Below are 57671 nucleotides of genomic sequence, written 5' to 3'. Positions count from 1 at the left end.
CTCCGGGCAGCACCCTCTGAGATCACTGTTGTGTAGGTGCCAACCGGCTGCCCGCAAGCGCTCGCCAGCCGCCTTGACCATTCCTTGGCGAGGCTGATCGTCCGAATACGTGAACTGGAAAAAGACCTTCCCGGACCGATATTCGTCTGTCCCTCCGATCAGGTAGAACCAGCGCGGATCGAGGTACTCCGGATTCTGATCAAAGGTGAAGTCCCATCGTTGCGGCTGCGCCAGCGCCCCAGGCGGCAGCGCAGGGCCGGCCAACTGGAGCACTTCAGCATCTCGGGGCAGAGGCGCCGCGCTCCGCCAACCTAGGAAGTTGCCGCAAGCTCCCAGCACCACCGCTACGGTCAGCGCTGCCCCCACGGCCACAGTGACTCCGACCCCTCCCCGGACACGGAAGCGGTATCGAATCCCTCCGAGAAGCAGGCTCAGCACCCGATAGCGGCGGGCAAGCCTGTCCCGAATCACTGCCTGCAGCATCGGTTCTCCTCGCCGTGTATTGGCACGCTCGTTGAGCTTAGAAAGAAGCGAATTCGAGTCGGGGCGACCAGTGGGCGAGTCGGCCGATCACGTTACGCGCGTTTATGGAGGAGCAGAAGGGACAGGGCCCCGGCAAAGTCGTGGCGGTGTCTGACTTGAGTGGACTGGAGTAGAAGCGCCGTTGTTGTTGGCAGCAAGACGGGAATGACTGGTTCGGAAGATCATCTAAGTTCCTACGCCGCGTTGATCGCCGAAGTGAGTCATGCCCGCCCTGCCATCATCGCTGATCTCGTCGGTGTCGTGTGCACCGGCTCTGACCGTGTCCGAATCCGCTGGTGGACTGCTCGCTGCGCTGGCTGATCTGCCTGATCCGCGGCCACTGGTCGACCAAAAACAAGATCCACTGGGTGCGGGACGTCACCTACGACGAAGACCGATCCCAAATCCGCGCCGGCACCGGGCCCGAGGCCATGGCTGCCTTATGGAACGCCGCCATCGGCGCCCTCCGCACCGCCGGAGTTACCAACATTGCCGCCGCCAACCGGCATCACGCCCGAGACAGCAGCCGGCCCCTGGCCCTACTCGGCATCACCTGACGACTTTGCTGGGGCCCTGGGTTCCGGGCCCAGCTATGCCAGGTCGGCACGGTCGTGCCCCTACGGCATGCCGGGGGAACCTCGTCGGCATACACGGTACGTATACCGGCACTCCACGGAGCGGATTTGAATGGGTAGGCTCGACGAGGCGCTACGGACGGAGCCACCCGCGAATGGCGAGGTTTCCCGTGACACACGCGAACTGCCCCCGATGTGGCGGCCGGCTGGCCCGCGACAACGACAGTGGACGGTGCACTCCCTGCCAGGCCGCCGAGCGCGACCGGCTGAGCCGGCCACCGGTGGTGCCGGCCAACTTCTGGGAACACCAGCCGGTACGACGAGCGCTGGCCGCGCGGCACCTCGGGCGGGTGATTCGGGCGTTCCGCTGCCACCCCTACCACGGGCGGAACCCGCTGCCGCAGAGCGCGGTCGCCGGCTGGCTGGGAATCACCCAGGCGCAGCTCAGCCGAGTGGAGAACGGCTCACCGATCGTCCACCTGGACCGGCTGACCCACTGGGCACAGGTGCTGCGAATTCCGGCCAAGCACCTGTGGTTCGCCCTACCCGACCAGCCCTGCCGCTTCGGGCCGGACGCAGACGAAGAGCAGCCGGCCCACCAGCCGACCGACCCCCGGGAGACAGCCGGACTGGCAACCCCACCAGTCCCGGCAGATGCCGTCACCACGGCATCGGATGAAGGAGGTGGCACCACGGACCGCCGACAGTTCCACGCCTTGGCCGCCCTCGCGGGCATCGCCGCGACCGGCTCCCTCGACCGGCTCGCCACCCCGGCCGACGCGCCCAGAAGCATCGGCATGGAACAGGTACGCTTCGCCACTTCCCTGGTCGACGAGTTCCGCCGCGCCGACGCCGCCGTCGGAGCCGATCAGCTCCGCGACATCGCCATCAGAGTCCACGCCCACCTGTCGTCCTGGGCCACGAAGGCCACCTACAGCCGGGAGGTCGGCGACGCCCTCCAAACCGCACTGGCCGACGTCGCCATCGAGACCGCCTGGCTCACCATCGACGCCGGGCGACGGTCGGAGTCGAGGCCGTACCTCAACGAGGCGATCACCCGGGCGCGCATCGCCGACGACCCTCGCATGGAAGTTCGCGCCCTTGCCTGCCTCTCCCTGCTGATCCGGGATGATCGCCCCGGCGAATCGCTACAGAGCGCCGATGCCGCCCTCCGGACCTCCGCAGGGTGGGGAACCCCTCGATTGGCGACACTCCTGCACCTACGGGCCGCCCATACCTACGCCACCCTCAAGGACATGAGCAGCTCCAACGGGCGATGGCCAAGGCACACCGCGAGTTCGACCGCGGAACGACTGAAGACGACATGTCGTTCCTGCACTTCGTGACCCCGCAGGAACTCAGGGGCATCGAAGGGCTGTCCTACCTCGCCCTGGCCCGACCCGAACGCGCGGCCCAGGCATTCCGCACGATCACGGAGAACCCTTCCCCCGCGCTCCGGCGCAACCAGATCTACTACACGGTTCAGCTCGCCGATGCGGAATGCCGACAGGGCAACCTCGACGAGGCGGCGCACATTGCCATGAATGTGCTGCCCGCAATCGGCCAGGTAAGTTCCGGACGGGTGAGCCGTCACCTCGCGCAGGTCCGGTCGAGCCTGGGACAGCCGCAACGGTCGACGGCCGTCACCCGCGACTTCATCGACGCCTACGACCAGGCGGTGGGCCGATGATCGAGAACCTGAACCTGCGCCACCACACCGCCGCGCAGGCGGCCGGGCTGGTTGATCAGCTCGTCGGCCTCTACCTGACGGTGTACGCCGACGGCGACGAGTTCCACAGCGAGGACCGCTACCGCCGCCAGCTCGCCGGGCACATGCAGCGACACGGGTGGGACCTGGTCACCGCCACGGTCGACGAAGAGTTGGTCGGCTACATCTACGGCTTCCCGCTGCCCGCTGAGACCGGCTGGTGGACCGGCATGCAGGAACCTGTCCCGGCCGGATTCAGCACCGATGAGGACGGCAGGCGCACCTTCGGCATCAGCGAACTCATGGTGGCATCCGGTTGGCGACGCCGAGGCATCGCCAGGACCCTGCACGACGAGTTGCTCAGCGGCCGGGCCGAGAAACGAGCCACCCTCCTGGCCGACCCGGACAACGCTCCCGCCCAAGCCGCGTACCGCTCCTGGGGCTGGCAGAAGATCTCCAAGCTGCGCCCTAACTGGGAGCACGCACCAACCTTCGACGTCCTCCTGCTCGCGATCGTCGTAGCCGACTGACCATTCCCACCGGGCGACAGGAGGTGCCTCTGCCCGCCTCGGTCCTCGGCCACGCGCCTCGCCAGCCGAGGCAGCACGGGCCCAGGGTCCCCGGGGCGGAGATCAGGCCGCGTCCGCCCGAGGAGCGAACGTGACGTCAAGCCTCATGTTCAATGCCCTGGCCAGCTGGTCGAGCACCGTCAGGGTCGGCGCCGTCCCGCCGGCCTCGAAGCGGGCCACCGCCGATTGAGTCATGCCTGCGACGCGAGCGAGTTGGGCCTGGCTCCAACCGTTGCGTTCACGCAGTTCCCGTACCGTCTGCCCGAGCTCGAAAGCGATCCGCGCCGCTTCGTAGGCGTCGGTGGCCCCCGCCTCCGCCAGGCGTCGCTCACGTAGTTCGTTCCAGTCAGCACGATCACTCATCGCTCCGCCCCCTCGTTCACACTGTGCCGCTCTGTCACGCATCTTTCCAGCGCCCGCGCGCTTGATGCTCAGCTCGCGTGTCGCAGCGCCGAACTCAGCAACGAAAATCCCCGGTCAGACCGTGAACATCGGGTCGGCCAGCCTGGCCAGCAGAAGCTGGTGGGCCTGCCAGCCGTCGGGGAACTTGACCGGGACGTTGAGGTGCACCGGTTCACTCGACGGGTGGGCGTCCAGCAGCTCCGCGATGCCCGCCCGCGCCACCACCACGCACGCGTGCCGGTGCCGGGACGTCAGCACGCACAGCCGCCCCGACTCCAGGTGGAACGCCGTCGCGTCCCGCCGCCCCGACAACGGGTGCAACACGATCGTCACGTCGTACTCGCGGCCCTGAAGCCGGTTGGCGGTATCCACCGTGATGCCCGCCCCGGCCTCGCCGAGGCGCGCGCGGATGGCCGCGACCTGGTCACGGTGCGCGGCCCCGACGGCGATCCGGTCGGCGGTGACCGGCGCGCCGGCCGGCGCGTGCTCGGAGACGGCTACCGCTCCCCGCTGCAACACCCGCAGCGCCAGCGCGGCGCACGCGGCGGTGGCCTCGGAATCGGTACGCAGGGTGTGCCGCTCCGGCAGCTCGTACAGCGCCCACCCCGACGACACCGCCAACTCCACCGCCGCATCGACGGCGTCCCCCGGCCCGGCCTCGGTCAACGCGAGCGCCCGGTCGCCAGAACCCGTGCCCGCGCGGAACCCGGTGAACGGATAGAACGCCGCCGCGATCACCGGCGCCGCCGACGCGGGCAGCCGCCACGACACCGGCAGCCGGTGCACCGGCAACTGCGGGTTGTGCCACAGCAGCACCGCCACCGCGGACTGCATTGGATCCCAGGTCAGGCCCGTCCACCGTGCGGTCTCCACCGTGGAGAACGGATCGAGCTGCCCAGGATCCCCCACGAACAACGCCCGCTCGAACCTGCCAGCCACCCGCAACAAAGCATCAGACCGCATCTGGTACGCCTCATCGACGATCGCCCACGGCCACGAACCCTCGGTGACCATCGCCCACTTGGCCGCCGTACCGATGATCACAGCCGGCCCACCGAGATCGGCGACCTTCGCCGCGACCTTGACCGTGTCGTGGCCCTTCACCCGGTCCGACGGCTTGTACTCCGTGGCGGACAGCCGACCGATCCGCAGCTCCGGGGCCTTACGGGCCAGCCGGTCGATAAGATCGTCGACCTGCTCGTTGGTCTGCGCAATGATGATCAACTGCTCACCTGCGGCGGCCAGCTCGACGGCGGCCCGGACCACAAGGGTCGACTTACCGGCACCGGGCGGCGAGTCGACCACCACGCCCCGGTGGTCACCGGAGCGCAAGTCAGCCAGCACCGCCGTGATGACCCGCTCCGCCTCGATCGCGGGCGGCAACTCCAGCCCGAGCATCGATCTCCCCTCCACCAGGTGCTGGGCACCTTACCCGCAGGCACCGACAGGTCGTGCCGCACGGCTGCGGATAGCGCGCACGCGGCGTCCACAGGGCAGGAGAGCCGGCTCGGTGAAGACGGATCATGCGGTAGGACGATTGCCAAAGGCAATCAATGCCAGTACGAAGAACGTGAATGTCATCCCGGTGGATTTTGACGGCGACCCCGTCAACCGGATTCACATCGCCCAAGGGGGGCCCATGGCACGTAGCCGCATTGCCGGTGCAGCAGCCATCACACTCGTATTGCCACTTATGGGCGTCCTACCCGCGTCGGCGGCGACGGCCGCGCCCGGGCAGGCCGTGGCGAAGCAGGTTCAGCCCAGCGACACCCGGGAGCTCACCCGCAAGGACCTCACGCTGGACGGCCGCAAGGTCGAGACGCCGGCCCGGTACCAGCCGCGCGCGCAGGCGCGTTCGAACGCCACCTCCGCGGGGGCGACGCCGCCGGTCGGCACGGTCCGGCAGTGGCTCGGAATGAACGACTTCGAGGGCCGGATCTACCGCAAGGACTACACGCTTCGCGGCGCGGGCAACAACGTCGAGGTGTGGGTCGCCAACGACATCGCCTTCCCGGCCGGCGACTGCCGAACCCAGATCCCCTCGTCGACGCAGATCACCGACGCGCAGGTGGCGAGCTTCGTCCACGAGTTCGACACCAACATGTACCCGAAGGAGACGGCCGCGTTCAGCACGCCGCCGGACCGGGACGGCACCAACGCCCTGCTCGGACCGGACGCCAACGGCAACGGCGGCGACTACACCGGCGGCGGCAACAAGACGGTCACCCTGATCGACAACGTCCGGGACGACAACTTCTACCAGTTCCCGGCCAGCCCGACCTACATCGCGGGCTTCTTCTCGGCCCAGTTCAACGAGCTGTTCGACCGCAACGTCATGACCATCGACGCGTTCGACTGGGCTCACCGCACCGGGGCGAACCCGCCGAACGAGCCCACCGACGACCTGTGCACGAGCCGCCCGGCCCGCCCCTTCGACTACGAGGGCACCTTCGCCCACGAGTGGCAGCACCTGGCGCACTACTACACCGATCCCTTCGAGGGAAACTGGATCAACGAGGGCCTGGCCGACTTCGCCCAGACGCTGACCGGTTACGTCGACACCACGACGACCGTCTTCGACCGGGGAGCCGACAGCCACCTCTACTGCTACCAGGGCTTCGGCACGGTGCAGACGCCGTACAACGTCAACCCGCGAGACTGCGGCGGCCCGGAGAACTCGCTCACCCTGTGGGGCGAGAGCCCGAACCCGAACGCGGTGCTCGCCGACTACGGCAACGCGTACTCGTTCATGCAGTTCCTGTACGACCGGTACGGCACGGACATCATCTCCCGGCTGCACAAGGACGGTGAACGGCAGGGGCTGGCCAGCCTGGACGCGGCGCTGAAGGCCAAGGGCGTCAGCAAGATGTACCAGGTCATCCACGACTACCAGACGATGACGCTGGTCGACAAAATCGTCGGCGACTCGCGGCGCGGGATCATGCTCGGCGTACCGAAGAGCCGGGTGACCACGCCGAGCCTGCGCTCCACGGTCAACCTGGCCAACCCGGCCGCCAACGCCACCGGCGGGGCGGCGCCTAACGGGGCCGACTTCGTGCCGTTGCAGAAGGCCGACGGGCAGCTCCTGCGCGGCCGTGACCTGCGGTCGCTGTCGTTCGAGGGCACCAAGACGCTGCCGCCGCTGCCGCTGGCGTGGACCGTCGTGTCGAACGACCCGGACCGCTCCGGCAACCCGGTCCTGTGGTCGGGCAACGGCAACAACATCGACTCCGCGGCGGTCACCTCGGTCGCCGTGCCGACCGCCGACCCGACGCTGCGATTCGCCGCCAAGTACGGCGCGGAGTTCGGTTTCGACTACGGCTACGTCACCGTCTCCACCGACGGCGGCGCGTCCTACACCGCCATCCCGGGCGACAAGACGATCGACGGGCCGTTCGGTCCGGCGCTCAACGGGACGACCGACGGGTTCGAGGCGCACTCGTTCGACCTGTCCGCGTACGCCGGCAAGACGATCCTGCTCGGCTTCCGCTACGTCAGCGACGGCGGCGTCAACGAGGGCGGTCTGCTGGTCGACGACATCACCATCGGCGGCACGGCGGTCAGCGACGGCAGCAGCCTCGCCCCGTTCGACTCGCCGACGGAGATCAAGCCGATCACCGTCAACAACTGGAACCTGCGGCTGATCGGCATCGACGAGCAGCACTCGATCGCCGCGCAGTTCGAGTTCGACGGCAAGTCGAGCCTGACGCTGAACCGGGCGAAGCTGGCCCTGCTCAGCCTCTTCCCGAAAGTCGTCGCCGTGGTCGCCTACGACGAGCCGACCGAGCAGGTCAACCAGTACGCGCCGTACACGTTGAAGGTCAACGGAGTGGTCCAGCCGGGCGGCACCGCCTGACCTGACCCGACACGACCCCGGGCACCCGTCGCCGATCAGGTGGCGGGTGCCCGGCCTTGTTTATCGGGTGCCACTTATCGGGCCGTCGTTTCGTGGCGGGGCTTCGGCACCTGGCGGTTGAACTTCGGCCTGAGTGCCAGGACCAGGGCTTCCTTCGTGCTCTCCGGGTTGTCCGTCTCCTGCCAGCGGACCTCGCACTGCCCCAGCCAGCCGGCGATATCGGCCGCCGACGCCGCGTTACCCGGCCGATCGAGGCACTGGCCGACCTGATCGTGCAGCACGGACGAGCCGCGGTTACCGCCCAGGTGCTGCCGAAGGCGTTGCCGCAGGTTCCCGGTGTGGCCAACGTAGACGACCACGCCGTCATCGAGGACCACGTGCACGCCCGGCGAGCCAGGGGCCTCGGCGGCAGCCGCCATCGTGTACGGCTAGGCAGGAGTGAAGTCGGTCAGTAGCTCGTCGAGGGTGGTATCAGGCATGCCCGGGCGTGACGACCCGGCGCGGCGGTTGTTGAACGGGTAGCGGGCTGCCGCGACCACCGATGCTGCCGACGCGACAGCTCCGGCCCGGAGCGCAGCGATTCCGCCTCCCGCCGGTCTACGGGGCATTACGTCTGGTCAGGCCGCGCAAGAAGACCAGCCCTTCCACGGCGAGGTCGTCGGGGCCGGCGGCGAGGGGCCGCCACACGGACATCGGCACGGCCAGGGCCTCGGCGGTGAACGACTCAATGTTCACCTGGCCGGAGTAGCCGATGTCGGTCAGGGCGTCGAACATTCCCGGCCAGTCGAGGTGGTCACCGCCGGGCACCCCGCGGTCATTGCCGCACACCTGCACGTGCACGAGGTGGTCGCCGGCCAGGCGCATGGCGGCCGGGAGGTCACGTTCCTCGATGTTCAGGTGGAAGGTGTCCAGCGCGAGGCCCAGGCCGGGGACGCGGGCCACCACCTCCAGCGCCTGGTCGACGGTGTTGATCAAGCTCGTCTCGAACCGGTTGAGCGGTTCGAGGGCGATCGTCACGCCCTGCCCGGCGGCCTCGTCGGCCAGCGGCCGGAGCCGCTCCACGAGGCGAGCGATGGTAGCCCGCCAGGCGTCCGCGTCGAGCAGCCACCGCCGGCCGGCCGGGGCGTAGAGCGGGCCCGCCACGACGGCGGCCCCCACCTTGCTCGCGGCCCGCACGCAGGACCGCACGAACGCCTCCGTACGCCGCACGACCTGCTCGTCGCCGCCGAGCAGGTCGTGCTCGGGCAGCAGGCCGGCGCAGACGGCGGGGGCCAGCTCCAGTCCGGCGAGCAGGTCGGCGGCCCGTGCGGGATCCCACTCTCCCGGTGCCTGGATGGGCAGCTCGATGGCGTCGAAGCCCCACGCCCGGATCCGTGGGGCCAGCCGGACGAGCGTCTCGTCGGTCAGCGGCGCCGCCCACGCCCACGTGTTGATGCCGATCCGCATCCGTGCCCCCTCGCCGTCGGAGTCGGTGAAACCGTCGACTGTAGAGGGGCACGATCGTGGACGCGGACGCCGGCCCGCCGACCGCGCCGACGGGTGTCAGGCGGCCGCCGGGCCTACGACGATCAGGTGGCGGCGGGTGTCACGCGGCCGTTGGACCTCCGGCGATCGCGTGGCAGCAGAGCAGGCAGTCCGCATCAGGGCAGCGGGTGATGTCCTGCTGGGCGGTGATCGCGGCTGTCGCGACGGCGAGAACCTGGTCAGCCGGGTAGGCGCGCCAACGCGAGGCGCCGACGGCCACGCCCCGGGCGAGCGGGCCGAGGACCGGTTCCAGCCGCGGAAACCCCCCGGAGCAGGAACCCACCTCGACCATGCGTACCGCGCCGTCCTCGTCGCGCGCCCACCTGCGGAACAGGTGGCGGCCCGACCGCTGTTCGGCCAGGTGCAGCGCCGTCATGCGGTCCAGGCCCACGCCGATGAGCAGGATTTCGCCGTCGCGATCGGCCAACTCGCGGATCGGCCCGTACACGTCGTCGGGGCTCTGGGCGTCGATGAGCTCGGCTGCCTGTGGACCGACGGCGGCGAAGGAGTTGAGCGGGTGCCGGCCGCGTACGGCGTCCGCGCGTGCGATGAGCGCGGCGGGGAGCACGCCCAGTCGGGAATTGATCAGCCCGCAGTCGACGCGGTAGGGAAAATTCGCTCGGCAGGTGTCTTCCGTGGGGGAGGCGGTGTAGTCGAGGCCGTTGCGTGCCGGACGCATGTCGGGGGGAGCAGGCAGTCCGAACTGCGGCTCCGTGAACGCGGGGGCCAGCACGGTGCATCCGGACGCGAGCAGCGCGTCGAGCAGGGCGTCGGCACCGCCGTCGATCGCCGTTCCGAAGGAGTGCAGTGATGCGTGCAACATGACGGGGCGGTTCGCGAGACGCAGGTCTTCAATGGCGGTGACGAGATGGCTGTTGAGGATCATGTGGGCTCCACGTGGTCAGACGGAATGAACGGCGTCGACGATCCGGCCCTGCAGGAGTTCGCGCAGCGCCCATCGGGTCGTCTTGGTCTCGGGGTGGTCGTCGCCCAGGCTTCGACTGCGGCGCTCCAGGACACGTCGGTAGAGGGACTCCGCCTCGGTCCAGCGGCCCTGGCGCGCGATCGTCCAGGCGAGTTCGTGCAGGGTGAGCAGCACGTGGGGATGATCGGCATCGAGCACCCGACGCAAGTCGAGGAGATCCCAGTACAGGCCCTCGGCCTCCACCCAGTTGCCTTGCTTGGCGGTGATCCAGGCGATTTCGTGCTGGGTCTGGAGTGTCTGCGGAGCCCTCTCGGAAAGGACCCGCCGTCGATCCCGCAGGACGTCCTCGAAAGCCTGGCGGGCCTCGTCGAGGCGGCCCTGCTGGGCGATAGCATTGGCCAACTCGTGGCGCGTTGTCAGGGTGTCGCGCTCCTCTGACCCCAGGTGGACCAGGCGATCGCGAAGGGTGACCCGATAACGCTGCTCGGCCTCTGCCCACCTGCCCAGGCAACCGGCGATCCACGCGAGCTCGTGGCGGCTGTCGAGGGTGTCGGGGGCGGAATCGCCGAGCACCCGTCGCCGGATGTCGAGAACGTCCCGGAACATGGCCTCTGCCCCGGCCAGGTCCCCCGCGTCGGCGACCGTCCAGGTGAGCTGGTGCCTGAGATCCAGCACCGCGCGATGCTCCTCGCCCAGCGCCGCGCAGCGGGTCAGGACAATCTGGCACAGGGTGCCGGCCGCCCCGCCTGCGCCGCTGTGGATGAAGGCTCTGCTCACCTGGGTTGCGGCTCCCACGAGCAGGGCGAGGTGTTCCCGGTCCACCCGGTCGGCGGCCGTGTCGAGCAGGGCCAGCAGGTGCTGGCCCAGCAGCCGGTACTGCGGCCAGTGTTCCGGCTCGCCGAAGCTGAGCTCCCCCAGCGCGCCGGCCAGGCGCACGATCGCGGAGTGCCAGACCTCCGGTCCTTCCAGCCGGGCACGGCTGGCATCGGTGACCACGGAGTGAAGCCTGATCGACGCAGGGCTCCCCTGGATCAGGCCCACACCTCGCAACCCGTCCAACGCCTCCTGCAAGCCGGTCCTGGGCAGGATGCGGGTCGGGATCGACTCGGGCGCGTAGCAACTGGCCAGCCGCACCAACTCCCGGGCTTGGGGAATGCCGTGACTGGCCAGCCCGTCCAGAGAAAGTTCGGCGGCACGGTCCACCATGGTGCCCTTCATCCTGCCGAGGGACCGGTCGTAGGCGGCGAAGGTGGGCGACGGCGCGACCCCGGAGTGCAGATACCTCCCCGCCAGGTGGAGGGCGAGGGGGAGCCCGCCGAGCGTTTGTGCCAAAGCCCGTGCGTCGGTCTCGTCACCCCCCTCCGGCGCGAGATCGCGAAGCACCTGGACAGCGTCGGCCATACCCAGGTGGCCGACATCGAAGACTCGCGCACCGGTCCACATGCGCCGGTCAGTCTCTCGGCTGGTCACCACGACCAGGCCCTGCCGCGACGCGCGGGCCCAGCCCGCGATGTCCTGCACACCCGCCGGCGAATCTGCCGCGGCGAGCATCCAGGGGTCGTCGGCGTTGTCGATGACGAGCAGCCACCTCCGCGACGAGCTTTCCAGCAGGCGCCAGAGCCGGTCCGCGCCGTCTGCCGCGCCCTTGGCGATCGACTTCACGTCGGTGGGGGATCCGCCGAGGTCCCGCGCCACGTCGGTGAGGCCTGCGGAGAACCCGGCCAGGTCGGCTGCGGAAACGCACCACACCTGCCGATCCCCGCTGCGCAACCGTTCGGCCAGGGCGGCGGCCAGCGCGGATTTCCCGGCACCGCCCGGCCCGACGAGCACGGCAGGACCATCCTCAGGCCGCCCCGCCAATGTCACCAGTTTCTCCAGTAGGTCGTGGCGCCCTCGGAGCTCTGCCTGCGCCCCCGACGCAGCGGCAGAGGCGAAGTCCTGCCCCGCCTCCTCGATGAGGTCGACCTCCCGGTCGATCCACGCCCTCAGGTCGTCCAGGCCGCGCTGAAGATCGAACGGCGGGACCGCCCCGGCTCCGGCGGCACGGCCGCGTCGATAGACCTCGGCGAAGGTGAGCGGAACCCGCTCCTCGTCGTTGTTCATGAAGCAGACCCCTCTTCTTTCTCGTCGTCGATTTCTTCCTCGTCGTCGATGAACGGCACCAGTTCACCGATGCTGGCCCTCAGTTGCTGGCGTGCCTTCCGCAGATGGCCCCGGATCGTGCTCTGTGTCAGCCCGAGGTGCTTGGCGACGCGCTTGGGGTCCCACGACTCCCCCCAGACCAGGTCCGCGACGATCCGCCGTTGCGGTGGCATCTGTTCGATCACTTTCCAGCATTTGGTCAGGATGATCGCAGCGTCCACGCGCTCGCCGATGTCGTCGGTGTCGTCGGATCGAGAGTGCGGAGGGTGGAAATCGGCGGTCAGGTCCACCGGGCTCTGCTTCCGATAGATGTCGACCGCCTTGTTCTTGAGCACCCGGCGCAGCCACTTCCTGCGCTCCACCGGGCCCCAGTGGCCGATCTTGTGCCAGTCACGGATCGCCTCGTGAAACGCGGTCTGCACCAGGTCCCGGCTCTCGGACACCCAACCGAGGAAGCACGCATACCTGTACAGGTTTTCGGCTTCCTGCCGATATAGGTGCTCGATCTCGTCTCGCTGTTCCTTGGAAAGCTTCGGCCGTGGCTCGGAGGACCCCACATCATGCCCCTGGTTGCTGGCCGCGCCGATCCGAGGCGACGCCCCAGGCCAGCCGAACAGTCCGCGTCCCGGGGGCGTCCCAACGGATCATGATCAGCCCTGCGGGAACCGCTCGGGCAAGAGCGGTCAGGGTACGTCGCGCCTGCCACTCGGCGAGCAGGCCCATCGCGGTCCAGCCGGCCAACAGGCTCGCCATCAGCGCGGCCGACTGCCAGGTGAGGATGCCCGGGCTCAGCGCGGCCAGCACCGCCATCGTGTCGTGCTTGGGGGAAGGAATATGCGTCACGCTTAACTAGCGTGCGACCATCCCCCGGCGTTTGGTCGCCGCCGCTGATTTCCCGGCGGGGCCGTCGGCGGGCAGGGGTGGCGGTGGGCCGGCGTCGATGTCGGCGACGAACTGCGCGGCCGCCGCCTGGTCGGTCGGGTCGGCCCTCTCCTGAAGCATCCGGACGGCCCACCCCCGTCCGAATGGTCATTAATCCGCCCTGCTGGGGTATTCCGCAAGCGCTCCTCAGAGGCGAGGATGACCGCCATGGCGGTTTCCACCGCCGCGGCGCTCGCCCGACAGATCAGGACGCCGTGAACAGGTCAACGCGGTCAAGTCGGCGCTGGGCCGCGACAACAAGCCGGGTCAAGGTCCGGTGCCTGGACCGGCCTGCCGCCGCAGGCGGCAATAACCGGCACGGGCAACAGGAGCCCCTACTGCTCGCTAGGGTGCCGACGTGACGGATCTTGAGCGGGGTGTCTACGAGCACCTGATCACCCAGCAGCTCGGCGATCAGCTCGACCACCTCGACCCCACCCTCGTCCAGCACCGCCCCCTCGACCCTGCCGACTCCCACCAGCCCCTGACCCGTCACCTTGCCGTCATCATCAGCCGCGCCCTGCAGGCCGTCCCCGCCGGTGACGACAAGCTGCACCGCCAGGTCGACCTGGCCAACCGCATCGCGCAGGCCATCACCGAACTCGACCCAGATGCCGCCACCCACGGCGACCAGGTCGTCGATGCCAGGAACCTCCTGCACGCCATCGCCGCCCCGCCCACCCCACCCGCGCAGCCCACCTTCCCGCAGCGTCCCACCACCCCGCTCTCCACCGGCGCGCTGCTGGTTAACGGCAGGCACCAGCCCCGGATCGGCCACGAGGTCACCCACGAGATGGCCTCCGCCAACTCCGTCGACCTGCTCTGCGCGTTCATCAAGTGGCATGGCCTGCGCATCGTCGAGCCGGCCATCCGCGAGCTGATCAACCGAGGCGGCCACCTCCGCGTCATCACCACCACATACCTCGGCGCCACCGACCAGCGGGCCCTCGACCGGCTCACCGAGCTGGGCGCCGACGTCAAGGTTTCCTACGAGACCAGGACCACCCGGCTGCACGCCAAGGCGTGGCTGTTCCGCCGGGGCAACGGCACCACCACCGCGTACGTCGGCTCGTCGAACCTGTCGAAGGCCGCGTTGGTCGACGGGGTGGAGTGGAACGTCCGGATCTCGAACATCGAGCAGCCGCACGTCATCGACACGTTCACCGCCACCTTCGAGGACTACTGGAACGACCCCGCCTTCGAGACGTACCAGCCGGGCAGGGACGCCGAGCGACTACGGCAGGCGCTGCGCGGTGAGCGGTCGGACGGCACCGTCGTCGAGATCGCGAACCTGGATGTGCGGCCGTACCCGTACCAGGCGGAGATCCTGGCCGACCTGGACGCCGAGCGGCAGGTGCACGGCCGGCACCGGAACCTGGTAGTGATGGCGACCGGTACTGGCAAGACGGTGGTGGCGGCGCTGGACTATCGCCGGCTGCATCGCAGCAAGACCGTCGACTCGCTGCTCTTCGTCGCCCATCAGGAGCAGATCCTCAAGCAGAGCCTCGCGACGTTCCGCCAGGTGATGGGCGATGGCAGCTTCGGCGAACTGCTCGTCGGCGGCCAGGAGCCGACCGACTGGACGCACGTCTTCGCCTCGATCCAGTCGCTGCACCGACGGGATATCGACCCCGAAAAGTACGACATGGTGATCGTCGACGAGTTCCACCACGCGGAGGCGCCGACGTACGCGCGGCTGCTGGAGCGACTGCGTCCACGCGTACTGCTGGGGCTGACGGCGACCCCGGACCGGGCCGACGGTGGCGACGTGCGGCGGTGGTTCGACGGCCACGCCGCCGTGGAGCTGCACCTGTGGGAGGCCCTGGAACGGCAGTTGCTGGCACCGTTCCAGTACTTCGGGGTGCACGACGACGTGGACCTGTCGCACCTGCAGTGGCGGCGCGGGCAGGGGTACGTCCCGGCGGAGCTGGACGACCTCTACACCGGCAACCACGCGCGGGCCCGGATGGTGCTGAGGGCGGTACGGGACACCGTCGACGTCGACCGGATGCGGGCGCTCGGGTTCTGCGTGAGCATCGGGCACGCGGAGTTCATGGCGGACTGGTTCACCCGGCACGGCGTACCGGCGGCGGCGGTGACCTCGCAGGTGAACAGGCCGGCGCAACACGAGCTGCTGCGGGAGTTCAAGGCCGGGAAGCTGCGCGTGCTCTTCACGGTCGACCTGTTCAACGAGGGTGTTGACCTGCCGATGGTCGACACGATCCTGATGCTACGGCCCACCGAGAGCGCGACGATCTTCCTTCAGCAGCTCGGCCGTGGCCTGCGCCTGGACGACGACAAGCCGTGCCTGACGGTGCTGGACTTCATCGGCGGGCAGCACGCCAACTTCCGCTTCGACCTGCGCTGGCGGGCGCTGACCGGGGTGAGCCGGCGGGCGATCAAGGAGGCGGTCGACCAGAACTTCCCGTCGCTACCCAGTGGGTGCCATGTCCAGCTTGACCGGGTGGCGAAGGACATCGTGCTCGAGAACCTGAGGGCAGCCATGCCGACCTCGAAGAGGGGGCTGATCGCGGAGCTGCGGCAGCTCGGGGACGTCGGCCTGGCGGAGTTCCTGCGGGAGACCGGGCTGGAGATCGAAGACGTGTACCGGTCGCCGTCGCTGGGCGGGTGGACCGGGCTACGGCGGTTCGCCGGCCTTGAGGCGTCGACGCCCGGCTCGGACGATCGCGAGCTGGGCCGGGCCATCGGGCGGATGCTGCACCTCGACGACTTCGACCGGCTGGACCTGCTGTCCCAGGTCGCGGCCGGGGAACGGCCCGCCGCCGGCCGACGATGGGACATGCTGCACTTCGACCTGTGGGGATCGAACGTCTCGCTGTCGTCGCGGGAGGAGCGGTTGGCGCGGCTGTGGGCGGAGCCGACCCGCTGCGCCGAACTGCGCGAAGTCGCCGGAGTGCTGCGGGAGCGGATCCACCGGGTGACAACGCCAGCGGGGGTGTTGCGGGTGCATGCCCGGTACAGCCGCAACGAGGCCTGCGCGGCGTTCGGGATGCCGAACCCGGGTTCGCTGCGGGAGGGCGTCAAGTGGCTTGAGTCCGAACGGGCGGACCTGTTCTTCGTCACGCTGGTCAAGTCGGAGAAGCACTACTCCCCCACCACGATGTACGCCGACCGGGCCATCACGCAGCGGCTGTTCCAGTGGGAGTCGCAGAGCACAACGTCGTCGACGTCGGTGACCGGGCAGCGGTACGTCAACCACGCGAAGCGGGGCTCGACGGTGCACCTGTTCGTGCGGGAGACCCGGGTGCCGGACCGGAACCTCGGCGCGCCGGCCTACCTGTACGCGGGGCCGATGGCGTACCAGGAGCACGCCGGAGACCGGCCGATGCGGATCGTCTGGGAGCTGGCCCATCCGCTGCCCGCCGACATGTACTCCGCCGCCCGAACGATCGCCGCATGACCGACATGCCGCATGAACGCTCGGCACGACGGCGAGCCGGGGCGGCAGGCCACCCCCGACGGTGCAACAATCGCCGGATCGGCGGGACGATCACGCAGAGGGCGGCCTCGTGAGCTTCGACTTCCTCATGACCGATCATCCGGCCTGGCACTCGGACGGTTTCCGTCAGGCCCGCGCCCTCCGGCTCGACGCGGACACGGTATGGCTCGTCGAGGTGCGGGGACGCAAGGCATCGACAGTGCTCGTGCGCGGCGACTCTCCCCTGCCCGCCGTGGACGTCTTCACCCCGCCGGCCGCAGCGCGCCCACAGGCGGCCCCCATCCACGCCCCGCTCGCCATGCTGGGGTCGGTCGGTCGACTCCGTAACCCCAGCCTCTGGGAGGCGCTCGCCACGGCAATCATCCGGCAGGTGATCCGGGCGGGTCAGGCGCGGAAGCTACATCGGGACTTCTGCCGTCGGTTCGGGGATCGGGTCGCACCATCCGATGAGATGGACATTCACACTTTCCCATCTCCAGAACGTGTGTTAACCCTAAGCGATGACGACTTCACCGAGAGTGGCATGGCGTTCAAGCGCAGGCCACTCCGGCACGCCGCCACTGCCTTCCTCGCCCACGACGGATCCTGGTCGGAGCTGTCACCGTCGGTCCTGGTCAAGGAGCTCCAGACGATTCCCGGAATCGGCCCCTGGAGCGCCGGGGCCGCAGTCGCCGACTGGAGCAACGACTGGTCGCTCTACCCGTACGGCGACCTGGCCGTCCGCACCTGGGCGCGGCGCGCGAACCCCGACCATCCCTGGCCGGCCGACGAGCCCTCGTTCGCCCGGACCTGGCGGCGGGTGACCGGTGAACACCTCGGCACGTACACCCTCCTCACCCTCGCCCTCGGCTGCCGACAGGCCGGAGCCGTCTGAGCAGCAACCCATCCTCGGCGTCGAACCGGGCACGCCGCTCGACCTGCTGCTGGTCAACGCGCCGCTGCGCGACTACGCGATCCGCCCCCGGGTCAACGACTTCACGCTGCCGGTGCTCGGCATGGGCTACCTCGCCACCTACGCCACCGCGCAGGGCTTCAGCGTGGGCGTCCTCGACGGAGAGTCCCTCGGCCTCGGCATCGACCAGATCCAGAGCATCGTCAACGAGGCCGCGCCCCGCTGGGTGGGCTTCAACCTGCTGGCGCCGACGTACGAGCTGAGTGCCCGCATCGCCGCCGGTCTCGACCCCGAGATCCAGATCATGGTCGGCGGCCACCAGGCGAAGGCCATGCCGGAGGCGGTGATCGGGGACCCGCGCTTCGCCCGCCTGGAGGCGCTGATCATCGGCGAGGCCGAGACCCGGGTCGCCGAGCTTTTGAACGACCACCACGAGCGGGTGCGGCTTCCGGGCGTGATGTGGCGGGACCCCATCCTGCGTACGCCGGTGGCGGGCGGGATGCCGGGCACGGCCGGGCACCTGGCGCCAGACATCAACGCCCTGCCCTTCGTCGATCGGCGGTTCTTCGCCGCCGACCCGTATCGCCCGGGCGACGGGCCATGGGAAGCGGCGATGGTGGGTGCCCGTGGCTGCCCATACGACTGTTCGTTCTGCGGCGCGGCCGTCAGCGCCAACCCGGACGTCACCATCCGCACCCGGGAGCCGGCCAACATCATCGCGGAGATGGACGAACTCAACATCCAATATGGTGTGCGAGCGTTCCGGTTCGTCGACGACCTCTTCCTCGGCTACGAACGGTTCATCCGGCACTGCATGGCCGCCTTCACCTCAGCCGACATAGGCAGCCGGTACGTCTGGGACGCCACCGGCCGGATCAACATCCTCGCCCGCGCCGACGATGCGCTGCTGGAGACGCTCGCGGCGAACGGCTGCCGGGAGGTCGCCCTCGGCATCGAGTCCGGCAGCGAACGCGTCCTGGGCCACATCGGAAAGCGGATCAGGCCCGAGCTGACCCGGGACGTGGTCCGCCGGCTTACCCGCCGGGGCATCAACGTCAAGGGCTACTTCATCCTCGGCCTGCCCACCGAGACGTACGCCGAGTTGGAGGCGACCGTCCGGCACGTACACGAGCTGTGGGACCTGACCGACAACTCGCCCGGCTCCTTCCGGGCAAGCGTTTTCGAGTTCCGCCCCTACCCGGGCACCCCGGAGTGGCGCCGGCTGCTGGCCACGGGCCGGTACGACCCGGCGGCGTTGCTGGACTACAGCGCCGTGGACCTGACCGACGACGGACTGGACGAGGCGATGCGGACCCGCGACGAGTTCAACTTCTCGGTCAATCTCCAGTTCGGGGAGGTCGATTTGCCCCACGTGCGGCGCAGGCTGGTGGAGCTGGCCCGGGCGCAACACGATCGGCTGGGCGGCCGGTGACCGGCCGCTTCGTCGTCATCGACGGCCCGAGCGGTGTCGGCAAGACAACGGTGACCGCGCTGCTCGCCGACCTCGTCGCGGCCGAGGGCCACCAGGTCCACCGGACCAAGGAGCCGACCCTCACCCGGCTGGGCGAGACGGCTCGGTACGGCACCGACGACTACCACGGTCTGACCCTCGCCTGCCTGGTCACCGCCGACCGCTACCACCACCTGGAGACGGAGGTCCGTCCCGCTCTCGCCGCCGGGAAGGTCGTCCTCTGCGACCGCTACCTGGCGACCTCGCTGGTGCTGCAACGGCTCGACGGCGTGGAAGGCGACTTCGTCTGGGCCCTCAACCGGTACGCGGATCGGCCGGACCTGACCATCATCCTCACCGGCGATCCCACCCGCTCCCGCACCCGGGCCGCCGCACGTGGCATCCACAGCCGCTTCCACCGGGGCGGGCCGGAGGCCGGGCGACGGGAACGCGAGCGGTACGACCAGGTGGCGGTGGAGCTGGCGGAGGCGGGGTTCCCCGTGCACCTGCACGAGGTGGGCGAGCAGAAGCCGGCGGATCTGGCGGCCGAACTGCTGATCCGGGTGCGGCTGCTCCTCGCCACGACCGGCAGCGGTCAGACCCCGACCGACAGGGCCGCGCGGATCAGCGAGTCGTAGGTCTCGGTGCTGCGTTCCAGCGCCACGCCCAGCGACCGGGCGAACCGGTCCAGTTCCTGCTGGACCTGGACCGCCGATCCGTCGCCGCTGGTCATGGCCTCGATCTCGAAGAACGTGCCGAGCCCGTCGACCTCGTCGAGGCAGAGCAGCAGGTGATCGAGCCGCGCCGTACGCCGGGCCTTCACGATCCGCATGGTCGGGTAGAACCCCATGGCGAGAATCGCGTCGTGCATCTCGTCCCGGCCGAGAACCTCGGTCTCGTGCTCCGCGCAGGCCAGCTCGTTGTCGAGCGGCTTCTTGACGCAGAACGTGTGCCGCCCGTTCTCGGTGCGCAGCCGCGCGAACGCCGCCCCCGCTTTGCTCTGCCCGTAGCTCCAGCCGTTGGCCGCGTACGCCTGGTCGTCCTGCCGGACCGGACCGGAGAAGACCGCTCCCCGATCGTGTAGGGCCCGCACCAGCGCCGCCGGGTCGGCGACCCGGTACTTCACCTCGATCTCCCGCACCGCGTCGGTCATCGCATCTCCCGAAAGGCAGGGCGGTCGTGGACCCGGTCACTCAATCACAACCGGGACCGCCCCAACCCGATGACACACCTGCCCCGCCGACGCGAGATGACCCTCCCCGCCCGGTCGGTGGCGGCCGCCGTCGGCGGGAACCTGTCGTAGTCGGTCTCTAGCCTGGCGTCGCCACGACACGAGGGAGACCCACCATGCTCGATCACCTTGGTATCCAGGCCCGGGACGTGCCGGCCAGCGCCGCCTTCTACGACGCCGTCCTCGCCCCGCTGGGCGCCCGCCGCATGATGGGCTTCGGCGACGTGCTCGGCTACGGCAGCGAGCGGCCCGACTTCTGGCTCAGCCCCATGACGTCGTCCGGGGAGAGCCACGAGACGCACATCGCCTTCACCGCCGCCGACCGGGCCGCCGTGCGGGCGTTCCACGACGCAGCGGTCGCCTCCGGCGCGGAGGTGCTGCACGCCCCGCGGGTCTGGCCGGAATACCACCCGACCTACTTCGGCGCGTTCGTCCGGGACCCGGACGGCAACAACGTCGAGGCCGTCTGCCACGCCCCCGAATGACGGCCACGCCCTCACCTGGCCCGGTCACCCCGGATGACGTCCTGTCGGCCGTGGACGCGGCCGTCGCCGCCCTCACCCCGGCCCTCGACACCGACTGGCACGTCCCCGCCGGTGCCCTGACCTGGACCTGTTGGGAGACCGTCGAGCACATCGCCGACGACCTCTTCGCCTACGCGATACAACTCGCCCCGAGGCGGCCACCGCTGGCCACCCACGTGCCGGTCATTTGTGAGCCGCGCCGCGACGGCGGTCCGGCGTCCAGCATTTTCGCCGAGCCGGACGCCGGCCCGGCGGGCCTGCTCCAGGTTCTGGAGGGGTGCGGGGCGCTGCTGGCGGCGATGGTCCGGGCGACCTCGCCGAAGGTCCGGGCGCACCACATCTTCGGCGCGGCGGACCCGGAGGGGTTCGCGGCGATGGGGGTGGTGGAGGTGCTGGCGCACCTGCACGACGTGGCCGCCGGCCTCGGCCTGCCGTGGCAGCCGGACCCGGCGCTCTGCGCCCGGGTGCGGCACCGGCTCTTCCCCGCTGCCCCGGCCGATACCGACCCGTGGGCTGCGCTGCTCTGGGCCACCGGCCGGGGCGAGTTGCCCGGCCGTCCCGTTCTCACCCGCTGGCGTTGGGAGGGCGCGCCCCGATCGGACCAGGCCTGAGTCAGTGGACGGCGGTTACGGTACGGGGATGGAACAGCGGATCAGCCTGGTCACCCTCGGCGTCACCGACCTGCCCCGGGCCCGGGCCTTCTACGAACGGCTCGGCTGGCGCGGTCAGGAGGTCGAGGAGACCGTTTTCTTCCAGGCCGGCGGCCTGGCAGTCGTGCTCTGGGCCCGCGAGAAGTTGGCCGCCGACGCGGGTGTCGCCGACGACGGCGGGGGCGGCTTCGGCGGGCTGGGCCTGGCCCAGAACGTCCGTTCCCGTGCGGAGGTCGACGTCGTGTTGGCCGAGGCGTCGGCGGCGGGCGGGGCCGTCACCCGACCTGCCCGGGAGACGTTCTACGGCGGGTACGCCGGCTGCTTCACCGACCCCGACGGGCACGTCTGGGAGATTGCCTGGAACCCCGGTTTCCCGCTCGCCGCCGACGGCACCATCACGGTCCCCGACTTCGGCGACGTGTGACGGTGTCCCCCGGACCCGCCGATCCGGGGGACGCCGGCGGTCAGCGGACCGGGTCGTGGGTGCCCCGGGGCACGTGCGGCTTGCAGCGGCGCAGCCGCTCGGCGGCCATCCGCCCGCCTACGGCCAGGCCGTGCCGCTCGACGGCGGTCAGCCCGTACGCGCTGCACGTCGGGGTGTAGCGGCACTGACCCGGCCAGCGGTGCGACAGCCACCGCCGATAGCCGAGGATCGCGGCCCGACCGGCCCGGTCGACGACCGGTGCCCGGGTCGCCCCGGCGGTCACCGAGCCGAGGGTGAGCAGGAACGAGAAGAGCCCGAAGTCGCAGCAGTCCGGGCCATCACAGTCGCAGTCGGTGCAGGAGTCAAGGCCGCGCTTCTTCTTCCGGTGACGGTCGTGTTTGGATCTGAACATGTCGCTGATGATGCGACATCCGCGCCACCCCGGAGGGTCAGCTCCACACCGTGCGGCGGAGGCCGTCGTGGGTGGCGCAGACGTCGGAACGGCCGCCGGTGAGGCTGAGCGCCCCGTCGCGGCACTGCACCAGGTACCCCTTCCCGGCCCAGAAGTCCTGCCCGCAGTCGAAGACGTCACAGACCCGCACGTCGGGCCGGCGGATTCGGGAGCCGCCGCAGTAGTCGTACCCGAACGGGTTGGCCGGGGCGCCGCAGAGCCCGTCGCGCTTCGCGGTGGGTGACGCGGTGCGCCGCCGCGCCTCCGGGGTCGCCTTCGGGGTCGCCTTCTGGGTGTCGCGCAGGACGGGGCGGGCCGTCAGGACGGGGGTGGGAGTGGGGGTGGGGGCCACGGTGGCGGCGGACGCGACGTCGGAGCCGGGCCGCACCGGCGGGTCCGACTCGAAGAGCACCGCGGGGACCAGCAGCGCCACGGCGGCGGCCACCGCGACGGTACGCCGGCCGCCCGGCACGGCTGCGGTGATCCGGGCCTGGGCGGGGGTGGCGATGGACGGGCGGAACGGCCGGGTCTGGTCGTGTTCGGCGATCAGCTCGTCGAGTTGGGCGAGCACGGCGCCCCGCTGTTCGATGGCCTCGGCGAAGGCGAGGGTGAGGGTGAACCGGAACTCGGCGGCGGTGTCGGCGGGCAGCAGCAGCCCGGAGGCGCGTCTCCGGTCGAGAACCTGGATCAGCGTCACCGGGGCCGCCGGGTCGTGGGCCAGCCCGGTCATTTTCCCGTACGCCCAGTCGCGCCGGCGGGTCCCGCCGAGCAGGACGAGCCGGCGGTCGGTGACCACGGCGATCCCGGCGTCGGTGACCTTGACCCCGTCGGGGCGCCGGTGGTGCAGCGCCGGCCGGTCCGGGTCGACGTTCAGGTCGGGGGCGGGGAGCACGGTGGTATGCCGCAGTTCGACCAGTTGCACGGCCGGCAGTGCCCAGTGGACCCGCTCGCCGGGGGCGAGTTCGAGGGGCAGGCCGACGCCGGCCGTCGCGGTGCGGCCGAAGTCGGCCGCCGCCGCACGCAGCCGGCGCAGTTCGTCGTCGCGTCGCCGCCATGCCCGCTCCGCCTCGCGGTGCGCCCGCTGACGCCGTTCGTTCTGCCGGTGCGCCCACCGGTACCGCCAGGTGGAACCCGTCGATTCAGTCTTCGCCACGCCGACTCCTTCGCCGCGCGAGCCACCAACCGGGGTGTCACCCGGCTCAACGGTCCCGGCCTGTCGGGCGTACTCGCCGAAGCGCACGATTCACCCGATCGGTGGACATCCGGCGTGGCACAGCCCGCCGCCAACGCCCATCGGGTCACGGTGTGGAGTGGCCGATCTCTGGGTAACGTGAGCCGCAGCCGGGTCGCGACCCCGCGCCGGCCGCTTCGACGCGAAGGGGGACCCGTGCCCGGCCCGGACCAGCACCCGTGCGTCGTGATCGGGGTCGACATCGGCACCACCAGCACCAAGAGCGTGGCGTTCGACAGCGAGGGGCGGCAGCTCGCCAGCCACTCCGTCGGCTACCCACTGGACGAGCCGCACCCCGGCTACGCCGAGCAGGACCCGCTGCTGATCTTCGACGCGGTGGTGGAGACGCTCCGCACGGTGGTGGCGGAGCTGCCCGGCCCGATCGCCGGGGTGTCGTTCAGCACCGCGATGCACAGTCTGATCGGGCTGAGCCCCGACGGTGAGCCGCTGACCGCGTCGGTGACCTGGGCGGACTCGCGTTCCAGTCGGCAGGCCGAGCGGCTGCGCAGCGTCCCGTCGGGGCTGGCGCTGCATCGGCGCACCGGCACCCCGGTGCACCCGATGGCGCCGCTGCCGAAGCTGGTCTGGTTCGCCGAGCAGGAGCCGAAGCTCTTCGAGCGGGTGGCGCACTGGGTCGGCATCAAGGACTACGTGCTGCTGCGGCTGACCGAGGCGCTGGTCACCGACCACTCGGTGGCCTCGGCCAGCGGCCTGATGAACATCCACACCCTGACCTGGGACGCCCAGGCGCTGCGGATCGCCGGGATCACCGAGGAACAGTTGCCCGAGCTCGTCCCCACCACCACCGTGCTGCCCGGCTTCACCGCGTCGGCCGCCGCCGCGACCGGCCTGCCGGCGCAGACCCCGATCGTGGTCGGCGCGGGCGACGGCCCGCTGGCCAACCTGGGTCTCGGCGCGGTACGCCCCGGCGTGGTGGCCTGCTCGATCGGCACCAGTGGGGCGATGCGGGTGATGGTCGAGCGTCCCACCGTCGACCCGTTGGGCGGGGTGTTCTGCTACGCGCTGACCGAGGACCGCTGGGTGGTCGGCGGTGCGATCAACAACGGCGGGGTGGTGTTGCAGTGGGCCGGCGACGCGCTCGCCCCCGAGCTGGGCGAGGAGTCCGAGGAGCAGTTGCTCGACCTGGCCGCCCGCGCGCCGGTGGGCTCGGGTGGGCTGATCATGCTGCCGTACCTGCTCAGCGAGCGCGCCCCGCACTGGAGCGCGCTGCCGCGCGGGGCGTACGTCGGGCTGACCCACGGCCACCGGCGCGAACATCTGGTCCGGGCGGCGCTGGAGGGGGTCTGTCAGCAGCTCGCCCTGGTGCTGTCGTCGGTGCGGGCGGCCGGCAACGAGGTGCGGGAGGTGCGGGCCAGCGGCGGTTTCGCCCGCAGCCCGCTGTGGCGGCAGATCCTCGCCGACGCGCTCGGCATGCCGGTGCGCTTCCCCGCCGGCCACGAGGGGTCCAGCTTCGGCGCGGCGCTGCTGGGGATGCAGGCCCTCGGCCTGATCGCGTCCGTCGACGTCGCCGCCGACCTGGTCAAGATCGACGAGACGGTACGCCCCGACCCGGCCTCCGCCGCCGTCTACGCCGCCCTCCTTCCGCTGCACTCCGAGCTCTACGACGCGCTCGTCCCGACGTTCTCGTCGCTGCGGCGACTGGCCCCGAGCCTCCCGCCGGAGCCACCGCCCACCCCAGCGCCCATGTGATCGCCCGTGCCCGCGCTGGCACGGGCACCGTCCGAAGGTCGTGATGCCGTGATCACCCTGCTCGCCGCACCGGCGGAGCCGCTCACCGACGCCGGTGACGCCCAACTGATCGTCGCGGCCCTGCTGGGCATCGCCGCGGTGGTCGTCCTCATCGCCTGGGCCAAGGTCCACCCGTTTTTGGCGCTGATCCTCGGCGCGGGCGTGCTCGGTGTCGTCGCCGGGGTGGCGCCCGAGGCCATGATCACGTCGTTCACCGGCGGCGTCGGCTCCACCGTCGGCGGGGTCGGCCTGCTGATCGCCCTCGGGGCGATGATCGGCGGGCTGCTCGCCGAGTCCGGTGGCGCGGACGGCATCGTCACCCGGATCGTGGACCGCGTCTCCGGCAAGGCGCTGCCCTGGGCGATGGCCGGGGTGGCCGCGCTGATCGGCCTGCCGCTCTTCTTCGAGGTCGGCGTGGTACTGCTGGTGCCGATCGTGCTGCTGGTCGCCAAGCGCACGGACGTACCGCTGATGAAGCTCGGCATCCCGGCGCTGGCCGGCCTGTCGGTGCTGCACGGCCTGGTCCCGCCGCACCCCGGCCCGCTGGTGGCGATCTCCTCGCTCAACGCGGACCTGGGCCTGACGCTCGGGCTGGGCCTGCTGATCGCCATCCCGACCGTGATCATCGCCGGGCCGGTCTTCGGCAACATCATCTCCCGGTACGTCCCCGCCACCATCCCCGAGTCGCTGCTGCCGACGCGCGCGGCGGCCGCCGGGGCGGGCGGGAGCGGTCGGGGGCCCGCCGGGCGCGGGCAGGACGGCGTGGACGGCGATCTACTCACCGACGACGACCTGCTCAACCCGGGCACCGGCCGCCCCGGGGCCCCGGTCGACGACTCCGGCACCGAGACCGCCCGCCGGGGCCCGAGGTTCTGGCCGGCGGTGATCACCGTGCTGCTGCCGGTGGTGCTGATGCTGCTGCGGGCCGTCGGCGAGCTGGCCCTGACCGAGGGAAGCACCGGCCGCAAGGCCCTGGACATCGTCGGCACCCCGATCGTGGCCCTGCTGGCCGGGGTGATCCTGGCCATGTTCACCCTCGGCTACCAGGCCGGGTTCAGCCGTACCCAGGTCTCGTCGGTGCTCGGCGGGTCGCTGCCGCCGATCGCCGGCATCCTGCTGATCGTCGCGGCGGGCGGCGGGTTCAAGCAGGTGCTGGTCGACGCCGGGGTGGGCAACCTGGTCGCCGACGCCGCGGCGAACGCCAACCTGTCCCCGCTGGTGCTGGGCTGGCTGGTCGCGGTCGGCATCCGGGTGGCCACCGGCTCGGCGACGGTCGCGACGATCACCGCCGCCGGCATCGTCGCCCCGCTCGCGGCGACCCTCGACCGGCCCGGGGTGGCGCTGCTGGCGCTGGCCATCGGCTGCGGATCGCTGTTCTTCTCGCACGTCAACGATGCCGGCTTCTGGCTGGTGAAGGAGTACTTCGGGCTGACCGTCGGGCAGACCATCAAGAGCTGGTCGGTGATGGAGACGATCATCTCGGTGGTCGGCTTCCTCGGCGTGCTGGTGCTCGACCTGCTGTTGTGACGCCCTGACCGGGCGGCCCGCCGGCCCCGCCGGTTTCGCTCACGCGGAGCCGGCGGGGCGGGCCTCGGTCAGGCCCGGGTGATCGCGTTGGCGTGGATCGCCTCGCTGACGTAGGTGGCCATCCCGGGGCCGATGTTCTCGAAGTACGCGATGAACCGCTCGTCGGTCACGTACATGTCGGCCAGCCCGGTGTGGATCTCGTACGTGCAGTCGTAGAACCAGCGGCTGATCAGCTGCCGGTGTTCCTCCGCCAGCGCCATGGCCTCCGGGCTGTCAGCCGGGGACCCGGAGGCCATCAACGCGGCCAGCCGCCGCCCCCACTCCTCGTTCTCGGTCTTGTTGCGCAGCCAGTCGTCCTTCGAGTAGCCCGCGGTGCGCCGGCTCGACTCCCGGTACGCCTCGCCGTCGCCCCACCGCCGCTCTGCCTCCTCGGCGTACGCCTCGGGGTCGGCGTCGCCGAAGACCTCGAACCGCTCCTCCGGGGTCAGTCTGATGCTCATCCTTCTCGCCTCCAACGCAAGCTCGATCGCCGCCACCATGTCCCGGAGCTTCCCGATCCGCCCGGTCAGCAGCTCGTGCTGCCGACGCAGATGCGCCTTCGGGTCGACGTGCGGGTCGTCCAGGATCGCGGCGATCTCCTCCAGCGGGAACCCCAGCTCGCGGTAGTACCGGATGAGCTGGAGCCGCTCCAGGTCCGCCTCGTCGTAGCGGCGGTATCCGGCCGGGGTACGCCCGCTCGGAGAGAGCAGGCCGATCTCGTCGTAGTGGTGCAGCGTCCGCACCGTCACCCCGGCGGCCTTCGCCACCCGTCCCACCGTGTATGCCATGGTTCCCTCCCTTCCGGGAACCAGACTGCCGCCTGCCGCAGCGTGAGGGTCAACCCTGATTCTGCGACACCGGGGTGAGGGCGGCGCGGAGTTCCGCGAGGGAGACGGGACGGCCGTACCGCCAGCCCTGACCGTGGAGGCAGCCGATCGCGGTGACCGCCGCGTGCTGCGCGTCGGTCTCCACCCCCTCGGCGACCACGGTCAGATCGAACGCCGCGGCCAACCGGGTAACCATCTCCACCGTGGCGTACGCGCGGGTGTCCTCGCCGAGCCGGGCCACGAACGACCGGTCGATCTTCAGGTCGGTGGCGGGGATTTGGTGCAGGTAGCTCAGCGACGAGTAGCCGGTGCCGAAGTCGTCGATGGCAAGCCGGATGCCCAGATCGCGGAGCTGGTGCAGCCGCTCCAGCACCGTGTCACTGCCGTCGATGAGCGCGGACTCGGTCAGTTCCAGGGTGAGCGCGCGGGGGGCCAGGCCGGCGCCGGCGGTGGCCGCGGTGACGGTGGCGATCAGGTCCGCCCGGCGCAGGTGGGCGGCGGCGATGTTCACCGCGACGGTCGCCTCCGGGGCCCGGTCCCGCCAGGTGGCGGCGGCCCGGCACGCCTCATGGATCACCCACCGGTCGATCGGCAGGATCAGCCCGGTCTCCTCGGCCAGCGGCAGGAACCTCGCCGGGGCGAGCAGCCCCAGCCGGGGGTGCTGCCAGCGCACCAGCGCCTCGGCGCTGCGCACCTCGCCGGTGACCAGGTCGACGATCGGCTGGTACTCCAACTGCAACTGATTCTCGTCGACAGCGCGGCGCAGGTCGGCGATCAGCTCGGCCCGGCCCACCGCCGCCTCCCGCAGCGTCGGCGTGCAGATCCGGTACGTGGACTTGCCGCCCGCCTTGGCCGCGTACATGGCGATGTCGGCGTCGCGGAGCAGGTCGGTGTGGGAGGCGTGCTGCGGGCCGTACTCGGCGATGCCGATGCTGGCCGAGGGGTGCACGCCCACGTCCTCCTCGCCCGGGGACGGTCGCAGGGCGGCGAGCAGCCGCTCGGCCACGAGCTCCGGGCGGATCTGCCGGTCGCCGTCGATGAGCACGGCGAACTCGTCGCCGCCGAGCCGGGCGATGCTGCCGTCGCCGGCCACGACCCGCGCCATCCGACCGGCGAGACTGGTCAACAGGTTGTCACCGGCGCTGTGCCCGAACCGGTCGTTGACCTGCTTGAAGCCGTCCAGGTCGAGCAGCAGCACGGCGACCGTGGCCTCGTCGCGCAGCGCCCGGCGCAGCCTGCGGGTGAACATCAGCCGGTTCGGCAGGCCGGTGAGCTGGTCGGTGTAGGCGAGCCGGCGCAGTCGGGCGACCAGCCGCAGGTTCTCGTTGGCGGCCAGCCCCTGTCGCAGCGCCAGGACGCCGAGCAGCGCCATCATCCCGACGAAGACCAGGTGCGGGGTCTGCCCGGTGGGTCGGCGGGCCAGCACGACCGCGACGATCGCCCCGCCCACCGGCAGGTACGGCAGGGCGACCCGCCACCAGGGCGGCAGCGGCGACTCGGTGGTCTCGTCGGCGTCGCCGAGGGCCGGGGGCAGCGGGTACCCGCTGGCGATGCCGATCAGCAGGTAACTCAGCGGCCAGCAGACGTCGATCGGATGACCGGGGGCGTAGCTGCCGTGGGCGAAGAGGGAGACGTACGTGGCGTCGGCGACCGCCCGGATGATCAGGCTGCCCCCGATCAGGGTGAGTGGCCGCCACATCGGCCGGGCCGGGCCGGCCACCGCCACGAGGATGGTCAGCTGCATCAGGTCGAGCATCGGGTAGAGCAGCCCGAAGGTGCGCAGCGGGCCGACCAGGTCGGCGGTGGCGAGGTCGCGGAACACCACCACCCAGCCGATCGGGATGAGGGCGAGCCCGACGATGACCCCGTCCAGCACCGTCCGGGCCCGCCCGACGACGCTGCGCGGGGCGGCGAAGGAGCAGAGCAGCGCGGCGGTGCCGGTGATGATGCCGAGGGTGAACAGCGCCCCGATCAGCGGGGTGTGCGGCAGGGCGTCGCCGGCGATCCGCTGCGCGGTCCACAGTGCGCGGCCGAGCACGGCGAGACCCACGGTGACCGCGAGCAGCGCCCAGAACCGGCGCAGCGGTGCCGGGTGCCGGCGGCTGGCCCGCAGGCAGGCGAAGCAGGCCCAGCTCGCCACGGCGACCGCACCGAAGTCGCTGGCCAGGGCCGCGCCGGGGAGCCGGGCGACCAGCCAGACCGCCTCGGTGAGCAGGATCGCCAAGACCACGACAAAGCCAACCCGGCCGGGCCGGTACGCCCCGGCGGGCATCGTGCAGGCGTGACGTGCGTTGTGGGGCAGCACAGTGGTCGCTCCGGCTTCCTCTCCTTCGCGCACCTCGACGGTGAGGACCGGTCGTTGACGGCGAACGACGAAAGAGTAGCCAGCCACCGGGCGACCCGCCAGAGCCTGCCGCGGGTCGACGACGGGTGCTGGCCTGGATTGTAGGGCCGGCGCGGCGGCAGCCACCGCGCCGGCCCGGGATCGGTTACTGGACGGTCACGTTGTCGACGTACCCGGCGGAGGTGGAGGCGCCGCCGGAGGGCCACCGTGGGTCCACGGGGTCTCCGCCGGGTCGGGGAACGTTGCCGCCGGCAGGAACGCCTCCGACAGGGTGGTGAGGCAGAGCCGCTCCCCCACCTCCGGCACGGTGCCCGGTGGGGCGGTCAGCCCTCGGCCCATCCCGCCGGAGAGCTCCAACACCACCTCGGTCTTGCCGTCGGCCGCCGGCGTCAGGAAGACCACCTTCGCCCGCTGTCCCGGCCGGGTCAGCGAGTACAGCGTCGTGCCCACCGGCACCGCCACCGCCTCGGTGGTGACCACCTGGATGCGGGGCCGCAGCACCGGCCGCTTCCCCGTGTCGTCCACCCGCCTCGGGTCGGCCAACGTCACATCCCCGACGAACGCCTCCCCGGCCAGCCGGTGCTCCGCCATCACCAGGGGGTCGTCGTAGGCGCGCTGCACCGCGTACGAGGTGCCGGCCCGCTCCAGCCGGTGCAGGCGCGCTGCCGCGGCCACCGCACCGTCGCGGCGCGGCTGCGGCCCGCCGCCGGCGTCGACGTGCTCGGCGTACCCGGTGAAGGCGTCCCGGTCGCCCGCCCAGCGCCCCTCGACCCGCGCGCCGGGCGGCAGCGCGGCGAGCAGCCCCACGCCGCGCCACATCAGCTCCCAGGTGGGCGCGAGCTGGCCGCGCAGCGCCCGCTCCAGCTCCGCGTACGCCAACCGCCGGGCCGCCTCGTCGTCGGCCGCGTCGCCGTACGCGGCGACGGCCGGGGCGAGGACCTTGTTGTCGAACTCGGGGTCGGTGGCCGGACCGGCGGGCGGGCAGACCGACGGGTCCTCGGCCCGGGCCGCCGCCCGCGCGCCGTCGAGCCCCGGCGGCGGGTCGAGCCAGCCGAGCACCGCCGGCAGGTGCAGGTCCTCCACCGCGCTCTGCCCGGTGGCCCAGTGCAGGGTCAGCGCCTCGGTCATCGCGACCAGCGCCGACGAGCCGGGATGCTCGGCCCGCTCGGCGAAGAACGTCAGCCAGCGCCCGAGCAGCGGCACCGCCGGGTGCACCGGGTAGTCGCCGTCGGGGCGGCGGAACCGGGTGGAGCGGCCGAAGAGCCGCAGGAACGTCACCCCCGCCGGGTTCGGCACCAGCAGTTGCGGCGCGTCGACGTACCGGTACCGGACGTCGCGGCCCCGGTCCACCGGCACGGCCTCGGACACCCCCCGGAAGGAGTCCAGGTACGGCAGCACGATCCCGGCCAGCTCGGCGGCGAACGCGAACCGCTGATCCCGGTTGCGGGGCTGCGGCACGATCAGCAGCCGGGCGTCGTCCGGAGCGGTGCCGACCAACGCCGCGAGGGGTGCGTTCGCCTCACCGGCCATGGCCAGCGGCACCAGCACCAGCGGCCGGGGTGACAGGTGCAGGTGCCGGACGGTGGCCACCGGCTGGGCCACCCCGGCGGCCAGCGCCTGCGCCTTCGCGAGCGCGCGCAGCGTACTCATCCGGGCTGCCCGGCCAGGGCGTCGGCGCGCAGCCGGGCCGCAGCCCGCAGCAGCGCGGCGGCCTCCGCCTGCTCCGGCTCGCCGGCGTGCTCCCCGGCGGCCAGCGCGAGGACCTCGGCCACGGTCGCCACCCCGCCGAGCGCCTCGCGGACCGGCCGGCCCAGCGTGGCCGTCTCGGCGCGGGTGGCGTGTCGGCAGAAGTACGCCAGCTCGCAGGCCGCCAGGCAGTCGGGCGCATAGCGGGCCGGCACCGACAGCAGGGACCGGCGCAGCTCGGCGGGGTCGGCCACCGGGTCGGCGGTGAAGTCGGCCGGCAGCTGGACCAGCAGGTCGTCGATGCGGGCCATCCGGTCGAGCTGCCGGCGCAGCACCAGCAGTTGTCGGCGCACGTCGACGAGGCTGGCCACCGGCTGGTTGGCGAAGTCGCGGGGGCAGACCAGCACCACGTCCGAGGAGACCAGCTCCGGATCGTGCCCCTCGGCGGCGAGCAGCTCACGCAGGGCCAGCACGTAGACGGCGGACTGGATCGCGGCGGCGGCCACCTTGCCCGGGTCGGCCTGCCCGTCGATCACCGGGAAAGACTTGACCTCCACGACGTGGAACCGGCCGGCGAGCCGGGCAGCGACCAGGTCGGGTTCCAGGTGCACCCGCTGGCCGGCCACGTCCAGGCCGAGCAGCGGGTGATCGAAGAGGGCGGCCGGTTCGCCCATGCCGGTCGGCGCGGCGGCGGCCAGCGCGGCCCGGGACCGGGCGGACCGGTCCGACTGGCCGGGCTGGCCGGCCCGGTCGTCGGCGCCGAGGTCGGTCCACGTCGCCGGGCCGTCCGGGTCGACGCCGAGCCGCTCGGCGACCAACCGCAGCAGCTCGGCACCGCCGTCGGCCTTGACCTGCGCCTCGAACACGTTGCCCCGGGTGATCGCGAACCGGGACTGCCCGAACCGGGACGGGAAGCCGACCCGCTCGGCCAGCCCCGGTTTGTCCACCCCGGCGCTGTCCAGCACGGCTCGGCGGGCGCAGCCGGGGTTGCCGGTCAGCGCGGCGATCGTCCGGGCGTTGTGCCGGCGGGGTGGGCCATCGCCCCGGATCCCGGCCAGTCGCTCTTCGGTGCTCGTCACGACACGCCACGATAGGCGGTCTCCGCCGGTGCGGTGCGGGCCGCGCCGTGCCGCACCAGCACGGCGACCGCGCCGGCCGCGGCCAGTGCCGCCCCGGCCATCGTCCAGAGGACGACCCGCAGCCCGGAGGTGAAACCCGGATCGGCGAGCCGGCCGACGGTGGTGCTGGCCAGCACCGCGCCGACCACCGCGATGGCGATCGTCTCGCTGGCCAGCCGGGCGGTGTTGATCATCCCAGCGCCGGTGGCCGCCCGGCCCGGGTCGACGCTGCCGACCGCGATCGCATCCAGCAACCCGATCGACAGGCCGATCCCCACCCCGATGGTCAGCAGCGGCCCCGCGAGGGTCGCGGCACCGCTGTCCGGGGCGAGCACGGTGGCCCAGGCCGCCCCGACCCCGACCACCGCCACGGACGTCACGATCACCGCCGAGGCCGGCACCAGCCGGGTCAGCACGCCACTGAGCATCGGCAGCACCAGGGTGGGTGCGGTGAGCAGGATGAGCATGCCCCCGGCCGCGCCGGGACTCAGCCCGACCACCGTGGTCAGGTACGACGGCAGGTAGACCAGCAGCGGCACCAGCACCGCCACGGTGGTGGCCGCCGCCAGGCAGACGCCGAGGAACCGGGGGTTCGCCAGCAGGGCCAGGTCGAACATCGGCTCGGCACGGCGGCGCTCCACCCGGACGAAGGTCGCCAGCAGGGCCGCCGCCGCGACGAAGGCGGCCACGATCACCGGAGCGGCCCAGCCGAACTCGGGGCCCTGCACGAAACCGAAAATGAGCAGTAGGAGAGCGGCGGTGAACGTGACGGTGCCCGGCCAGTCGACCCGGCCGGCGCGCGCCGGCCGGGACTCCGGCAGCAGCGGAACCAGGGCAAGCACCACGCAGGCGGCCAACGCCGGGGCGGCGAAGACGGCCCGCCAACCGAATGCCTCGATCAGCAGCCCGGCGAGCGACGGGCCGAACGCGAGGCCGACACCGATCGCCGTGCCGAAGAGGCTGAACGCACGGGCCCGGGCCGGCCCCTGGAACGCGTCGGCCAGCAGGGCGGCGGCGCTGGTCGCAGCGGCGGCAGCGCCGATGCCGGCGAGCACCCGGGCGGCGTCGAGCAGCACGATGTTCCCGGCGACCGCGCCGGCCAGCCCGGCCACCGCGAAGATCACCAGCCCACTGGCGAAGACCCGACGGCGGCCGAACAGGTCGGCGAGCGCGCCCGTGGCGAGCATGAAGCTGGCGAAGGTGGCGTTGTAGCCGTTCACCACCCACTGCACCCCGGCCAGCCCGGCGTCGAGGTCGCGGCCGATGTCCGGCAACGCGACCGAGGCGCCGGTCAGCGAGAGGGGCAGCGACACTGTGGACAGCAGGACGGCGACCAGCACGACGGTCGGATGGTTGCGCACGATTTTCCCCGTTTCTTCGCGGCCGCCCCAGCGTAGGTGCTGCTGATCGGCCTGCGGTTCCAGGGGGGAGGCAACGAGGTCAGCGGCCTGCGGAGCGGTTCCAGGGCGAGCGCGGGAGCGCCGTGCCGGCCAACGGGCGGCGGGCGCGACGCCGAGAGCGACGGCCCGGAGTGCAGGGCGGGCGGGCGGCGGTGTGGACGGGGGCCTCGGGCACGGGGACGGGCCAGCGACAGATCAGCCAGCAGAGAAAGCGGGCCACCGGTGGATCAGCCGACCGGGAGGCGTCGCGCCTCGGCCTTGGCGATGTCGTACTGGGCGCCGCAGAAGCTGCACTGCTGCACGTAGCGGGTCCGTACCGGGATGAGCGGAATGAAGAACAGGGTGAACTTCGTGGACCGCCGGCTGATCACCTGGGCGGCATGGTTGCCGCAGTTGCGGCACATCTGCTGCACCACGCCCGAGCGGTCGACCCTGGTCCTGAGCCCGAATATGAAGAACATCGCCCCGCATTACCCACTCGCCCGGTCTCCTGCACCTCGAACTTCCGCCCGCCCGCCCCGACTGGTCGCCGTGGCGGGCGGGCGGACGCTGCTCAGCCGAGCGCGTCGGCGGTCGCCGGCTCCTCCGGGAGCCAGATCGGCTGCCAGTCGGGCATCTCGTGGAAGCGGACCAGTTCACCGAGGCCGGCGACCGAGCCGCTCCACGCCCCGTACGGCGGGTTCTGCTCGTCGAAGCCGCTCTGCACGAAGGTGAGCTTGGTCTTTCCGTCGGACTCGGCCAGCTCCCAGGTGCTGACGCCGGTCGGGCCCCAGTCGACCGACATCCGCCGGCCCGGCTCCAGGTCGACCACCTTCGCCACGTAGCCGGTCTCGAAGCCGCCCATGGCGTACCGGCCGCCGACCCAGGGCTCGATGCCGATCGGATACCCGAACCAGGCACTGGCCTGCGCCGAGTCGATCAGCGACTCGTACACCCGGTCCTTCGGGGCGTCGATGAGCAGCTCCCCGCGCAGGTCGGCGGAGGTGAAGTCGGTGCGCGGCAGCAGCGCGCGCCCCTCCAGCCGGGCGGCCAGGTTGGCGATCGCCAGGGACCAGTACGTCTGGAGCACGCCCCGGATCGTGCTGCCGCTGATCGCCTCGGCGAAGTCGAAGTGGCTCTGCCGCAGGGTGAGGATCGTCGACTTTCCCTCCGGCGCGAGGGCGATCTCGGTGGTGGTCTCCACCCCGTCGAGCAGCCAGCCGAAACGCAGTATCCGCTCGTCGGCGTGGAGCAGCCGCTGGTGCGGGGTGTCGCCCTCGGGGGTGTAGCGCCCCCAGAACGCGTACCGGTGGGGCAGTTCCACCTCGGCGTGCTCGGCCAGCCAGACGCGCAGCTCGGCCGGGTCGGTGAGGGCCCGGTGAACGGCCTCGACGGGCGCGGCGAGCCGGGCGCGCAGAGTCATCGGTTCAGTCATGATCTTCTCCCTTGGGATAACAGGCCACGGCGAGCTTGAAGGCGTCGCCCTCGGCGCCCCCGTAGCGGGTGAACAGGTCCTGCAGGGTGGTGCGCAGGTCGGCGAGGAACTCCTGCCGACGCTCGGCCGGCACCCGAATCTCCCCGGAGACCCCGATCGAGGGCAGCTCGGGGGCCGCCCGGTCCAGGGCGGCGACGTCGGCCTGGACCTCCTCCATGAGGTCGAGCAGGTGGCCGAGGCTCAGCTCGTCGCGGGCCCGACGCAGCCCGCCGATCCGGCCGACGAGCCGAGGCGAGAGCCAGTACGACCGGGCGACGGCCTGATAGCTGCCCTCGCTGATGCCACGGACCCGCCGCTCGGACACCTGCTCGGCCAGGCCGGCCGCGACGAGCTGCTTGACGTGGTAGTAGACCCGCTGGGGGGTCTGGCCGAGCTGGGTGGCGACCTCGGTGCAGGTGCGTGGCTCGGCGAGTTGCCGCAGCACCTCGATCCGCCGCGGTTTGAGCAGGCTCTCGGCCTGCGACATGTCTTCGAGGTACAGGACGTCTCTCATGGCAAAATAAGTTTGTACGTACAAAATCTGTTTGTCAATGGAGTCGACGAGAGGGGCGACCGGGACAGCCGCCCCTCTCGTCAACGGTGGATCAGGCGGTCCAGTCAGGGCGCAGCGGATACCCGTTCACCCCGGCCGGCCCGTTGCGGGTGGCCAGGACCTGGTGCAACTGGATGTCGTTGCGCTCGAACGCCATCCGCGAGCCGGCCATGTACAGGCCCCACACCCGGGCCGTGCCCTCGCCGACCTCGGCCACACACTCGTCCCAGTGCGTCACCAGGTTGCGGCACCAAGCGGCCAGGGTCAGCGCGTAGTGCTGACGCAGGTTCTCCTCGTGGTGCACCTCCAGCCCGGCGTCGTGGAGCTCACTGATCAACCGCCCCGGGCCGGCCAGCTCACCATCGGGAAAGACATACCGGTCGATGAACGCGCCGGAGCGGTGCGGGGCCCGGTTGTGCGCCCTGGTGATGCAGTGGTTGAGCAGTCGGCCGCCGGGCCGCAACCGGTCCCGCAGCGTGCGGAAGTAGTCCGGGTAGTTGCGCACCCCGATGTGCTCGGTGAGGCCGATCGAGGAGACCGCGTCGAAGTGCTCGCGCGGGGCGTCCCGGTAGTCCAGATACCGCACCTCGGCCAGGTCGGCCAACCCCTCCCGCTCGATCGCCGCCTGCGCCCACTGCGCCTGCGCCTTCGACAGGGTCACCCCGAGGGCCTGCACGCCGTACTCGCGAGCGGCATGCCGAACCATGCCGCCCCAGCCGCAGCCGACATCGAGCAGCCGCATTCCCGCCTTGAGTGCGAGCTTCCCGGCGGCCAGGTCGTACTTGGCGGCCTGGGCCTGCTCCAGCGTGTCGTCGGTGTCCCGGAACACCGCGCAGGTGTACGTCATCGAGGGGCCGAGCACCCTCTCGTAGAAGGCGTTCGAGACGTCGTAGTGGTGCGAGATGACGGTGCTGTCCCGGGAGCGGGAGTGCCGCAGCCCGTTCATCATCCGTTTCCAGCGCGGCGCAGCCTCCTGTGGCGGGGGCGGCGGCGGCAGCAGCAGCCGCTCCCAGCCCAGCCCGCGCACCAACGCCAGCCCGTCGGCCAGCGCCGGCGGGCGCAGCCGCAGCTCGTCCTTGAGCACCCGCAACGCCTCGTACGGGTCGCCCAGGTGGACCCCGTGCAGGGTCAGGTCGCCGCTGACGTACGCCCGGGCCATCCCCAGGTCGCCGGGGGCCGTGAGCAGGTACGACAGGCCCCGCTCGGAGCGGATACTCAGGGTGAACCCGGCGTCGGCCGGGCCGACGGCGCTGCCGTCGTACCCGGTGATCCGCACCGGCAGGGGTCCGGCCGTGACGGCGCGGACCACGTCGGCCACGGTCGGAACCGGGCGCCGGCCCCCCGCTGGCGGGGTGGACGGGACGCTCGCCGTTCCCTGTTCGCGTTCGGTCAGGCTCATCTTCGTGCTACCGCCTTCTCGTAAAGTCCGGTGAGCCGGTGGTCCGGGTCGTAACGGTCCTTCACCGCGCGCCAGGTGTTCCCGCCGTAGAGCCGGTCGAACGCCTCGCGGTCGTAGTACGCGTCCGAGTAGAGCGACTTGTGGCCGCCCGCGTCGGACACCGCGCGCTCGATCAGCCGGTTGACGTCGCCGTCGGCGGCGCCCTCGGCGATCGGCACGGTTCCCCAGAAGCCGATGTTGACGTAGGTGTGCCCCGGCTCCAGGGGGTACAGCGGCCAGGCCCGGGCCGACCCCGGGCCGGCGGTCTCGCGCAGCCGCAGCGGGCAGAGCCAGACCGGAGACATCCGCACCTCCCGGGCGAACCAGCGCAGGAAGTCGGCGGCACCCTCCAACGGGATCTCCACGTCCTGCACCACCCGCTCCCGGGCGGGCTGGCCGCGCAGCCGGTCGACCCGGGCCGCCACCTGGTGCCGGTGCTCCAGCCGGACAAGCCGGTGGTAGACGTCGCTACGCCGCCACCGGGCCGGCCAGAACCGCCGCAGGACCGGGTTCTGCACCCCGAACGCCGCCGAGCACCAGAACCAGTCGGTGTCCCACCTCCAGAGGTAGTCGTAGGTGGTCAGCCAGTCGCGGGTGAGCCGGCGCAGCGAGCGATAGTAGATGTCCTGGCCGGTGTAGCCGCTGACCCGGGGAGCGGTGTCGGTGAAGTTCGCAAGCACCAGGTACGCCTCACCGGGGCTGAACATCACCCCGTCCATCGCGTCCACCGGCTCGCCGTCCCAGGACCGGCTGGCGGTGACCTCAGCGATCGCCTCGGTCAGCGCCCCCAGGTCAGCGAAGCGGACGTTGCGCAGGGCCACGTACCGCCGCACCGGCGCCAGCTCGATGCGCAGCCGGGTGGCGTACCCCAGGCTGCCCAGTGAGTTGGGAAAGGCCGCGAAAAGGTCGGCGTGCTTCCCGTCCGGACGGCCCGTGACGACCTCGCCCGCGCCGGTGAGCACGTCCATCTCCAGGACCGACTCGTGCGGCAGGCCGTGCCGGAACGAGGTCGACTCGATGCCGAGCCCGGTCACCGCACCGCCCAGGGTGATGGTGCGTAGCTGCGGCACCACCAACGGCATCAGCCCGTGGGCCAGGGTTGCGTCGACCAGCCGCTCGTAGGTGCACATGCCCTGCACGTCGGCCGTGCGAGCTGCCGGGTCGACCCCGATCACCCCGCCGAGCCCGCTGACGTCCAGGCCAGGGGCGTTCGGCGCCGCCCTCGGGCGAAACAGGTTCGAGGTACGTTTGGCCAGTCGCACGGTCTCGCCGGCGGGCACTGCGGCGTACGACCGCCGCAGCAGATCCACCGCTCCGTCGTGGTCAACGCCATGATCCACACGGACAGAACACATGAGATCACTCTACGCACGCGGGGGATAATCCTGTGGGACGTCCACCTGCACGAAACGCCACTGCGGGTCGTAGCCGGCATGCGGGCTGCTCTCGCGGCCGTCAGGCGCGGTGGGCGTGCAGCTCCGGGCGCAGGGCGCGAAGCTGGGCGAGGTGCTTTGGCAGGTGGACCCGGATGTGCAGGTCGAGGGTGCGGCCCCAGGGCAGCGCCTCGTCCACCCGCAGGTCGACGTCCTCGTGCAGGCGGGTCTGGACCGGTGTCTGCGCCGCCGCCGGGCCCAGCCGATCCACCAGCGCGCAGAGCTTCTCGCTGGTACCCCGGAACAGGGTGGCCAGCCCGGCCAGCCCACCGCACTCGGCGACCAGCGCGTCGAGCTGTGGCCGGTGCATGGTCTCGAGGTCGTAGTACGCGAACGGGGACCCGACCAGCACCGCCTCGGTGGCCGCGCCCATCAACTGGTCGTTGGCGGCCAGGTGCGCCACGATCTGCTCGGCGCTCAACTCCCCGTCGCCCGGCGGCTCGAACCCGCCCGCGTCCACCTCGACGAGCACCACCTCGTACGCCCGCCGCATCCCCGCGCTGTCCACGCCCCCAGTCAACCGGGCCCCACGCCGTCACCCACCAGCTCGATGTGCCCGGTTCACCCGGAAGAGGACCATTTTCGGGCCCTCCGCCGACCCGGGCACACCTGTCAGTCCGCAGGGTCTCGGGGCCAGCCTGCGGGGGTCGGGTCAGCGGCGGCCCCGGCGGGCGCGGAGGTAGTCGCTGACCACGTACTCGCCGAGGTCGTCGAGGTCGGGGGTGAACATCCGGCCCCGGGAGCGGCTGGCGACCGCGTCGACGAAGCGGCGCAGGCCCGGGTCGTCGCCGAGCATGAACAGGTTGAGTGTGGCGCCGGCCCGGGTCAGCCGGTCCACCTCGCGAATCGTGGCGTCGACCGTCTCGGACAGCGGCGGCCAGTGGAAGCAGGCCTCCCCGTCGTCGGGGTCCAGGTGGGCGGTCGGCTCGCCATCGGTGACGACGAGGACCACCGGCTCCGCGCCCGGGTGCCGGCGCAGGTGCCGGCCCGCCAGCCGCAGCGCGTGCTGGAGGTTGGTGCCCTGCTGGAGGTCCGGCTCCACTGCCGCCAGCTCCGCCTGGGTCAGTGGCGCCGCCGCCAGGCCGAACCCGACGATCTGCAACGCGTCCTGCGGGAACCGGGTGGCCACCAGGTGGGACAGGGCCAGCGCCGTCTGCTTCATCGGCCCCCAGCGCCCCTGCGAGAACATCGAGTACGACAGGTCCACGCAGAGCGCCACCGCCGCAGACGCCCGGCGTTCGGTCTCCACCACCTCGAAGTCGGAGGCCGCGAGCTGGAGGGGCACCGTCGGGCCGACGCGACGGACCGCCCGGGTGAGGGTGCCCACCACGTCGAGCGGCTGCTCGTCGCCGTACTCCCACTGCCTCGACGCCCCGCTCACTTCGCCTGCGGCGCCGGCCGAGCGCAGGTCGTGCTGGCCGCGCGGCCCGGCGGTCAGGTCGGCGAAGACCCGGCGCAGGGCGGTGCCCGCGAGCCGGCGCAGCGCCTTCGGGCTCAGCGTCAGCCCGTCGGGGTCCCGGGTCACCCAGCCCTGCCGGCGCAGCTCCCGCTCCAGCTCCCGCAGTCGGCGTACGTCGGCGGCTGCCTCGCGGCCGAGCGTCCGGGACACCGCGTCGACGTCCACGTCGTCCAGGGTGGCCCCGGGGTTGTCCTGGCCGAGGGCATCCAGCAACTCGTCCAGCTCGGCGATCTCGTCGAGCGCGCCGGCCGCCTCGCCGTACCCGAGGGGCTGCTCGCCGCGGACCCGCTCCCCCCGGTTCCAGTTCAGGTCGGGGCGCAGCGCCCGCAGGTTGGCGTCCAGCGCCGACAGCTCGCCGACCATCCGGTCGCCGAGGGACTGGTGCATCAGGCCGGCGAGTTCCTCGCGCTGCCGGTCCGACAGCGACCGCATCAGCCGCTCACCCGCCGCCGCGCGCCGGGCCAACACGTCGACCAGCTCGTCGACGTCGGCCGGGCGCTCGGGGAAGAACTCGCCGTGCCGGCGCATGAACTCCGCGAACGCGTCGGTGGTGTCCTCCGACCGGGCGTGCCGGGCCAGCAGGTCGTTCAGGTCGCGCATCATCTCGGCGAGCTGCCGCTGGGCGGCCGGGTCGGCGGCAGCCCGGGCCGCGTCCCGCAGCCCGGCGAAGCGCTGCTCCAGCACGTCGCCGCGCAGCCCGTCGAGGATCCGCTGGTACGCCTGCCGGGCCTCATCGCTGGCCCAGGAGTACCCGGCGAGCTCCTGCACGGCACGGGCGGTGGAGCGGGGCAGGTTGTCCAGCACCGTCTCGGCGAACCGGGCCGTCTCGTCGGCGCGCCCGCGCAGCTCGTCCCGCTCGGCGGCAAGGGCCTGGTCGAGCAGCGCCCGGGCCCGGGTGACCGCCCCGTCCAGGCCGCCCCGGCGCAACGCCTCCCGGCGCAGCCGCCGGGCCCGGGCAGCGAGGCCATCCAGGCCGTCCCGCCCCTGCGGGCCGCGCCGCAGCAGGTCGCGCAGCGCCTCCCGCAGGCTGCCCCCGGCCAGCACCTCCGCGCCGACGGCGTCGACGGCCGTCTGCACGTCGTACGGCGGGGCGAGCGGGTCGGGGCCGCCACGCCACTGCCCGTACCGGAACCGGTTGCCGGCCACGCTCAGCCCCGGTTGCCGTAGACGGTGCGCCCGCTGTCGCTGACGTTCTTGCCGAGCCTGCGGGTCAGGTGCAGCCCCTCCAGGACGAACTCGATGCCCGCCGCCGCCTGCGCCGGGGTCGGCGCGTCGCCCATCCCGAGCCGGTCCAGCGCCTTGGCCAGCCCCGGCACGGTGCCGACCTGGCGCAGCAGCTCGGCCGAGGAGACCAGCTCGCCGGTCTCGACCACCCGGTCGTCGTCCACCAGGGCGGTGAAGCCGGACGGGTCCAGCCCGGCCAGTCGGGACCGGAACGTCTCGGCGGTGGCGGTACGCAGCAGGTGGCCGAGGATCTCGACCTCCCGGCCGTCCTCGCCGCTCTCGAACTCGACCTTGCCGCGCAGCGTGGAGGTCACCGACGCGGCGTCGCCGACCCGGGCCACGGGTGCCTCGAACGCCCCGTCGGGGCCGGCGGCGAGCAGGCCGGAGCGGCGCAGCGCAGCGGCGGCGACCGTCTCGGCGGCGGCGATGGCGAACCGGGCGGAGACGCCGGAGCGCTGGTCGACCGACGGGGAGTCGCGCACCGCGCGGGCGAACCGGGCGAGTACCTCCAGCACGTGCTCCGGCACCTCGGCGACCAGGTCGGCCTCCTGTCGGATCAGCTCCAGCTCAAGCTCAAGGTCGATCGGGTAGTGGGTGTGGATCTCCGCGCCGAACCGGTCCTTCAGCGGGGTGATGATCCGGCCCCGGTTGGTGTAGTCCTCCGGGTTGGCGCTGGCCACCAGGAGCAGGTCCAGCGGCAGTCGTAACTGGTAGCCGCGGATCTGGATGTCCCGCTCCTCCAGCACGTTGAGCAGTGCCACCTGGATCCGCTCGGCGAGGTCGGGCAGCTCGTTGACGGAGAAGATGCCCCGGTTGGTGCGGGGCACCAGCCCGAAGTGGATGGTCTCCGGATCGCCGAGGGTGCGCCCCTGGGCGACCCGGATCGGGTCGACGTCGCCGATCAGGTCGCCGACGCTGGTGTCCGGGGTGGCGAGCTTCTCGCCGTACCGCAGCGAGCGGTGCAGCCAGGCCACCGACAGGTCGTCCCCGGCCTCGTCGGCCAGGGCGCGGGAGGCCGGGGTGAGCGGGCGCATCGGGTGCTCGTTGAGCACCGAGCCGGGGATGACCGGGGTCCACTCGTCCAGCAGCGCCACCAGCGAGCGGATCAGGCGGGTCTTGCCCTGGCCGCGTTCGCCGAGCAGCACCATGTCGTGGCCGGCGAGCAACGCCCGCTCGACCTCCGGCAGCACCGTGTCGTCGTACCCGACGATGCCGGGGAATCGGTCCTCGCCGGTACGCATCCGGGCGAGGAGGTTGTCGCGGAGTTCCTGCTTGACCGTGCGGTGTCGGTGCCCGGCCGCCCGCAACGCGCCGAGGGTGGCGGGCAGGTCGGCGGGCGGGACCGGGAGAACCTGGTTGGGCGCAGTCACCCGACCAACGCTAGCGCGACCCCGCCCGCCCCCGCCGTCATCGGGCTACGCTCACCTGCCCGCCCTGGCGCGGATCAGCTTCGGCACCGCTGCCAGGCCGGTGAACGGCCGGAACCCGCGGGCGGCGGCGGCCAGCGCCGCGTACTCGTCGGCGGTGAGGTCGATCTCGGCGGCGGCCGCGTTGCGCTCCATCTGCTCCACGCCGGATGCGCCGGGGATCGCCACCACGTTGGGGTGACGCAGCAGGTAGGCCAGGGCGATCTGGCTGGGGGTGGCGTCGTGCGCGTCGGCCACCTCGCGCAGTGCGCCGAGCAGGGCGGCGCCGCGCTCCAGGTTCTCCGGCAGGAAGTACGGGTTGGCCCGGCGCACCGCCCCGCTCGGCGGGTTCTTCGCGTCGTACCGGCCGGAGAGGAAGCCCTGGGCCAACGGGCTGTACGCGATGACGACCCGGCCGGCCTGCTCCGCGTACGGCAGCAGGTCCTCCTCCGGCGCCCGGTCGACCATGCTGTACCGGACCTGGTTGCTCAGCACCCGGCGCCCCAGCGCCGCCTCGGCGACCTGCCAGCGGCGCAGGCTGTAGTTGCTGACACCGACCTCGCCGACCAGCCCGACGTCCTGCAGCACGCGCATGCCGCGCATCGTGGTGTGGTCGGCTACCAGTGGATTGGCCTGGTGCACCTGGTAGAGGTCGAGGTGGGTGACGCCGAGGCGGGCGGCGGAAGCGACCGCCCGCTGCTGCACCACCGGGGCGACCGGCAGGATTGGAAAGATCTTGCTGGCGATGACGACCTTCTGCCGATCGTCGCCGAGCGCCTCCCCGAGGATCCGCTCGCTGCGGCCGAAGCCGTACAGCTCGGCGGTGTCGAAGACGGTGATCCCGAGGTCGACGGCACGCCGGACAATGTCGGCCGCCCGGCGCTCGTACCCGGGGCCGTAGCCCCACTCCCGAGACCCGAACTGCCAGGTACCAAGGCCGATCTTGGACAGGGGTTTGGGAGTGTCGAGCGGGAGGAAACGCACGGTCCCGAAACTACCCCAGCGCGCGCTGCCGCTGAGGAACATGCCCTTGCATCACCACCCGGTGGCGGGCCGGCATGTTCCGCAGCGTGAGCACCCACCCCACTCCCGCAGCCGCCCTCACCCTCCACCGCATAACATGATTAAAACGGACAATCAGAGAACACCCCGGGGCCCTGCATCCATGGCAGCTACCAGCTCGCTGCGGCCGAGAATACGGAATTTGCGATAGATGTTCGTGAGGTGCAGCTCAATTGTGCGCAGTGAAACGAAGAGGTCCTGCGCGATTTCGCGATTCGTCTTGCCACCGACGACCATCTGGGCGATCCGCTCCTCGGTGGGAGTCAGCGCGTCGCGCCCTGACTGCGCCCTTCGCCTCGGCCTGCCCCCACTTCTCACCAGGTCGACGTGCGCCTGCTCGGCCAACATCTCGGCACCACAGCGATGGGCCATGTCAAGCCCACGGCGAAATGAATCTCGTGCGTCGCGTTGCCGTCCCGCCCGCGTCTGCGCACGGCCGAGGTCGACCAGCGTGCGGCCGAGATCCAGGTGGAAGTAGGAGCCCTCGAAGGCGGACACAGCCTCCTGCATGAGCTGCAGGGCATCATCCTCGTTTGGTTCGAGTTGTGCCAGGGTGTGCAAGCTTTGCCCCAGCAGACGGGCACCTCCCCAGCCCCGGGCGCTGGCGACCTGCCGACGCGCAATGACCTGCGCCTGCGAGTCGTGTCCAAGTTGGGCCAGACCTACTGCCGTGTCCATCAGCCACGGATTGATCGCCGGATTGACCACGCCCAGGGACGTCAACCGATTCCCTGCGGTCAGCAGGTCGAGAAGCCCGGCACGGACGTCGCCTCGTGCAACTCGAAGGCGTCCCCTGGTGGCCAACAGTTGGTGATAGCGCCACTGGTTTGGCACCTTGTACAGCAACCCGGCCTTGGAGAGCATCTCCCCGGCTTCCTCGTACTCGCCCTGGGCAAGCAGAACGTCGACCATCGTGCCGACCTCGTGAAAGGTGATCGGCGCCGGCAGGCCGTCGTTCACGTCCTTCATTGCCGCTCGCGCGTATGCCTCCGCGGACTCCAGATCGCCGCGCCGCAGCGCCGTCTGGCAGCGCAGTGTGGCAATTTCGGTGGGCAGCAACGCATGATTTTGTTGTTCGACGTCCGCCAAGTGTCGCTCTACGAGATCGAGCCGATCGGCATAAAGCAACACCAGTAGCGCGAAGGCAGACGTCACCGAGTTGACTAACATCGAATGACCGGCGAAAAGAAACTCGTCGGCCATAGCGACGGCCTGGTCCTGCTGGCGCCCGGACCAGGCGAGACGGGTTGCGATGATAATCTGATGGGGCGAGTCGAGCATGGGCAGCCGCGACTCGCCGGCACCGCTTGGTCCATTTATCATGGACAGCAGGTCACGATACGCGATCATCTCCTGGTCATCGCCGTCACTGTCGATGAGGTGGCGGCTGAGCACCTCGATCGCTCGAGCAAAATCACCCTGCACCGCGAATCCCGTAGCGAGATGCCAGCTTATGGCGAGGCGCTCGGGGCGAGACTCCATGCTCGCACTCGCGTATTGCAGGTAACGGATCGAGTTGTCGACGTCACGGTGCCGCAGGGCGACGCCCAGGCCCATGGCCAGACGGGCCCGATGGGCCGGTGAAAGTGATCCCTGCATGGCCCTTTCCAGGCACGCAATGGACAATTCATCGTCGCCAATGGCAGCCAGTTCACTGGCAGTCAGAGCGAGCAGCCTGACGACGTCAGGGTCGCTGGTGACACCCAGCGCCAACAGATGGAAGGCCACCCTCCTCGGAGCGTGACCCGCGCCCTCCGCCAACAGACTTCCCGCCTTATGGTGCAGGCTGCGGCGTCCCCCCGCTGCCAGGCTGCCATACAGCGAGGTCTGCACGATGGGATTAGCGAACGCAATCGTCGAGTTCAGAAATCCTGCCTGCGCCATCAGCAGGATGACATCCGTGGTGATCGACTTCTCGAGTGAGCACAGCGCCGCGATCAGGCTGATGTCCGCATCGCTGTCGAGAACAGCGATGGCGCGAGCCACATCGAGCGCATGCGGCGAGAGCCGGTTGAGTCGGTTCGCCACGTACTCAGCGATGCGCGGCACCGATAGTTTGACCAACACCCCGAGATTCTCGACGGTGGGTGCGATCTTGCTGGTGGAGAGCATGCGGCACAGCTGGTTGGCGAAGCCTGCGGTGCCGCCGGTGAGGGCCAGGCAGGCTGTGACGAAGTCATCGTCAGCCCGGACCCGACAGTGACTCTCGACAAGCTCTCGCCCCGCGTTGCGACTGAGCGGGGTCAGATGCAGGGACGTACAGGTCACGGTGTCGCGCAGGTCCTCAATCAGCCCGATGTCCCTGGCCGGCTCACCTCGGTTGACTGCCAGCGCGAGCAGCAGGGGAGAACCGGCGGAGCGGCGTGCCAGATGCACCAGCCAGCTCAGCGACTCACGGTCCACCCGGTGCAGATCATCAATGACGATGATGAGTGGGCCGCCCTCCATCATCTTGCGGGTCTGATGGTAGAGACTGGCAAACATTTCGTCCGTCGTCCGGCGTTCGGCGAGACCGCTCTGCGTGCCACGGTGGGACCCTGCGGCAGTCTCGCTTCCTTCGACATCGACGGGCAGAGGTATTTCGATGCCGGCTGGCTGGAACAGCTCGCGCAGCGTCTCGAAGGGTCGAACTTCCAGCCCTCCGCCGCCCGACGCGAAGAGAATCTTGTTGTCGCCTCGCCTCGCGGTGGCGACCAGGTAATTTAGGAGCGCGGTCTTACCCTCGGCGTATCCACCTTCGATAATTAGCAGGCTTGAGCGCCCCTCTTGAGCATCGGCCACGAGTTCCCGTATTCTTTCAATCTCGCACTCGCGATCGAGCAGAAGCTCGGTACTGTCTGCGTTCATCTGTCCCTCTGTTATCGCCACTTGCGCCTGGTGATGAAGCCGGCCCTCAAGGCTCGAACGTCGGCACCCGTACTTCACGAGCGGTTGCACACTGTGCCGGACTCGTGGCAGAAAGTATCTTTGCGCCCTAAGCCGTCACGACGGACCACATGCTACTGGGGCGAGGTGACATACGTCACGCCCACGTCGAAGCGATTTGCTTGCCACCCCTACAGCTGCCCCTAAAGGTCAAAGACTCCGGTCCGTCCACCCCCGGCACCTGGTGCCGACGTGGGCGGCGGCGCATACTGCGATCGATCTACCCCCGATTTGCTTGCAGGACAAATATTTGATTCTGGTGGTAAGTGCGGACCGGCCCACGAGCTGTACGCGAAGGCGGGGACCAGCATAAGGAAGGGCCCCAACAACTTCGCCGAGGGCCCAAGTCAGCGGCTCCTGCCACCCTCCCGCATCGCATCCACACCGGTGTTTCAGATCGAACCAAAGGCGGTCGCAGGCTGGCCCCTGACCTGCTCTATTTCGGTCAGGCAGCGCCATTTCGGTCGTGCGAGTTCCGCTTCCACACAGGGGCGAGGACCTGTTCCGCCAGGTCGGACCGGAACCAGCGCGTGAAGCCCGCAAGGGCCCGGATCCAAGGATCCGGACCCTGCGGGCCCTGGCGAGTCCCCCCCCAGTGGGCAGAGAACCTCGCATCACCACCCGCCACGCGGGTGATCGAGTATTACTCGGGGTAGTTGCCGTGCTTGTGTCCAGCCAGGTAAGGACTGGTCACACCGCGGTAGGCCAGGTGGAACATCATCCCGCGGGCGGCGTGCCGCAGATTGTGACAGTGGTCCATCCAGATGCCCGGGTTGTTGGCACGCATCGCGACCTCCCAGGTCTGTCCTGCTGCCACGTTGAGGCTGTCCAGCCAGATTGGAGCGCCGGTTGTCGGTTTACCGTCCCGCGCCAGGACCAGTACGTGCGAACCGTGCGGATGCATCGGGTGCGGCTCGATGCTGCGGTTGACGAAAACGAACTTGATGAGGTCGCCCTCGTCCACCAGTTGGGGCGGGATGTCGGGGTAAGTCCGGCCGTTGACCGTGTAGGTGGTGTCGAACCGACCGTCATAGAACGCGATCTTCTGGTCGAGCACCAGGGTGAAGGTGTGATCGAAGTCTGATCCGCGGGTGATCCCGGTGTCGGCCGGCGCGCCGTACGAAAGCAGATCCACCTTGCGGTGAGGCCCGGTCGCCGGCGACCGTCCCCCCTCGGCCGTGTGCAGTACCAGCCCCACCTGTTCGATCCCGGACACGGACACCAGGACCGAATCGGTTGGCATGGCGAAGACGAAGTCGACCCGACCACCGGCGGCCACCTCCACCGATGGGTTGGGCACCAACTCCGGGCCGTTGATCTCCATTCCGTCGGCCGCGCTGATCGTCGCGGACACACCGGTCAGGCCTACCGTTCGGGGCACCCCGTCCGTGTTGATCATCCGTAGCCGGACCTTGACGCCAGCCCGGACGCGTAGTCGCTCCAGTTGGTCCCGGTCGCGGAGGATCACCGTGGGGTTGATGCTGCCCTCGGTGTCGAAGCTGTGGACGGGCACGACCAGGTCCACGTCGTCGGGTGCCGCTCCGGTGGCCGGCTGCACGACGAACGCACCGAAGAGTCCCCGCCGGACCAGCTCGTTCGAGCGCTGGTGGGAGTGGTACCAGTAGGTCCCGGGCTGGGTGGCGCGGAAGCGGTAAACGAACTCGCCACCCGGCGGTACGGCATCCTGGGTCACCCCCGCGACGCCGTCCTCGCCGTTGGGCACCGGGTAGCCGTGCCAGTGGATGGTGACGCCCTCGGCGACGTCGGTGTTCCGCAGCGTCACCTCGACCGTGTCACCGACGGTGACCCGCAGCTCCGGGCCGGGCACAGAGTTGTTGAAGGCGAGCGCGGCGACGGACCGGCCCGAGGGGAGCCTCACCGTCGTGTGCGACGTGACCATGGTGAACTTTCGGACCGGCCCACCTCCGGGCGTACCGCGTAGCTGCGCCACCGAGAGCACTTTGTCCGGGCCGGCGTCCGAGTGGGCGCGGGCGGCAGCGCTGCGCTCGGAGGAGTACTCCTGCGGCAGCTCGCTGCGATTCTGGAGCACGACGACGCCAGCGCCGGTGAGCACCACGACCAGCCCGGCGGCGAGACGACGCAGCCACGTCCCGCGGGCCGCCCGCGGGCCGGCCTCGCCGTGGTCGCTGACGCGTCCCCAGCGGACCGCCGCCCGCCAGGTGACGAACGCGCCGAGCGCAACAAGCGGCACCAGTAGCGCCACGGCATCCGAGATGCTGACCGGATAGCCGAACACCATCAGCACCAGGAAGGCTGCCACCGCCGAGTAAAGCGCGATCCTGATCGGGGCGACAACGAGCGGATGGATCGCCACCGACCGGAGTTCCCGGGAGAGGGGCCGGGCGGTAGCCGGGGCAGCCGGGACGGGCCCTGCGGGTGTCGCGGCCGCCGTCTCCTGCGCAGCCAGACGTCGAAGGCGGACTAGCGGGCGCATGCTGAGCAGCAGAACAGCGGCGGCGGAGACCAGTTGGACCGGCAGGCCGAGCACCAGCGTCTCCTGCACGAACCACCAACCAGAGCTGAGCAGGGCGCTCGCCACCGCGACCCGCAGCACGACGATGGCGACGGAGACCACAACCGCCACCAGGGCGGTCGTAGTACGGCGTCGAATGCGGGCAGGATCTGTCACGCGTGCCAGTCCGGCGACGGACCGGCTGGCGACGAGCCAGCCGGCCACCGAGAAAAACACCACGAAGAGGTCAACACTCAGGAGATCGAGTACTGGCACGGACGTTGCTCCTTCGTAGTTTGTCTGTTGCTACGCGCTCGTCGCCACAGCGGGGGTGGAGGCGACGAGCGCGTCCTTTCCGCTGGTCGGCCCGGCTAGGCCGTGGTCGTCAACTGAGTGGCGAATGATGACCAGCGCGGTCTTGATGAACCAGACAGCCGGCACGAGCACCACGAACAGGGGGTAGAAAACGCCGTAACCCAGATCCGTGTTGCCGGTGAGGAAGAGGATCAAGGCGGTCACCACACCACCGAGGCCGCCGAAGATGCCCAACAGACCGAGCCACCGGGGGAAGCGCGAGTCGGTCAGCATGGCCGCACCATACGCCAGGGGCGCAAACCCGACGAAGGCCAGCATGGACATGATTTCCATCGAGTAACTGGTCCGCAAACTGACCGCGAAGTTAGCCGCCCACACATCTTTCGAGTCAGCGCCGGCCGCCGCCCAATTGTCAGTAATGAACGCGTGCACGTAGCCATCGCGCGCCATAGTGACCAGAAGCAGGGTCGCCCCGGTAATCGCGAGGCCGTTTCCGATCCGCGACAGCGGCCGAGCGGCGCCGCCCTCGACCACGGTTCCGAGCGTCATCATGCCGGCCAACTTCAGCAGCATCGCCACCGCGATCACCATGTGCACGAGGAGCCAGGAGGTCCGCTGCTCGGCGATGCCCTCCATGTAGGTCTCGGACGAGACCATGCCGAATGGGTCCTGGATACCAAGCACGATGGCCAGGGACGCAATGATTGTGATCACCGCGCCCGCGATACCCGCGATGGCTCCGATCCGGTAACTGTCCCGAGCAGACATGGCCTCAGTCCCCCATTCCGTGAAAACCACCATCGACATGGACGATCTCGGCGGTGGTCGCCGGGAACCAGTCCGAGAGCAACGCGACGCAGGCGCGGGCCACCGGCTCGCAGTCATCGGCCTTCCAGCCCAGCGGCGACCGGCTGTCCCAGACGGACTCGAATTCGGCGAAGCCGGGGATGCCGCGCGAGGCCACCGTGTTCAGCGGGCCGGCGGCGACGAGGTTCACCCGGATGCCTCGGTGACCGAGGTGCCGGGCCAGGTAGCGGGAGCACGACTCGAGGCCAGCCTTGGCGACGCCCATCCAGTCGTACGAGGACCAGGTGACGCGGGCGTCGAAGTCGAGACCCACCACCGAGCCACCGTCGCGCATCAGCGGCGCCGCGGCGACCGTGAGCGCCTGGAGCGAGTAGGTGGAGACCTGCATCGCTGTGGAGACATCGCTCCAGCGCGTGCTCAGGAAGTTGCCACCGAGTGCGGTTGCCGGGGCGAACGCCACCGCGTGCAGGACACCGTCGATGCTGTCGACGTGCTCCCGCACCCGGTCAGCGAGGCTCGCCAGGTGCTCCTCGTTCGTGACATCGAGTTCGATGACCGGCGTCGTCGGATCGGGGAGCCGCCGTGCCGTCCGTTGCACCAGGCTCATCCGGCCGAATCCGGTGAGGACCACCTTCGCGCCCTGCTCCTGGGCGAGCCGGGCGACGTGGAAGGCGATCGAGCCGTCTGTCAGCACTCCTGTGACGAGAATGTTCTTACCTTCGAGAATTCCCACTATGTTCCTATCTGGACCCTGACCCGAGGGTCACCTACGCTGCTGGTTTACATTTCTGAATTAGCTCGGCGCCGGCTGCGGTGTCACCGGCGTCCGGCGGAGCCGGGCGAGCAGAGGGCTGGTCATCATCGTCGTGACCAGGGTCATCGCGATGAGGATCGCGAAGAGGCTCGGCGTGATGAGCCCCATGGAGAGCCCGATGTTGAGAACGACAATTTCGGTGAGCCCTCGGCAGATCATCATCGCGGCAAGGGTTTTCGCGTCCCGAGCGTCCAACCCGGCGATCCGAGCGGGCAGGATCGTGCCGATGGCCTTACCGGCCACCGCGACCACGATGACCAGGACCAGGACGAGCCAACCGGTCAGCGTGGTCAGCTCGTCGAACCGGGTACGCAGGCCCACGATCGCGAAGAACAACGGAAGCATCAACCAGAAAGTCAGCCCTTCGAGCTGATGAGAGAACTCCTCGGTCGCTCGCACCCGTGGCGTGATCATTCCGGCGAGGAAGGCGCCGAAGATCGAGTGCACGCCGATCAGGTCCGTGATGAGCGCAGATACCAGAATGACGAAAAGTAGGAGGACCATCACGCCGCGTTGATGGTTGGTGTTCTTCTCGGCCCGACTGGCGACCCAGGCAAGGAGCGGACGCACCACGGTCCACATCACGACGACGAAGACGACCGTCAGTAGGACGGTACGCAGGACGACGGCCGGATTGCCGTCGCTGGCCAGCGTGACTACCAGCGCGAGACCGCACCAGGCGGTGACGTCGGCGATCGCGGCGGTGAGCATCCCCAGCCCGCCGATCGGCGTACCAGCGAGTTTGCCGTCGGTGAGGATCCGGGCCAGGACGGGAAAGGCGGTCACGCTCATCGCCAAGCCGACGAACGCGGCGAAGAGCATCGGGGAGACACCGACCGGCCGGTACTCGTCCGGAATGAGCAGAGCCGTGAGTACGCCCAGCAGGAACGGCACCGCGATGCTGGCATGTCCGGTGAGCAGAGCCGTTCCGGTGGCCCGGCGGAGCTTGGACAGCGGCAGTTCCAGACCGATCAGGAACATGAAGAGGACGACGCCGACCTGGGCGATCGCATCCAGGAAGGGCAGAATGTCGGTCGGAAAGATCGCCGCGGCAAGATCCGGAGCCAGCAGCTTCAGCACCGAGGGACCGAGCAGGAACCCCACCATCATCTCGCCGATCACCCGGGGTTGACCGAATCGCTGAGCGAGACTGCCGCACAGGTGGGCGCAGATGACGATCACGGCTGCCGACAGCAGCAGCTTGTAGAGGACCGAGCCGGGCTCGGCCAGCGGAACGGCCACCGGGTCGGCTTTCGCGGCCAATGCGGTGACCCCACCGGAGAAACCGAACTTCAGAACCAGTACAGCCAGGGCGGTGGGGCCGATGACGAAGGCTACGTAAGCCAGCCGGGTACGCACCGGGCTGGTCCGCGCCAGCGTCTCGACCCGGTCATCTCCCCCGTCGACAACGGTCACGTCGACTCGAATCCTCTCTTCCGGTAGCACAGCCGATACGGGTACCGCGCGTCCCGTGCCAGTCCGGGGCCGGACTGGCACGGGACGAGACGAGACGGGGACGCACGGTACCCAGAAGAGCGCGAGGTGCGACCGTTCCCTAACCGACCTGGACGGTGGCGCGCTCGACGGTGACCACTCCGGCCCGGGCGAGGAGCCGCAGCAGGTGCAGCTGGACCTCGCTGAGGACCTGCTGGAGCTCCGCGTAGCGGACGGGACCCTCCTGCAGGCACTTCCACACGCCGGAGCCGCCATCGACCGCGTCGATCGACCGCACCTCGAGCCCGTCCGGCGCCCCCTCGACCGAGAACCGGTAACAGGGCACCGCGTGCGACAGCGGGGACACGACCGCCGACCCATTGGCGACAGGGTCGGACCAGTAGCGGGTGATGGCCTCCCGTTCCTCGGTGGGAATCTCCACCGGCAGCGGCGGCACGAAGCCCTTGAAGCCGGGGATGTCCAGGGCGAGGCTCGGCCGCATGAGCGCACCCGGGGCCAACGAGATCAGGTCATCATCGGACAGCCCGATCGAGGCAGCCTGCTGGTAGGCCTTCATGTACGGACCCTCGGCGTCGAGCTCTTTGCCGTCCTCGTTGGTCATCACCCGTAGCAGGTCCGGCTCCATCGTGGTGCTGAGCAGGATCTGGAAGGTCTGCTCCCGGATGTCGCCGGCGAGGTCCTGGCCACGCGTACGCCAGTAGATGCTGTCCGGGTTGCCCTTGCCGATCGAGTGGTACCACTGGTCGATCGAGAGGGAGAACGACTCCGCGATGCCGTGCCACTCCTGGTCGTAGTCGCGCCACAGGTCACGCTTGTGCTGCTCGTCGACGTTCTTGTCGAAGGTCGCCTTCAGCACGGTGGCTGCGGACAGCCCGTGGTGCATGGCGAACGCCACGCCGGAGGAGAAAAGCGGGTCGACGAAGTACGCCGCATCGCCGATGAGAATCCATCGCTCGTCGAAGTCGCAGAACCTGTCGTTGATCATGGAGTAGTTGGTCGCCGTGACCATCTTGTCGGAGATCGGCTTCGCGTCCTTGACCAGGTCGCCGATCAGCGGGACACCCTTGATGGCCTTGGTGAACACCTCAATGTCGGTGAAGTCCTTCCCTTCCTCCTTGAGGATGGCCGGGATGGTGACAATTCCCACCGAGTGCGTGACAACGCGCTTACCATCGATGGTCTTCGGGACCGGGATGTACCAGCACCAGCCGTCGGAGAACGCCGAGCAGGTGATCGGCGAGCGGCCCTCCGGATGGAAGATGTTCCAATCCTCGTCGATCTCGTAGCTGTGCGTAGCGCCGACATAGTGCTGCCAGATGGCGATGTTCTTGTAGCCCGAAAGGTAGTCGCGCTTCTTTTTCGACGCGATGCTGTTACGTCGACCCGAGGCGTCGACGAAGTAGCCGCAGCGGACGGTCCGCCCGTCGTTCAGGGTGATCAGACAGCCGTCCTCCAGCCGCTCGAAGTCCGAGACGGTGTGTTCCTCGAAGACCTGCGCCCCCGACTCGGCCGCGTGTTGGAGCAGCATGTGGTCGAAATCCGCACGATTGACGTGCCCGGCCCACCGGTGCACGCCGTCCTGCTGGTAGGACTCGTGGTCGAAGAATCCGATGGCGGGGCCTTCGGCAGCGCTGTCCCAGTTGAAGATGCCACCGAACTTCTGCACCCAGAAATCGCTGGCCATCATCTTCTCGAGGGCCCCGATCTCCTCGAGCGCCGGGGTCGTCGGGTGGGCCAGGGACTCGCCGATGTGCTCCCGCGGGTGCGTGACCTTCTCCAGAATCGCCACCGACAGGTTAGAGGTACGCGCCAACTGGGCGGCCAGGGTCGACCCAGCGGGTCCGCCGCCCATGATGATGACATCGTAGTAGGCGCCGAGCTCTTGAACCATTTTCTCCTCTTCCTGATTCGCCCATGAAGCGGACAGACGCCACAGGGCCACCCAAGCGTGACTGACAGTGGTCGGCGACAAATCGCACAGACGACGCCTCGTCAAATGTGCAGAACGGCCCCTCAGCCGGAATCCGAAGCTCACCGGCGAGGGTGAACGGACCTACGCTGCCTGGTGCAGGTAGCCAGAAAGTCAGCCAGTTCCCGGGCCGCCGATGCCACGTTGTCGAGGCCAGCATGGCAGCGCCCGTCCCCGTTGGGGCCGAAGGGATGACCGAAGGCTTTTGCCGAGACCGAAGGAACTACCGCAGGTTTTTGTGCCGCAGCAGTCCAACCTGCATCGTGTAATGGCACTACAACCGGGTCGAGCATGGCGTGAATGGTGGGCGGAGGTTATAGTTCGATTTCTCCCCGCCGGGTTCTGCCCTGGCTCACCAGCGGCACCCTCTCATCACGCTGGGACCCCCGTTGGTGTGACGAAACACCAGCCCGCCGAAAGGAAGCTGTCGGGGCAGCGCCGAAACCGTGGCTGACAGCTATCGCACGCTGCTCGAATCTCCTGACACCCGTCGGTTCGTGATCGCCGCCGCCGTGGCCCGGCTGCCCATGTCCATGCTGGGCATCGCCACCCTCCTGCTGGTCACGTCGGCAACCGACTCGTACTCGCTCGCCGGCGCGGTGTGCGCAACCATCCTGACCGCCCAGGCCCTCGGAGCGCCGTACATCGGACGGCTGACCGACCGCAAGGGCCAGGGCCAGGTCCTGCTGCCGACCGTGTTGATCCACACCGCAGGGCTGGCCGGCCTGTTGCTGTCCGCCTTGTGGGAGCTGCCGGTCTGGACCTTCTTCGTGTTCGCCGCCGTCGCGGGCGCCGCCTTCCCCCCCATCGGCTCTCTGGTCCGGGCACGCTGGGCGGCCATGGTGGGGGGCACGGCGAGCCTCAAGAGCGCGCTCTCGGTTGAGGCAGCCATCGACGAGATGATCTACATCATCGGGCCTGCGCTCACCACTGTGCTCTCCGCGTCCATCCACTCCGCAGCCGGATTCGCCACCGGCATGGTCTTCACCCTCCTCGGCGGCCTGGCCTTCGCCGCCCAACGCCGCACGCAGCCACCTGTCGACAGCAGCGGCGGTCGTGGAGCGAGCGCGGTCCGAATCCCCGGAGTCCGGGTGATTTTGCTGTTCTGCGTCACCCTGGGGGTGGTCCTCGGTTCGGTCGAGGTGTCCATGGTGGGCTTCGCCGAGGAGCAAGGTCGGCTGATCCTGGCCGGTCCGCTCGTGGCCGCGTTCTCGGTGGGAAGTCTCGTCACCGGCCTCTACTACGGCTCACGGCAGCTGCCGGGGTCACCGGTGCGCCGGTTCCAGATCGCTGTCCTCTGCCTCGGCGTCGGCACGATTCCGCTGCTTCTCGCTCCGAACCTGGCGGTGATGGCGTTGAGCAGCTTCATCGCCGGCGCCGCCGTCGCACCGACCCTGATCGTCGCATACGAGATCGTCCAACTCCTGGTACCTGCCGACGGCATCACCGCAGGCTTCGCCTGGGTACAGACGGCGTTGGGAGTGGGCCTGGCGATCGGCGCGGGATCGGCTGGTCAGATCGTCGAATTCGTGGGCGGGCGCCCGGCGTTCGCCGCAACCGTGGTCGCCGGCCTGCTCGGGGTCGCGATCGTGTTGCCCACCGGGCGGATCCTTCGCGTAGGGCCGACGCCCTCGCTGGCCACGGCCGCCGCCCAGGAGCCGAGCGAGGTGGGGTGAGGCGGCATCGGTCGTACGGTGCTCGAGGATGTTCTGGTAGGCGGCCTGCGCTGAGTCCGCCTACCAGAACATCACGGTACCGGTCATAAAGCCTCGTTCATTGAATTCGGCCACGACCCCTTGGCCTATTCAAGCTCCGAGCACCCATTGTTCGTCCAGGTGTCGCTGCTGGCGAGGAGTCCGGTGAGTTGTTGTTCTGGGGTTTCGGTGACTTCGGCTTTTGCCGCTTGGACCTGGTTTTGTACGACGCTGTCGTAGGTGGGGCGGTTGACTGAGCGGAATACGCCGATTGGGGTGTTGCTCAGGTCGAGGCCGGGGAGTCGGGATAGTGCGAATGCGTAGGCGGGGTCGTTGACGGTGGTGTCGTGTACGACGATTTCTTCTGGGCGGACGGTGGCGGTCTCGCGTACCTGTAGGCCGAAGCCGCCGGGTGGGTGGATCACGCAGAGTTGTCCGTCGGTGCCGAAGGTGATGGGTTTTCCGTGTTCGAGTCGGATGAGGTAGTCGTCTCGGGTGCCTGGTTCCTTGAGTTGTTCGAACGCGCCGTCGTTGAAGATGTTGCAGTTTTGGTAGATTTCCACGAATGCGGAGCCTTGGTGTTCGGCTGCGGCTCGTAGCACCGATTGGAGGTGTTTGCGGTCGGAGTCGATGGTGCGGCCGACGAAGGTCGCTTCCGCGCCGAGGGCGAGCGAGAGCGGGTTGAACGGGGCGTCGGCCGAGCCGGCGGGGGTGGATTTGGTGATTTTGCCGACTTCGGAGGTGGGTGAGTACTGGCCTTTGGTGAGGCCGTAGATCCGGTTGTTGAACAGCAGGATCTTCAGGTTGACGTTGCGGCGTAGGGCGTGGATGAGGTGGTTGCCGCCGATTGACAGGGCGTCGCCGTCGCCGGTGACGACCCAGACGGACAGGTCGGGGCGGGACACCGACAGGCCGGAGGCGATCGCGGGGGCGCGTCCGTGGATGGAGTGCATGCCGTAGGTGTTCATGTAGTACGGGAAGCGTGAGGAGCAGCCGATGCCGGAGACGAAGACGATCCGTTCGCGGGGGATGTTCAGTTCTGGC

General features: G+C 70.2%; 49 protein-coding genes (1 of these 49 running past the window's edge). 15 read left to right on the top strand and 34 right to left on the bottom strand.

All coding sequences use genetic code 11. The annotated features are described in order from the left end of the window. Positions 1 to 483, bottom strand: the 5' portion of a protein-coding gene (locus tag SNR22_RS03605) for a hypothetical protein (protein WP_320065000.1). The gene continues 462 nt to the left of window position 1, outside the view; the window shows 483 of its 945 coding nt (coding positions 1–483); its start codon is at positions 481 to 483; the stop codon falls past the left edge of the window. A gap of 335 nt (positions 484 to 818) precedes the next feature. On the opposite strand from SNR22_RS03605, the gene SNR22_RS03600 reads away from it, so the two are divergent. The 4 genes from SNR22_RS03600 to SNR22_RS03585 all read left to right on the top strand — a co-directional run bounded on the left by SNR22_RS03600 (position 819) and on the right by SNR22_RS03585 (position 3335). Beyond that, positions 819 to 1079, top strand: coding sequence for a hypothetical protein (locus tag SNR22_RS03600; RefSeq protein ID WP_413775584.1), 261 nt, complete (start codon positions 819 to 821; stop codon positions 1077 to 1079). Between the two features lie 188 nt (positions 1080 to 1267). Further along, positions 1268 to 2443 (top strand): helix-turn-helix transcriptional regulator, encoded by a 1176-nt coding sequence (locus SNR22_RS03595; protein WP_320064999.1) that lies wholly within the window; start codon positions 1268 to 1270, stop codon positions 2441 to 2443. Next, positions 2422 to 2787 carry a hypothetical protein gene (locus SNR22_RS03590; protein WP_320064998.1) on the top strand — a complete coding sequence of 122 codons (366 nt, stop codon included), beginning with the start codon at positions 2422 to 2424 and terminating at the stop codon, positions 2785 to 2787. Before SNR22_RS03595 ends, SNR22_RS03590 begins: the two co-directional genes overlap by 22 nt. Continuing rightward, the gene (locus tag SNR22_RS03585; RefSeq protein ID WP_320064997.1) at positions 2784 to 3335 is read left to right on the top strand and encodes a GNAT family N-acetyltransferase; all 552 of its coding nucleotides are present in this window, start codon (positions 2784 to 2786) and stop codon (positions 3333 to 3335) included. The genes SNR22_RS03590 and SNR22_RS03585 overlap by 4 nt, the downstream gene beginning before the upstream one ends. A gap of 102 nt (positions 3336 to 3437) precedes the next feature. Here SNR22_RS03585 and SNR22_RS03580 read toward each other — a convergent pair whose 3' ends face one another. Further along, on the bottom strand, positions 3438 to 3737 hold the full coding sequence (locus SNR22_RS03580) for a helix-turn-helix transcriptional regulator (RefSeq protein ID WP_320064996.1): 300 nt from the start codon (positions 3735 to 3737) through the stop codon (positions 3438 to 3440). Between the two features lie 114 nt (positions 3738 to 3851). Next, complete coding sequence (locus SNR22_RS03575; protein WP_320065341.1) at positions 3852 to 5174, bottom strand: AAA domain-containing protein; 1323 nt, start codon at positions 5172 to 5174, stop codon at positions 3852 to 3854. Positions 5175 to 5469: 295 nt separating this feature from the next. Here SNR22_RS03575 and SNR22_RS03570 point away from each other — a divergent pair, with 295 nt between their 5' ends. Continuing rightward, on the top strand, positions 5470 to 7632 hold the full coding sequence (locus SNR22_RS03570; protein WP_320064995.1) for a choice-of-anchor J domain-containing protein: 2163 nt from the start codon (positions 5470 to 5472) through the stop codon (positions 7630 to 7632). A 74-nt stretch (positions 7633 to 7706) separates the two neighbouring features. Here SNR22_RS03570 and SNR22_RS03565 read toward each other — a convergent pair whose 3' ends face one another. The 7 genes from SNR22_RS03565 to SNR22_RS03535 form a co-directional block, all read right to left on the bottom strand. Continuing rightward, the gene (locus tag SNR22_RS03565) at positions 7707 to 8051 is read right to left on the bottom strand and encodes a GIY-YIG nuclease family protein (protein ID WP_320064994.1); all 345 of its coding nucleotides are present in this window, start codon (positions 8049 to 8051) and stop codon (positions 7707 to 7709) included. Positions 8052 to 8229: 178 nt separating this feature from the next. After that, on the bottom strand, positions 8230 to 9078 hold the full coding sequence (locus SNR22_RS03560; protein WP_320064993.1) for a sugar phosphate isomerase/epimerase family protein: 849 nt from the start codon (positions 9076 to 9078) through the stop codon (positions 8230 to 8232). Between the two features lie 139 nt (positions 9079 to 9217). After that, complete coding sequence (locus SNR22_RS03555; protein ID WP_320064992.1) at positions 9218 to 10042, bottom strand: AAC(3) family N-acetyltransferase; 825 nt, start codon at positions 10040 to 10042, stop codon at positions 9218 to 9220. A 15-nt stretch (positions 10043 to 10057) separates the two neighbouring features. Then, on the bottom strand, positions 10058 to 12184 hold the full coding sequence (locus tag SNR22_RS03550; protein ID WP_320064991.1) for a tetratricopeptide repeat protein: 2127 nt from the start codon (positions 12182 to 12184) through the stop codon (positions 10058 to 10060). After that, positions 12181 to 12780, bottom strand: a complete 600-nt coding sequence (locus SNR22_RS03545) for a sigma-70 family RNA polymerase sigma factor (protein ID WP_320064990.1) — start codon at positions 12778 to 12780, stop codon at positions 12181 to 12183. The genes SNR22_RS03550 and SNR22_RS03545 overlap by 4 nt, the downstream gene beginning before the upstream one ends. 1 nt (position 12781) lies before the next feature. Beyond that, positions 12782 to 13066: a hypothetical protein gene (locus SNR22_RS03540; RefSeq protein WP_320064989.1), complete on the bottom strand. Its 285-nt coding sequence runs from the start codon at positions 13064 to 13066 to the stop codon at positions 12782 to 12784. Between the two features lie 6 nt (positions 13067 to 13072). Next, positions 13073 to 13225 carry a hypothetical protein gene (locus tag SNR22_RS03535; RefSeq protein WP_320064988.1) on the bottom strand — a complete coding sequence of 51 codons (153 nt, stop codon included), beginning with the start codon at positions 13223 to 13225 and terminating at the stop codon, positions 13073 to 13075. Between the two features lie 277 nt (positions 13226 to 13502). Between SNR22_RS03535 and SNR22_RS03530 the strand changes: the two genes are divergently transcribed. The 4 genes from SNR22_RS03530 to tmk all read left to right on the top strand — a co-directional run bounded on the left by SNR22_RS03530 (position 13503) and on the right by tmk (position 19584). Beyond that, complete coding sequence (locus SNR22_RS03530) at positions 13503 to 16565, top strand: DUF3427 domain-containing protein (RefSeq protein ID WP_320064987.1); 3063 nt, start codon at positions 13503 to 13505, stop codon at positions 16563 to 16565. A gap of 109 nt (positions 16566 to 16674) precedes the next feature. After that, positions 16675 to 17478, top strand: a complete 804-nt coding sequence (locus SNR22_RS03525; protein WP_320064986.1) for a hypothetical protein — start codon at positions 16675 to 16677, stop codon at positions 17476 to 17478. Continuing rightward, positions 17411 to 18928 carry a B12-binding domain-containing radical SAM protein gene (locus SNR22_RS03520; protein WP_320064985.1) on the top strand — a complete coding sequence of 506 codons (1518 nt, stop codon included), beginning with the start codon at positions 17411 to 17413 and terminating at the stop codon, positions 18926 to 18928. Before SNR22_RS03525 ends, SNR22_RS03520 begins: the two co-directional genes overlap by 68 nt. Continuing rightward, on the top strand, positions 18925 to 19584 hold the full coding sequence (tmk, locus tag SNR22_RS03515; protein WP_320064984.1) for a dTMP kinase: 660 nt from the start codon (positions 18925 to 18927) through the stop codon (positions 19582 to 19584). The genes SNR22_RS03520 and tmk overlap by 4 nt, the downstream gene beginning before the upstream one ends. Here the strand turns inward: tmk and SNR22_RS03510 are convergent. Beyond that, a complete protein-coding gene (locus SNR22_RS03510; protein ID WP_320064983.1) occupies positions 19542 to 20099 on the bottom strand; it encodes a class IV adenylate cyclase in 558 nt (185 codons plus the stop codon). The genes tmk and SNR22_RS03510 overlap by 43 nt on opposite strands. Positions 20100 to 20293: 194 nt before the next feature. Between SNR22_RS03510 and SNR22_RS03505 the strand changes: the two genes are divergently transcribed. From SNR22_RS03505 to SNR22_RS03495, 3 genes are read left to right on the top strand one after another with little or no spacing between them, the layout of a single operon-like run. Beyond that, a complete protein-coding gene (locus SNR22_RS03505; RefSeq protein WP_320064982.1) occupies positions 20294 to 20662 on the top strand; it encodes a VOC family protein in 369 nt (122 codons plus the stop codon). Continuing rightward, a complete protein-coding gene (locus SNR22_RS03500) occupies positions 20659 to 21312 on the top strand; it encodes a DinB family protein (RefSeq protein ID WP_320064981.1) in 654 nt (217 codons plus the stop codon). Before SNR22_RS03505 ends, SNR22_RS03500 begins: the two co-directional genes overlap by 4 nt. A gap of 28 nt (positions 21313 to 21340) precedes the next feature. Then, complete coding sequence (locus SNR22_RS03495; protein WP_320064980.1) at positions 21341 to 21775, top strand: VOC family protein; 435 nt, start codon at positions 21341 to 21343, stop codon at positions 21773 to 21775. 40 nt (positions 21776 to 21815) lie between these two features. Here SNR22_RS03495 and yidD read toward each other — a convergent pair whose 3' ends face one another. Then, positions 21816 to 22187: a membrane protein insertion efficiency factor YidD gene (gene yidD, locus SNR22_RS03490; protein WP_320064979.1), complete on the bottom strand. Its 372-nt coding sequence runs from the start codon at positions 22185 to 22187 to the stop codon at positions 21816 to 21818. 37 nt (positions 22188 to 22224) lie between these two features. Then, complete coding sequence (locus SNR22_RS03485) at positions 22225 to 23379, bottom strand: hypothetical protein (RefSeq protein WP_320064978.1); 1155 nt, start codon at positions 23377 to 23379, stop codon at positions 22225 to 22227. A gap of 234 nt (positions 23380 to 23613) precedes the next feature. On the opposite strand from SNR22_RS03485, the gene SNR22_RS03480 reads away from it, so the two are divergent. Together SNR22_RS03480 and SNR22_RS03475 are read left to right on the top strand one after the other, a co-directional pair. Next, positions 23614 to 25167, top strand: coding sequence for a gluconokinase (locus SNR22_RS03480; RefSeq protein ID WP_320064977.1), 1554 nt, complete (start codon positions 23614 to 23616; stop codon positions 25165 to 25167). Between the two features lie 48 nt (positions 25168 to 25215). Further along, positions 25216 to 26733, top strand: a complete 1518-nt coding sequence (locus SNR22_RS03475) for an SLC13 family permease (protein ID WP_320064976.1) — start codon at positions 25216 to 25218, stop codon at positions 26731 to 26733. Between the two features lie 68 nt (positions 26734 to 26801). Here SNR22_RS03475 and SNR22_RS03470 read toward each other — a convergent pair whose 3' ends face one another. The 20 genes from SNR22_RS03470 to SNR22_RS03375 all read right to left on the bottom strand — a co-directional run bounded on the left by SNR22_RS03470 (position 26802) and on the right by SNR22_RS03375 (position 54855). Continuing rightward, positions 26802 to 27560 (bottom strand): MerR family transcriptional regulator, encoded by a 759-nt coding sequence (locus tag SNR22_RS03470; RefSeq protein ID WP_320064975.1) that lies wholly within the window; start codon positions 27558 to 27560, stop codon positions 26802 to 26804. Between the two features lie 49 nt (positions 27561 to 27609). After that, positions 27610 to 29991, bottom strand: a complete 2382-nt coding sequence (locus tag SNR22_RS03465; protein ID WP_320064974.1) for a putative bifunctional diguanylate cyclase/phosphodiesterase — start codon at positions 29989 to 29991, stop codon at positions 27610 to 27612. A gap of 108 nt (positions 29992 to 30099) precedes the next feature. Further along, on the bottom strand, positions 30100 to 31593 hold the full coding sequence (locus SNR22_RS03460; protein WP_320064973.1) for a hypothetical protein: 1494 nt from the start codon (positions 31591 to 31593) through the stop codon (positions 30100 to 30102). Beyond that, the gene (locus SNR22_RS03455) at positions 31590 to 32708 is read right to left on the bottom strand and encodes a hypothetical protein (protein ID WP_320064972.1); all 1119 of its coding nucleotides are present in this window, start codon (positions 32706 to 32708) and stop codon (positions 31590 to 31592) included. Before SNR22_RS03455 ends, SNR22_RS03460 begins: the two co-directional genes overlap by 4 nt. Beyond that, the gene (locus SNR22_RS03450) at positions 32705 to 34108 is read right to left on the bottom strand and encodes an MFS transporter (protein ID WP_320064971.1); all 1404 of its coding nucleotides are present in this window, start codon (positions 34106 to 34108) and stop codon (positions 32705 to 32707) included. Before SNR22_RS03450 ends, SNR22_RS03455 begins: the two co-directional genes overlap by 4 nt. Positions 34109 to 34374: 266 nt before the next feature. Next, the gene (locus tag SNR22_RS03445) at positions 34375 to 34608 is read right to left on the bottom strand and encodes a zinc-ribbon domain-containing protein (protein ID WP_320064970.1); all 234 of its coding nucleotides are present in this window, start codon (positions 34606 to 34608) and stop codon (positions 34375 to 34377) included. Positions 34609 to 34700: 92 nt separating this feature from the next. Continuing rightward, positions 34701 to 35561, bottom strand: a complete 861-nt coding sequence (locus SNR22_RS03440) for an SRPBCC domain-containing protein (RefSeq protein WP_320064969.1) — start codon at positions 35559 to 35561, stop codon at positions 34701 to 34703. Continuing rightward, complete coding sequence (locus tag SNR22_RS03435; RefSeq protein WP_320064968.1) at positions 35554 to 36114, bottom strand: helix-turn-helix domain-containing protein; 561 nt, start codon at positions 36112 to 36114, stop codon at positions 35554 to 35556. Before SNR22_RS03435 ends, SNR22_RS03440 begins: the two co-directional genes overlap by 8 nt. A gap of 91 nt (positions 36115 to 36205) precedes the next feature. Further along, positions 36206 to 37552 (bottom strand): class I SAM-dependent methyltransferase, encoded by a 1347-nt coding sequence (locus SNR22_RS03430; RefSeq protein WP_320064967.1) that lies wholly within the window; start codon positions 37550 to 37552, stop codon positions 36206 to 36208. Then, entirely contained in the window at positions 37549 to 38946 is a 1398-nt protein-coding gene (locus SNR22_RS03425) for an FAD-binding oxidoreductase (RefSeq protein WP_320064966.1), read from the bottom strand. The genes SNR22_RS03430 and SNR22_RS03425 overlap by 4 nt, the downstream gene beginning before the upstream one ends. A 100-nt stretch (positions 38947 to 39046) precedes the next feature. Then, entirely contained in the window at positions 39047 to 39532 is a 486-nt protein-coding gene (locus tag SNR22_RS03420) for a hypothetical protein (RefSeq protein ID WP_320064965.1), read from the bottom strand. A 144-nt stretch (positions 39533 to 39676) separates the two neighbouring features. Next, positions 39677 to 41629 carry a vWA domain-containing protein gene (locus tag SNR22_RS03415; RefSeq protein ID WP_320064964.1) on the bottom strand — a complete coding sequence of 651 codons (1953 nt, stop codon included), beginning with the start codon at positions 41627 to 41629 and terminating at the stop codon, positions 39677 to 39679. A 2-nt stretch (positions 41630 to 41631) separates the two neighbouring features. Next, positions 41632 to 43077, bottom strand: a complete 1446-nt coding sequence (locus SNR22_RS03410) for a magnesium chelatase (RefSeq protein ID WP_320064963.1) — start codon at positions 43075 to 43077, stop codon at positions 41632 to 41634. Positions 43078 to 43128: 51 nt separating this feature from the next. Continuing rightward, positions 43129 to 44097, bottom strand: coding sequence for an aldo/keto reductase (locus SNR22_RS03405; RefSeq protein ID WP_320064962.1), 969 nt, complete (start codon positions 44095 to 44097; stop codon positions 43129 to 43131). A gap of 153 nt (positions 44098 to 44250) precedes the next feature. Further along, the gene (locus SNR22_RS03400) at positions 44251 to 47022 is read right to left on the bottom strand and encodes an ATP-binding protein (RefSeq protein ID WP_320064961.1); all 2772 of its coding nucleotides are present in this window, start codon (positions 47020 to 47022) and stop codon (positions 44251 to 44253) included. Positions 47023 to 47743: 721 nt separating this feature from the next. Beyond that, the gene (locus tag SNR22_RS03395) at positions 47744 to 49849 is read right to left on the bottom strand and encodes a multicopper oxidase family protein (protein ID WP_320064960.1); all 2106 of its coding nucleotides are present in this window, start codon (positions 49847 to 49849) and stop codon (positions 47744 to 47746) included. A gap of 30 nt (positions 49850 to 49879) precedes the next feature. After that, positions 49880 to 50656 (bottom strand): DUF4386 family protein, encoded by a 777-nt coding sequence (locus SNR22_RS03390; RefSeq protein ID WP_320064959.1) that lies wholly within the window; start codon positions 50654 to 50656, stop codon positions 49880 to 49882. A gap of 4 nt (positions 50657 to 50660) precedes the next feature. Next, positions 50661 to 51431, bottom strand: coding sequence for an enoyl-ACP reductase FabI (fabI, locus tag SNR22_RS03385; RefSeq protein ID WP_320065340.1), 771 nt, complete (start codon positions 51429 to 51431; stop codon positions 50661 to 50663). A gap of 57 nt (positions 51432 to 51488) precedes the next feature. Further along, positions 51489 to 52925 (bottom strand): cation:proton antiporter, encoded by a 1437-nt coding sequence (locus SNR22_RS03380; RefSeq protein ID WP_320064958.1) that lies wholly within the window; start codon positions 52923 to 52925, stop codon positions 51489 to 51491. Positions 52926 to 53064: 139 nt separating this feature from the next. Further along, a complete protein-coding gene (locus tag SNR22_RS03375) occupies positions 53065 to 54855 on the bottom strand; it encodes an NAD(P)/FAD-dependent oxidoreductase (RefSeq protein WP_320064957.1) in 1791 nt (596 codons plus the stop codon). Positions 54856 to 55379: 524 nt separating this feature from the next. On the opposite strand from SNR22_RS03375, the gene SNR22_RS03370 reads away from it, so the two are divergent. Next, the gene (locus SNR22_RS03370; RefSeq protein WP_320064956.1) at positions 55380 to 56609 is read left to right on the top strand and encodes an MFS transporter; all 1230 of its coding nucleotides are present in this window, start codon (positions 55380 to 55382) and stop codon (positions 56607 to 56609) included. A 125-nt stretch (positions 56610 to 56734) separates the two neighbouring features. Here the strand turns inward: SNR22_RS03370 and SNR22_RS03365 are convergent. Continuing rightward, the coding region (locus tag SNR22_RS03365) for a 2-oxoacid:ferredoxin oxidoreductase subunit beta (protein ID WP_320064955.1) at positions 56735 to 57671 on the bottom strand (937 nt) is incomplete at its 5' end.

Source organism: Micromonospora sp. RTGN7 (assembly GCF_033804645.1).
Taxonomy (GTDB): domain Bacteria; phylum Actinomycetota; class Actinomycetes; order Mycobacteriales; family Micromonosporaceae; genus Micromonospora.
Note: the sequence above shows the minus strand (reverse complement) of the source record. Positions and strands in the feature narration are given on the sequence as shown.

Bases quoted from the DNA above. Each gene is read 5' to 3' on its own strand.
- SNR22_RS03590 (WP_320064998.1), top strand. From the start codon at position 2,422: ATGTCGTTCCTGCACTTCGTGACCCCGCAGGAACTCAGGGGCATCGAA.
- SNR22_RS03585 (WP_320064997.1), top strand. From the start codon at position 2,784: ATGATCGAGAACCTGAACCTGCGCCACCACACCGCCGCGCAGGCGGCC.
- SNR22_RS03580 (WP_320064996.1), bottom strand. From the start codon at position 3,737: ATGAGTGATCGTGCTGACTGGAACGAACTACGTGAGCGACGCCTGGCG.
- SNR22_RS03575 (WP_320065341.1), bottom strand. From the start codon at position 5,174: ATGCTCGGGCTGGAGTTGCCGCCCGCGATCGAGGCGGAGCGGGTCATC.
- SNR22_RS03570 (WP_320064995.1), top strand. From the start codon at position 5,470: ATGGGCGTCCTACCCGCGTCGGCGGCGACGGCCGCGCCCGGGCAGGCC.
- SNR22_RS03565 (WP_320064994.1), bottom strand. From the start codon at position 8,051: ATGGCGGCTGCCGCCGAGGCCCCTGGCTCGCCGGGCGTGCACGTGGTC.
- SNR22_RS03560 (WP_320064993.1), bottom strand. From the start codon at position 9,078: ATGCGGATCGGCATCAACACGTGGGCGTGGGCGGCGCCGCTGACCGAC.
- SNR22_RS03555 (WP_320064992.1), bottom strand. From the start codon at position 10,042: ATGATCCTCAACAGCCATCTCGTCACCGCCATTGAAGACCTGCGTCTC.
- SNR22_RS03550 (WP_320064991.1), bottom strand. From the start codon at position 12,184: ATGAACAACGACGAGGAGCGGGTTCCGCTCACCTTCGCCGAGGTCTAT.
- SNR22_RS03535 (WP_320064988.1), bottom strand. From the start codon at position 13,225: ATGCTTCAGGAGAGGGCCGACCCGACCGACCAGGCGGCGGCCGCGCAG.
- SNR22_RS03510 (WP_320064983.1), bottom strand. From the start codon at position 20,099: ATGACCGACGCGGTGCGGGAGATCGAGGTGAAGTACCGGGTCGCCGAC.
- SNR22_RS03505 (WP_320064982.1), top strand. From the start codon at position 20,294: ATGCTCGATCACCTTGGTATCCAGGCCCGGGACGTGCCGGCCAGCGCC.
- SNR22_RS03500 (WP_320064981.1), top strand. From the start codon at position 20,659: ATGACGGCCACGCCCTCACCTGGCCCGGTCACCCCGGATGACGTCCTG.
- SNR22_RS03495 (WP_320064980.1), top strand. From the start codon at position 21,341: ATGGAACAGCGGATCAGCCTGGTCACCCTCGGCGTCACCGACCTGCCC.
- yidD (WP_320064979.1), bottom strand. From the start codon at position 22,187: ATGTTCAGATCCAAACACGACCGTCACCGGAAGAAGAAGCGCGGCCTT.
- SNR22_RS03470 (WP_320064975.1), bottom strand. From the start codon at position 27,560: ATGGCATACACGGTGGGACGGGTGGCGAAGGCCGCCGGGGTGACGGTG.
- SNR22_RS03460 (WP_320064973.1), bottom strand. From the start codon at position 31,593: ATGAGTACGCTGCGCGCGCTCGCGAAGGCGCAGGCGCTGGCCGCCGGG.
- SNR22_RS03445 (WP_320064970.1), bottom strand. From the start codon at position 34,608: ATGTTCTTCATATTCGGGCTCAGGACCAGGGTCGACCGCTCGGGCGTG.
- SNR22_RS03440 (WP_320064969.1), bottom strand. From the start codon at position 35,561: ATGACTGAACCGATGACTCTGCGCGCCCGGCTCGCCGCGCCCGTCGAG.
- SNR22_RS03435 (WP_320064968.1), bottom strand. From the start codon at position 36,114: ATGAGAGACGTCCTGTACCTCGAAGACATGTCGCAGGCCGAGAGCCTG.
- SNR22_RS03430 (WP_320064967.1), bottom strand. From the start codon at position 37,552: ATGAGCCTGACCGAACGCGAACAGGGAACGGCGAGCGTCCCGTCCACC.
- SNR22_RS03425 (WP_320064966.1), bottom strand. From the start codon at position 38,946: ATGTGTTCTGTCCGTGTGGATCATGGCGTTGACCACGACGGAGCGGTG.
- SNR22_RS03400 (WP_320064961.1), bottom strand. From the start codon at position 47,022: ATGAACGCAGACAGTACCGAGCTTCTGCTCGATCGCGAGTGCGAGATT.
- SNR22_RS03390 (WP_320064959.1), bottom strand. From the start codon at position 50,656: ATGTCTGCTCGGGACAGTTACCGGATCGGAGCCATCGCGGGTATCGCG.
- SNR22_RS03375 (WP_320064957.1), bottom strand. From the start codon at position 54,855: ATGGTTCAAGAGCTCGGCGCCTACTACGATGTCATCATCATGGGCGGC.